This is a genomic window from Actinosynnema sp. NPDC004786, assembly GCF_053601135.1.
In genome coordinates, this window is sequence record NZ_JBSGBG010000020.1 from 1 (window position 1) to 57,671 (window position 57,671).

The window sequence follows — 57,671 nt, forward strand, 5'->3', positions numbered from 1 at the left end:
GGGTCGAGTCCGACTTGTTCGAGGGCGCCGTGGACCGAGACGCGGAGCATGCCGTAGCCGAAGGAGAGCAGACAGTTGACGGGGTCGGTGGGTGGACTGCGGGTTCGTCCGGTGGCGACGCCCAGGGCGAGTTGGTCGAGTCCCTGGAAGTAGTCGCGGGCCGCGCGGCCTTCGATGCCGAGCACTTCGGCGAGTGCGGTGGCGTCGGCGAGCTGGGTGAGGGCGGCGGCGTGGTTGTCGGAGATGTCCCTAAGCCGTGTCTGGCGGGAACCAGTGGCGTCGCGGGCGGCGCGGAGCAGGAGTTGGCGGTAGTTGTGCAGCTTGCCCGCGACGAACGCTTTGGCGAGGCTGAGTCGTGCGTGCGGGTTGTCGTGGGTGCGGACCTGGGCCAGGCGCAGGTGGGGGTTGCCGGTGTGGGGGCCGCTGGTGCGGGCGAGGAATCTGCCGTTGCGGGTCACCCAGGTGATGGAGCGGCCGTCGGCGGCGCAACGGTGCACGAGGTCGTCGGTGAGGGAGACGCCGTTACAGGCGACGATGTGGTCGAGCCGGACCAGCGGAAGGAGGTGCCGTCCGGGTTTGTCGGGGTGCGCGATGCGCAGGACGTCGCCGTCCAGGTACAGGCTCGTTCCCGGCGTGGTGGCGAACAGGGTCCGCAGGAGTTCAGTCACGCCAGTCTCCGCAGGGGCGCGGGGTGAACAGGTCTTGGTGTGGGGCTCGTGGTGCGTCGGGAAGCGCCAGCGCGCCGACCCTGTGTCCCCGTTGCGATCCTCGTAAGTCCCGGAGGGCTGACGCTGGCCACACGGCTGGCCGCCGGTCCGGCCGCGAGTCGGTGCGTTGCGATCCTCACCATTCCCGCAGGGCTGGTGCTGGCGGTCATCGACGCTTGTGTGCCGACGATGTCTTCGTTGCGATCCTCCCCGGTCCTGAAGGCTGGCGCTGCGCAAGGTCTACGACGGCCCGGTCAACGTGCTCGAAGGGTTGCGATCCTCGACAGCTCCCAGGGAACTGGCACCGCCTGGGGAGCCGTCGAGGTTCCCGTTAGTCTCGTAAGGCCGACGCTGCTCAAGCCAGGCGAGGTGGTCGCGGGCATTGATCTGGATGTTGCGATCCTCGTCAGCCCTTACAGGGCTGACGCTGCTTGCAATGCGCGCATAAATAATGTCAACGCGTCAATGTTGCCAAAGTGTTCGAATTGAGCTCCATTGCGATCCTCTCCAGCGTGGCGCTGCCGATTGCAAACCATACTCCGGCGATCACTCCTCACGGTTACGAGATCCAAGGTTTGCCTCTCAGCGAAAAAATCCAGGAAGACGGTTAGCCGACCAGTGAAGTAAGGGTTACACCGGCATGCCCGCTGTCGCTGATGTCGATTTTGTAGTCGTTGATGGTGCGGGGCGTGGTGTTGAGGGGTTTGGCGGTGATGCGGTTGAAGAGTTGGCTGGCGCGGGCGCGGCCGTAGGCGTCGTCGTGGGTGAAGATGTGGAGGCCTTTGACGTCCATTTCGCCGCGGCCGCTGGCGCGGTCGTGTTCGAAGAGGTTGGTGAGGGTTTGCCAGAGGACTGCGAGGTCTTCGGGGGTGACGCCGGTGTCGGTGCCGCGGGATGCGCTGTAGTGGAGGTGGGCGCGGTAGAGGCCGTAGTGGACGGTCCACTTGGTGCCCATTTCGGTGGATTCGCCGCCTTCGGTGATGTCTTTTTCGGTGGTCTGGGTGATGCGGGTGATGCCGTGGCCTTGGACGAGGACGCGGTCGATGGTGCGGGCGAACGTGAGTTGGAGGGGGCCGCGGATGCGTCCGGCGTTGCCGTTGCCGGTGCCGACGACGCCGCCGAACATGCGGATGTCGTAGAACTCGTTGCACAGCCACTGTTGGACGGTGCGGCGTTGGTCGGGGGTGGTCTTCTTGGTGACGGGGGTGTCGGTGGCGGTGAAGGCGCGGCCGATGTTGGTGTTCAGGGCGGTGTCGGCTTCGACGAAGATCTTGTAGCGGGGCTGGTCGGGGCGCAGGAGCGGGATCTGGTCGCGGATCTTGCGCTTGAGGCTGACGTCGGTGACGAGGCCTTGGCCGGTTTCGACGTCGACGCGGGGTTGGTTGCCGGCGTCGGGGTCGCCGTTGGGGTTGCCGTCGAGGACGTCGAAGAGCAGGACGGCGTCGTGGCGGCGGGTCGGGTCGAGGTGCGCTTCGGTCATGGTGTGCTCCCTGGTGTGGGTCGGGTCAGTTGTCGGTGGCGGGGATGAGGGCGGCGTCGGGTTCGGTGTCGCCGTTGTCGAGTCCCTCTTGGTTGGCTTGTCTGCGGGCGGCGGCGCTGGCGAAGTGGTGGTTGCGTTGGTCGGCGTAGCCGTTGAACCAGGCGCACTGTTGGGTGAGGTCGAGGGTGAGGGGCATGGGGTTGAGGCGTCCGCACAGTTCGTCGCGGAGTTTGGTGTAGGCCGTGGCCGCGGCGCCGCGGTCGCGGCCGTGCAGTTTCTTGAGGTGGGCTTGCGCGCCGCGGAGCAGGTCGGGCATGACCCGGGCGGGGCTGGTGGAGGCGGCGGCGAGGTAGCGGTCGGTGAGGGTGGTGTTGAGTTTCTTCCTGCCGTCGAGGGTGCTGGCGGCGTGTTGGAGGGATTCCAGGACGGCGAAGAGTCGTCCGGCCAGGTAGGCGGTGTCGTTGTTGCTGTCGTCGAGGGCCATCGGGATCGTCTTTCCGGGCTTGAGGGTGCGGATCGTCAGCAGGCGCAGCAGGGCGAGGCGGGGGTTGTCGATGCGTTTGTCGGCGCGGAAGCGTTGGACGAGATGGAAGGCCAGTGACTGCGGAAGTGGTGTGGTGTGCAGGGCGGCGGTGAGCAGGTCGCGTTGCGCGGACAGCGGGCGTCGGGCGCCGGGGTCTCCCAGTGGTAGGTAGGTGTTGGTGCGCGGGTCCCAGCGGCCCAGGGCGAGCAGGAGTCGGTGCAGGGAGAAGCGTTCGGGTCGGCCGGTCCAGGGGTCGATGACGGTATGCTGGGTGAACCAGGTCGCCACGGCGGCCTTGGCGGCGGGCAGGGGGACGTCGATCCAGTCGCGCAGGATCAGTCGGGTTTTGTTGGCGCTGACCGCGGCGGCGCAGAAGATGCCGGTGTCCACGCGTCCGGGTTCGCGTCCTTGTTTGGGGCTGTCGAGCATGGTGCCGACGGTCTTGACCAGGTGCCGTGGGTCGGGGCGTGTGGTGGTGGGGTCGTCGGGGGGTAGTTCGGCGAGCAGGCTGTCGATGGCGGCGGTGTCGGGGTCGAAGAGCAGTTCGATGGGTGCGGTGGTGCCGGGTTCGGTGTCGAGCAGCCACCAGGTCAGGGCGGTGTCGCCGATGCGTCGGGTGTGGTCGCGGCTGCGCAGCAGGTGGTCCAGCGCGGCGACGCTCCATTCGGCGCAGGTGGCGCAGACGGGTGCGTGGGTGAGTTGGGTGGTCAGCTCGTAGCCCATGGCGGGTTTGTTCATGCTGGCCAGGGTGACCGCGGAGGGTTGGGGGCGGTTCTTGCTGCGGCTGTCGGGGTCGTGGCCGAGGGCGGGGATGAGTCCGGCGGTGACCTGGCGGGGGAAGGTGTCGACCAGGCTGCCGGGCTCTCCGCAGACCAGGCACACGCCGGTGCCGCCGCTGCTCTTGCGGGCCTGTGCCACCCGCGTCCAGTACTCGGCCGCAGTCGCGGAGCGATGGACCGGGGCGCCGTCGACGCGAAACATGACCAGATCGCTCGCGTTGTACTTGGCGGGCTTGGCCAGGCGTTGTGGTCCGCCGGTGGCGAGGAACGCGCGCAACGCCTGGGCGGCGTGGTCATGGGGGTGCTCGTCGGCCCAGGCGGTGACCAGGTCGGTGAAGGCGTCGTGGCAGCGTCGGGCGCGTTCGGTGTCCTTGACGGGTGTGGTGCCTGTCTGGGGTGGTGGTGGGTCGGTCCACCCGAGGGCGTTTTTCAGGTCGTCGCAGGCGAGTTGGGGTTGGGTGCCGCTACCGGAGCGTTGGAGCTTGGGGACGAGTTCGCGTTTGCCGTTGCGCCGCGACGGTTCGTCGGGCACGGCGAGGTCGACCAACTCGCCCAGCGGTCGTCCTTTGTGGTCGAGGTCGAGCATCCAGCGCACGGAGCTCCAGGTGTGGAAGGGCAGGGGCATCTCGTCGCTGGTCTTGGCGAAGTCGCGCAGGCGTTTGAGGTACACCGCTCACCCCTGCTCGTGGTCGAGGTCGTGGTCAGCGGTGTCTTCACCGTGGGCGGTCTCGCCGAGGGCGGCGGCGTCGCGGGCCGGGTCGTGGATGCCGTCGGCGGGCACGCGGAGCACACCGGCGTGTAGTTGTGCGGTGAACCACAGCGACCGCGGGCTTCCGGTGGAGCGGTCGACGCGGAGCAGCATCACGCCCAGGTCTTCGTCGTGCGGCTCCGGTGTGACGCCGGGCTCGGGTGGGCCGAAGTCGCCGGCGGAGAACTCCCGGCAGCCCAGGTAGGGGTGGCTGAAGCTGGCACCCCGGGCGATGCGCCGCTGGAACTGCGACAGGTACTTGCCCAGTCCTTCGGTGGCGTGCGGGCGCAGCTGGATGTCGGCGTGGACGCGGTAGGCCACGTCGCGCAACGCCAGGGTGAACCGTTGGTCGCGGTCGGCGGTGACGTCGTAGTGGAAGTGCTCGCCCTGGCGGCGGATGGTCGACAAGCTGGGCGGGGTGGCGATCTCGTTGCGGCGGATGCGGAACCACTTGATCGGGCGCAGCACCTCGATGCGGCGCACGAGATAGTCGAACTCCGGCTTCCAGAAGATCGACTCCAGCACGCCGACTGCGGCGCTGGGGGTCATCATCGGGTAGCTGATCCGTTCGGCTTTGGACTCCGGCCGGGTGAAGCAGGCGAAGTCGCCGGAGATGTCCAGGACCACGGGTGCGTCCGTGGTCGCGGGCTTGAGTCGTGGTCTGCTCACAAGTCCTCCAAGGACCGGTCCGTGGCGGGGTCGTGGGTGGGGTCGATGCCGAGGTGCGGGTCGTAGGGGCCGTGCCACTGGTACAGGTCGCCGATCAGCGGCGTCAGCAACGTCTCGGGCATGCGGTCGGCGGTCCTGCGGGGCAGGGATGCCAGGAACGGTTGGAGGTGGCGCATCCGTTCGGGACCGACGGGGCGTCCCCGGCGCAGTGCTTCGATCACGCGGTCGGCTTTGGCCCGCAGATCGGAGTCGCCGGCGGGGGTGTAGTCGACGAAGACCGGCACACTGTTGTCGTCGATCATGCGGAACAACTCCGCGGTGCGGACGAAGTCCCAGTCCCGTCGCGCCGTCACCACCGCACGCCCGAGCGCCTCGGCACCCAGACTGGCGTAGAGGGCCGGGAAGTACCGTGCCAGGGCGGTCAGGTCGTCGGGCTCGGCTCGGCCCGGGCCGAAGCGCAGTCGGGTCTCGTGCAGCGGCACCTCGTAGGACGGCGGACGTCCCTGCTCACGCGGATCAAAGACAACCACGAGGCCGCCCTCGACACCGAGATGCCCCTCGCGGTTGCACCGCCCGGCCGCCTGCAACAGCGCCTCCGCCGGCGCCATCGCCCGATAGAGCACCGGAAAGTCCAGATCCACGCCGGCTTCGATCAGCTGTGTGGAGGCCACCAGAACCCGCGCGCCGTCGCGACCCTGAAGTCGACGGATGTCCTCGATGGTGTCGAGCCGGTGACGCGAACACATCCGGGTCGACAGATGCCGCAACTCCACCTCGGCCGCGATCACGCCCCGCTCCCGCAGCACCCGCCACCCCCGGTAGACTTCGCGGGCGTGGTCGGTGGTGTTGACCACCACCAGCGCCTGGCCCCGCTGCGCCGCCTGCCCCGCCACCTCGGTCAGCGTCGGCCTGCCCTGGCTCCACCAGTCGAAACGCACCCGCCGCAGCTGCCCGTACAGCTCGGCCGCGTCGTCGACGATGTCCACCGGTTCCACGCCGTCGAGCACGGGCAGATCCCAGAACTCCGGCTGGGTCGCCGAGGCCAACAGCACCGTGACACCGAAGTGCTCCACCAGCTGACGCAGCATCAACAGCACCGGCTCCAGCACGTGCACCGGGATCGCCTGCACCTCGTCCAGCACGATCACCGAGTTCGCCAACCGGTGCAGCTTGCGCATCCGACTCGGCTTGCGCTCGTGCAACGACTCGAACAGCTGCACCGTGGTGCTCACGATGAACTCGGCGTCCCAGTTCTCCGCCGCCAACCGCTGCCACCGCACCGACCGACCACGCCGCCCCCGCACCGTACGCCGCCGGACATCCTCCAGATCCACCGCGCTGTGGTGCTCCAACACCACCTGCCCCGTCCGCTCCGGATCGAGCAGATCCCGGTACACCTTCGCGTTCTGATCGGTCACCGACAGAAACGGCACCGCCACAACCACCCGACGCAGCCCGTGCCGCACGGCATGGTGCAACGCGAACCCTGCCATCGCATACGTCTTGCCCGACCCGGTCGGCGCACCGAGCCGGAAAAAGCCCCGCTCTCCCCCGGCGGCGGCCACCGCAGCCTCGTAGACGCGTTTGCGCACCTCGTCGACCGGCGAGGGCCTACGCATGGACACCTTCTCCACACGTCCCCGTTCGAAGCGATCCAGCAGCACCCCCATGCCCACCGGCACGCTCTCCACCGCGCCACCGGAACCCCGGAAGTGCGCCGCGGTATCGAGATAGTCGGCATCCACCAGTGCCGAGAACACCATCCGCAGCAGCATCTCCCCCGCCAGCAGGTCCTCACGCGTCCCCTCAGGCCACGTCGGACGCACGGCGCTGCGGAACTCGGGCATCGACCCGGTCAACCGCCGCACAGCCTCCGCCTCGGCCACCCGGTCCCGCTCCGGACTGCTCAGGAACCGGTGCAGATCCGCCGGACTGGTCAGGCCACCGTGATGGCCGTGCACAGCCATCACCCACCGCCACAAACCCAACCCGATCCCCCACCGCGCACCGGCAGCCTTGTGATCAATCCCCACCGGCCCACCCGCAGCCGCCGCGGACGCCAGGCCGCACTGCCACGCGACGGTCGCCTTACCCACGTCATGCAACAACCCCAACCACCAGGCCAGCACCCCGGCACCGAACGGCTCGGCGAAGCACTCGGCCCGCGCCGCGACAGCCCGCAGGTGCTCCTCCAACCCGTGCCACGTCCCGACACGGTTGGCGCTGTGCGCCCACAGACACCCATCACTCTCATCCGACGACACGCGTCAGGTACTACTCCGCGACACCGACAAAAACAGATGAAACCGAACCTTCCTCACGAAAACACCGGCAATCATCACCTGATAGGCGGGCAGGGTCGAACGCACGATCGACAATCGACGGCCACATAGACATGAACTCGCCAGTAACCGCAAATATCAGGTTTTACCTCGCTCAGCCGAAAGATCCTTTGACCAGAGCCGATGACAGGCGTACCAGGCCATGCGGGCGACACCCACCGTCGGCAACGATCACCCGCATGGCAGGTCGTCAACGCCGACCAAGTCCGAGAAAGACGATCGCCTTGCTGGTCCTGAGTTGGAGCCGACGTGTCACCGTTCCGGCCCGTTCAGTACGCGTCAGCCTGACCTCCCAGGTTCGAGCGTTAGTAGTGGTCAATCCAGTTCCACCTTCCTATAGCGAGTACGCCACGCGGATGCCGTGCCGTCCCGGCGCGCCAGCGTCAGGACCGCCGCAGCAGAGGCTAACTGACTTGTAGTTCTACTAGTGCCTCGCACTGCAAGCGGTACCCGATCGAGTGATCGTGACTACCGCAAACAAAACGGGTCGGACCACTCAAGGGTCCGACCCGTTCCAGGCACTCACAGTGCGCAGCCACTAGTAGTTGCGATTCTCGCCAGTCCCGAAGAACCAACGCTGGATCTGTACGACGACACCGACACCGGGGCCGACGCGTTGCGACCCCAACCTGCCCTGCAAAACCAGCACCTGCGACGCAAGCACGGCTTGCATCACAACAACCTACTGTTCCGATGCGCGCTACTCCCAGAGAGGCGCGCGTACACCTCGGCGTCGATGTTGCCGCAGGTTGCGCTCCCCGCCAGTTACGTACTCGACCACCCGCACCGTCACCGGATCCTTGCGCCGGTAGTGGTCTTCGGTAGCCACGATCTCCGACAGGTACGACCGTCGGGCAGCTCCCGCCGCACGGGCAACACGATGTTCGCCCGCACGCGCCACAACAGGTCCGCGCCGACCGCGGACGCGGCGCGCCACAACGGCAACCCCGCGAATCCCCGGTCGGCCATCAGCAGTTCTCCCTTGCCCAGGGCGGGGAACAGGTCCCGGGCCAGGGTGGACTCGGCCTTGGTGATCGGCCCCAACGTCGCGGCGGTCATCGCGTGCGTGCCGCATTCGGCCACCGCCACCCGACCTGCTCGAACAACGCCTTCAACGGTGCCGCGCCCAGCCTGACCCGGACCCGGGAGATCGCCGCAGTCGTGGGCACCCGCTACGGCTTCGACCACCGCGCCGCCCACGACACGCCCTCGGTTAGCAATCGGGCCACTTCCTCGTAGCCCTGACCGGTGAACAGACACATGGCCAGCACGAAGTAGACGACCACCCGCGGCGGCAGCAGCCGGTCACGCTGCCCCGCCCGCCCGGTCCCGGCGATCACCCGATCCACCAGCTCGGGCGGAAACGTCCTGGTCAACCCTGTTGGAGGCCGCCAGGTGGCCCAGTCGACGCTTTCTACTGTCAGGCCCGGCTCGTGCGCGACGACCCGCGCGCCAGCCTCAAGGTCGCGATCACCGAGGCGTTCGAGCCAGCCCACGGCGGCTACGGGCATCGGCGGATGCACGCGGTGCAGGTCCGCCTGCGCGGCTTACGCGGCCCTGGAGGGCCGGTGCTGGCTGCTCGTCGGTCGCGGCCAGGACCAGGTGGTAGGCGTTGCGATCCTCACCAGCCCCGGAGGGCCAGCGCTGGGACCAGTGGAGCAAGGAACACGTACTCCGGTTCACGGTTGCGATCCTCGCTGGCCCCGGAGGGCCGGCGCTGGCTCCGCTGGACCGAGATCGGGCGTACGCCGCGACGTTGCGATCCTCGCAGGCCCTCCGGAAGGCCAGTGCTGGCAGCAGCGTCACGTCCGCTAGGCGGAAAACAACGTCTAATTATGATCTTCGTCGGCTCCGAAGAACTGGCGCTCGGGTAGTTGCCGGTCGCGTCCCCAGTACAACTTGATCTTGTTGCAGTACTCGCCAGCTTCGGATGCGGGGCGCGCCCTTCGGACCGTTGCAATCCTCGCTGCCCCAGAGGCTGACACTGCTCCGTGGTATTGCCGCATCCGGTGAAACCAACGCCGTTGCGATCCTCGCCAACCCCAAATGACTGGCGCGGCCGACCAGGTGGTGGCCGTGGCTGTTGCTGGCCTCATTGGAATCCCCGCCAGTCCTGGAGGGCTGGCGCTGTTTGGCGCGCCGCCGGTCGCGGCGCTGTGCGACACGGTGTTGCGATCCTCACCAGCCCTGAGGCTAGCCGCTGCCGGACCAACCCGCAGGGCTTCTACACGAAGCTTCAGTTGCGATCCTCGCCAGTCTCGGAAGGCCAGCGCTGGAACCCCGAGCACCCGCGAGCCGTCACGCTGCCGTAGTTGCGATCCTCGCTGGCCTGTGAGTGCCAGCGCTGCGTTCACGTCGACGCTTGTCTACCCCGACGAGGGCTCGAGCATCGACCGACTGGTTGCCACAGGACCGTTGGCCACACTGAGAAGCTGGTCGTGAGCCAGTCTTTCATCATTTCTGACTTGCCCCGGCATTAGCCCACCAGTCCGAACTCTGCCAGAATCGCTGGCTTTTTTCGGAGAATTTCCTCAAGATCATTTGAGGACCACACGCCGATACTCATCGGATACTGATCCTGATTGTACTTCTCTACCCACTTTACGGCGGCACGCGTCAATGATCCAGTAGTGGCAATGATCAGGCGATCGATCGATCCGCTGTCGACGCGGAATAGCTTCGCATTTACGAGATGTTCAATCTCGGCCAGACCGACCGGCCGATTAGGCGAGTGCTTCGCCTGGAAAATCACCAGTTGCGCAGAGTCAGCAGCGTTATCATTCGCTTGCATATAAGCGTATCCATCGACGCCAACGTCAGGGCCGTGTTCAGGCTCCGAGCGATCCACTCGTTCATATGCCTCCGACTGTTCTAGCACCCGCACCAGGAGGCGCTCAAAGTCTCTTGCGTCGATTCGGTCCCAGAACACCTTCTGCGGTCGTTCTACGGTGATACCCACTTGGCTGACAAGCACCCGTCGACCGTCAGGGTCTGTTACCTCGATGGTTTCACCATGACGGTTGGAGGCGACCTCAAGTCCCACGCGTCGGAGTGCTTCTGACAGATTGTCCACCGCGATGCGGATCGTCAATCCCGAGCTTCCTACAGGATCGTTTGGTTGTGCCTGGCGAAGCACAATTTCTGAACTAACCTCAGCAAAGTTTCCGCGCGCTCGGATGTCATCGCCGATGAGCCGAGCATAGAAATCTACGGTCTGAGTTAGTCGCTTTACATCGAGGACTACGCCAGCCCCAACACGAAGAGGTGCGACGTCATCCACCGATTCCACCGTCGTAGAATCTTCGATCTTTAGCCCGAGATCTTTCCGATGCTGCCCCTCTTTGTGAACACTTGAATGTGCAGCGCCTTGTTGTTCCGTTCTAGCAACTTCCCGAAGAAAGGGGGGCGTAGTCGGGTTCGCCCGGCGGTCAACCAATACGGTTTGACCGTCGTCGAGAAGGAGTCGAGTGCGCCAGACCTCATTGGAAAGGTCTTCCACATCTCGAACGAAGTATTTACGGCCATCGGGAAACTCACCCTCCCGAACCGGCGTATCCAGCAGGCTTTCCAAAAGTGCATGACGCAACACGGAAGGCTGACGGCTCGGCCATTTCAAATTTTTGCCCGCCCGTGAAACCACACTTTCGGCGACGCTGCCAATATAGTCCACATCCTGCACAGCGTGTAGCGATTCTCCAAGCCATTGCGTGCCGTGCAGTGCCCCGAGTATAGCTGCAGTAAGTGAGGCCAACGTATCCGTGTCGCCTCTGCGGAGATAGGCTGCCGATACCAGTCCACCTTGTGGACGTGCAGCAAATCTGCTTGCGAGGTAGATCGCCGCAACGGCTGATATTGTTCCGGAACCGTTGACCTTAGGGTCGGTGCAACCAAGCTGTTCCAGTGTTGAATTAGGGTTACTCATTGCGCCACGACCCAAGGACTGCGCAATATTGTCAAGAAGCCGTACTACCTCCTCATTTGTATGCTGCCATGTGTTTGCAAAAAAATCAAGCTGCTGGGCAGTGCCCCAGTCCGAAGGCAGCATCGGGAGCACTTGTTCGACATCTATCAAGCCTGCCGTTGCGGCGCCGACACTGTCGCCAAATCCGTGTGTATCAACTGAAGTCGCGGCATGGCGAAGCGCAAAGGCGTAGACAAGCGCACCGACTAGTGCTCGGGGGTGTCCATGGGTCGCAATCCCGTCACGCACTACCCGTCGGACTAGATCTTCGGGTCCGTCGGCCCACAACACGTGCGGGGCAATACGCATTGCGACGCCGTTGGCACCGGCTTTCCTGTAACGCTCCTCCGCACTTCGCGTGCGAACGGAATTGCTGTGCCATGGAGGGCGCCCTTCGGACCAGGACGCGGCGGCCCTAAGAACCGCGCCTCCGCCGCCACGCTGGTACAAGGGCCAGGTCGGAAGTTCAACCTCGGTGAGACGTTGCCACCACTGGTCGCCCGCAAGGCAGCACCTTGCGGAGACAAGTAGCAACTGAGTGTCGTCGCTGTACTCACCCGCGCGGACCGGATCTCGGTAACGGCGTGTGTAGTGGCCGGCGTTGCGGACCCAGGTTCGAAATTCGGGTCGAGGGGTAGCACGATCGCGCTCCTTCTGACCTCCGACAAGTCCGCCCTTGACCTCCTGAGGCCAACCCAAGGCGTCGCCGACCGCTGCACCGAGGAAGATGCCTCGCGCGGTACGCCTCAACGTTTCATCAATCGGGGTCATGAGATTCAACCTGTTGTGAGGGAGATGACCACACGGCCTCAGCGAGGCCGTGCCCGAGTCGAACGGCGTTAGCGATCGCAATCTTGTCGAACATGCTCGGTGAGATGATCCACTGCACCTGGTCGGGTGGGAGCATCCCGAATCGGTCTAACCGTCCGTACTCCTCTTCGGCCGCCGCAGCAGTGGGGAACACGATCCCATGGATGGCGGATAACGGCACAGGGGCGGTCACGAGCACTTCAGCTTGCACGTCCGTCGGACAGCGCGGATCATGCCGGGGACCGCGGGTGCGCGTCTGTCCACCTTGGCCAGGAACCGACGGGGCGTAACAGGCTCGCAGACCTGCCGCACCTGGAACCGGGCGTGCCCCGGTAGCTGCAGCATTCCGCGGTGAGAACAGCGTTCCCTCGGTCGCAACGAGCCCTTTGTCCAGCACGAGGCAGATCCAATCGGGATAGTTGATCACGTCGTGCTTCCGGCGGGCGATGTCGAAGTAGTAGCCGTTGGGGTACTGGATGCTGCAGCACACTTTGTCGTGGTAGCCATCCAGGCGCTGCAGGTCGGTGGCCCGATAGCAGGCCCGGACGTCATCCTTGAGGTCTTTGACGCTCCTCAGCTCTCCGTCAGCGACGATGCTCGGCAGGTTGAGCGACGGCGTGAAGTGAGTGAGTCGCGTGAACGGCAGCGCGCTGAGCGCGGCAGCAACTTCGATGTTCGTGTCGGTCACGTCGTCACCTCGTAGAGGCCGGAGTTTGCGGCGGGGAGCAGCGGCGTCAAGCCCCCGCTGTGGGTGATGATCAGCTCGTCGCAGGCCCTGGTCACCCCGACGTAAAGCAGACGGCTCTCGCGGCTTGCAGCCTCCTCGAAGCCGAATGCAGCCACAGTGTCACCATCCGGGCATCGGTTCGCGCCGCAGAAGGGGAGGAACACAACATCGAATTCGAGGCCTTTGGCGGAGTGGTAGGTGCCGGCATAGATGCCCGCGCTGATCTCCCACTTCTGCATGTTGTCGTGCAGCATGCGGACCCCCTTGATGCCAGCGACAGCTTGGCGCGCTTCGGCTCTGGTCCTCGCGAGCACGCCGACGCGTGCGAACTTGCCGAAGTCGGCGGCGTTGGTGGCCACGCCAGCCGCTTCGGCCGCTGGCGATGAGTAGCGGACGAGCGTGGGCTTCGCTCCGGCAGCACGCTGCGGGGCGCGAGGCTCGACGAGGTCGGCCGAGTCCTTGAAGTGAGGCATGTCCGCCATCGCGATCGCGAGGCGAGCGATCTCCGGGCTGTTGCGGTAGTTGTCGAGGAAGAGTTCCGCCTTCGCGACGGTCAACCCGCAGGAGCGCCAGGACACGCGCTGTCCGTAGATCTGCTGCGCGTAGTCCGCGAAAAGCGTCAAGCTACCGTCTTCCGGGATGGCTTCAGCCAGGGAGCGGATCGCCTCCGGTGACAGGTCCTGCGCTTCGTCGACCACGATATGCTTGTACAGGCGGGCGTCCGTGTCTACGGCAAGGGCAGCGCGGACGACCGTTGGAAGGCCAGCCCAGTCATAGGGGCGTCCTCCTGCACGGCGCGCCTTCAAGTAGTTTTCACGGATGGCCCAAACAGCTTGCCGCTGCCCCTGCTGGAGCGGTGCCATTCTGCCGGTGCGCTTCACCTCAAGGTAGTCCTGCACTGTGGTGAGACCGTGGCCATCAATCCACTCGAGTTCATCGAGGAAGAAGTCGGTAGCGCGCTCGAAGAACGTGTACGGCGGCCTGTAGCCAGCCATGGTGGCCTTGACGGCCTGCTCGACGAAGTGTCGCCGCACGTCAGGGGTGGCGATTTGGTTGTAGCCCATCAAGCCTTGAGCGGCCAGATAACCGCGGGAGAATTTGCCGTACGTCTCAATGGTAACGCCCGGCAATCGGGCCGCCAGGTGGCGCAAGTACGTGACCAACGAGTTGTTGTACGTCAGCAACAACGTCGGCCCGTGGTTCCGCGTGCGAGTGTCAGCGAGGTGCGCGGCACGGTGGATCGCCATCACGGTCTTACCCGTGCCAGCGGTACCGAGGACTACTTGATGGCCGCGGGCCGGCAGATAGACGACGTCACGCTGGTGCCCCTTCGGCGCGGGCAAGTTCACTTGTGGCTCCCTGTAGATCACCGGCGGCTGGGAGAGCCACGGACGTGGCACCGCCGAGAGGCCGCCAACTCTACATCGCGTACAGCATGATGGCGACCCACGAGTCGGTGGAGGCGGCGGCTCCCATCTCGCGGGGCATGGACAACGAGGACGGCAAGGAGCGTCCCCCTTTACCTTCTTCGTAGTTCCTGATCAAGGAGTCGTGGTAGCCGGGTCCGGCGTGACCGACGTCCCCAGTCGAAGGCATGATCCGGGGGTGGTGCCACCGGACACGGTGGCGCCGTCGGACCGCTGGTAGACCTCCGATCTTGCTCACTGTCAAGCCGCAGCCCCGGTTGGGGTGTCGAGCTGGGCGTCGAATGCCTTGATCGGGTCCGTAGGTCTGGCCGCCTGGAGGCAGTGGTGGAGCTGTCCGAGGAAGCGGTCGAACAGGCGTCGATGCCGCGTTGGCGACCGGCACGGCGCAGGTCCGCGACGATGCGCGACCTTGGTGATCTTCGCGGCAGCGGCGGGTGTCGGTGCCAGCGCCAAGACCACGCGCGCTTCGGAACTAGCGAGGTCGGTGGCGCCGCCCTTGGCGAACGCGGCGAGGAACCCAGGGTAGTACTCGCGCAGCACGGCGCGAAGTTCCTGCGTGGCGCGGGATCGCCGCCAGATGGCGTCCTGGATTGCGCGGGACAGCACCACGACGGCCTGGGCGAGCTCGCTGTCGGCGAGCAGCGGCCGGTGGGCGTGGGCGTCGGTGCGCAGGATGTTCGCCAAGATCATGGCGTCGACGTGGTCGGATTTCTTGCGCGAGACGCTGCGTCGTCCGCGGTAGCGGGCCACCGCCATCGGGATGATCGAGTAGGCCTGTCGCGCGGTCTGTCGCAGGCCGGCGACCAGCAGGCCGCGTGGAGTCTCGATCGCCACCAGGATTCGGGTGCGGTCGCGGCGTCACCGGCGTCGGCGAGCATGGCCAGCAGCTCGGCGAAGCCGTCAGCCGAGTCGTCGATGCGACACCAGGACACCAGGACACCATGGGCGTCGACCAGGGCGACGTCGCGGTGGTCCTCGGCCCAGTCGATCCCGCAAGAACACCTTCACCCTGAACTTTCCCTCGACTGACTGTTGGTGCTTGTCAGAACCCATGGCGAGAACCATCCGGCGGTGACATGGACGTCGTCCACAGGCGTCACCGGGGTTGCTCGACGTGGCAGTCGAACGTGCCGATGTGCCGTAGTGCGCGGCCGCAGTGCCATGCCGTCGCCATCACGGTGATCGCAGGGCGCGTGCGGCCCCGCGGTCTGCTTCCGATCGCGTCGGTTCAGGTCACCAGGCGGCGATATCAGCAGGTCAGGACGTGTTCAGGACGCTCGGCGCACGGTGGACGCGGTTAACCCCAAATGGGTGGCGTTTGGCGTCGGTTGGCCGATTTCACCCATTCGGCACGACCCTATTTGGCGTTGGTCAAAGATCTGGAGCGGTCCGCTCCTGATTTCGCTCCTAAACAGCGTTCACCAAGATCGCGAAGTTACCGTTTCGTGACCGAACGAAGATCGACACCAGGGCACGAAAAAGCCCGCTGACCTGGACAAACATCCAGATCGAGCGGGCTTCTCCAGACCGTCGGGACGACAGGATTTGAACCTGCGACCCCTTGACCCCCAGTCAAGTGCGCTACCAAACTGCGCCACGTCCCGGCCGCGCCCCGTGGTGCGGGGTGCGGCGATAGCTTAGCGCACGCGTGGTGGGGGGTGGAGGTGGGGGGTGCTTCGGGAGGAGAGGGCGGTCTAGCTGCGGGAAGGGTTGGGGTCCGCGGTGGTGCGGACCCCTCGTTCCCCTCCTCGGTGAGCCGGCGGACGTTCCCCCGGTCGGCGGGCTCGGGGGCAACTATGCGGTCGTCGGGTTTCGGGGGCTACCGCCGAAAGTCGAGTCTTCTTTGTCAACTTTTGGCAGACCCGTCGGTAGCTTGGCGTGGACGGCGAAGCCGCCGTCCGGGCGGGCGGTGGTGGTCAGGGTTCCGCCGGCTTGGGTCACCCGCTCCTTGAGGCCGTGCAGGCCGTGGCCGCCTTGGTCCGGTGGTGGGGTGGGGAGCGTTGGAGGGCCGTTCACGATCGAAACGCGCAGGGTTCCGTCCCGGCTGGACAGTGTGATGTGGACGGTGGCGCCCGGGGCGTGCTTGGCGACGTTGGTCAATGCCTCCTGGATCACGCGGTACGCGGCGCGGCCGGTGGGTGGGGGTGGTGGGTGGCCGCTGTGGTCTTCGCAGGTCACGGTCAGGCCGGCGGATCTCGCGCGGTCGATCAGGGCGGTGATGCCGTCGAGGCCCGGGGTCGGTTCGGTGGTGAGGAGGCCCAGGGCGGCGCGCATCTCGGCCAGTGCCTCCTTGGCCAGCGACCTCAGGCGCAGGGCCGTGTCCTTGGTCTTCTGCTCGTCCGTGGTGGCGGCGAGGGCCGCGGCTTCGACGGCGATCAGGGTGGCGTGGTGGCCGACCGCGTCGTGGATCTCGCGGGCGATGCGGGCGCGTTCGGCGGCTCGGGCACCGGCTTCGCGTGCCTCCAGCTCGGCCGTCCTGGCGCGGGAGGCCTCGGTGAGGCTCGCGGTCAGGTCGCGCCTCGTCGTGATCAGCGCTCCGAGGGCGGTGGGGGCTCCGGCCATGAACAGGCTGAACGCGAACGTCAGCAGGGCGGCTCCGGGTGGCAGGCGCTGGGTGGTCACGACCAGGGTGGACGGCAGGACCGTGGCGAGGGCCACCCAGGTGATCATCGCGGGCACCGGGCACTTGCGGCCCACCCGGTACAGCGCGACGACGGTCGGCGGCCAGCCCAGGCCGCCGACCAGGCCGGGCAGGGACGTCAGGGCGACGAGCCGGGGCCATCGGCGGCGCAGGGGTAGCACCGCGCACGCGGCGAGCGCGGTGGGGATCGACCACGCGTACGGGACGTGGTCGGCGAGCAGGACCATGGCCGCGGGCACGACGACGGCCAGCAGTTCGACCAGCGCGGTCACCACGTGTCCACCTGGTGGGCGACGAGGGCGGCTTGGACGCGGTTCTCCACGCCGAGCTTCGTGAGCACCGTGGACACGTAGCTCTTGACCGTGGCCTCGCTCAGCCCGAGCGCGGTGGCGATGGCGCTGTTCGGCTGCCCGTTCGCCAGCAGTTCGAGCACCTGCCGCTCTCGCGCGCTCAGGGTGGCGAGCTGGGCGTTCCCGCGCAGCCTCGACGGCCGCAGCTTCGGCAGCAGCCGGGCGGTGATCCGGGGGTCCAGGACCGCTCCCCCGGCGGCCAGGTCGAGCACGGCGCGCACCAGGGCGTCCGGCTCGGCGTCCTTGAGCAGGAAGCCCTGGGCGCCGAGTTCCAGCGCCGCGGCCACGTAGTCGTCCAGGTCGAACGTCGTCAGCACGGCGAGCGCGGGCGGGTCGGGCCAGGCGAGCATGGCGCGCATCGCGGCGAGGCCGTCCATGCCGGGCATCTGCACGTCGACCAGCGCCACGTCGGGACGGTGCCGGCGCACGACCTCCAGCAGGCCGGCGCCGTCCGCGGCCTCGGCCACGACCTCGACCCGGCCGTCCGCCTCCAGCAGCACCCTGAGGCCCCGACGGAGCAGCGCTTCGTCGTCGGCTAGCACCAATCGGACCGGCACCACGCCAGGCAACCGCATTCGGCCTGGCGGAGCAACCGGTCAACTCGCGGATCGGACCGGACCGGACCCAAGCCGACCAACCCGGGGCAGGCGGGGCGTCGGTCGGAACGCGGGTCGAGCCGCAGGCCGGTCCGCGGGCCGCGTCACGGGTCGGTCGGCGGTCGGGTCCGGGTCACTTCTTGGGGCGCTTCTCCCGCACCCGCACGGAGATCCGCACCGGGCTGCCCTGGAAGCCGAACTCCTCGCGCAGCTTGCGCTCGATGAACCGGCGGTAGCCCGCCTCCAGGAAACCGGTGGTGAACAGCACGAACGTCGGCGGCCTCGTCCCGGCCTGGGTGGCGAACAGGACCTTCGGCTGCTTGCCGCCGCGCACGGGCGGCGGGGTGGCGGCGATGAGGTCGGTCAGCCACGAGTTCAGCCGACCGGTCGGCACGCGGGTGTCCCACGAGTTCAAGGCGGTCCGCAGGGCGGGCGCGAGCTTGCGCACGGCACGTCCCGTCAACGCGGAGATGTTCACCCGCTCCGCCCACGGCACCCGGACGAGCCCGCGTTCCAGCTCGCGCACCATGGCGTGACGCCGGTCCTCGTCCACGAGGTCCCACTTGTTGAACGCCAGCACGCACGCCCGGCCCGACTCCACGACCATGGTCAGCACCCGCAGGTCCTGCTCGCTGATCGGCTCGGACGCGTCCAGCAGCACGATCGCGACCTCGGCGGACTCGATCGCGGCCTTGGTGCGCAGCGACGCGTAGTACTCCGCGCCGGAGGCGAAGTTGACCCGCTTGCGCAGGCCGGCGGTGTCGACGAACCGCCACAGCTCGTCGTCCAGCTCGACCAGGGAGTCGACGGGGTCGACGGTGGTGCCCGCGACGTCGTGCACGACGGACCGGTTCTCGCCGGTCAGGCGGTTGAGCAGGGACGACTTGCCGACGTTGGGCCGGCCGACGAGCGCCACCCGGCGCGGTCCGCCGCGGACGGCCTCGAACGTCTCGCGCGGCGTCTCCGGCAGGGCCTTGAGGATGGCGTCGAGCATGTCGCCGGAGCCGCGGCCGTGCAGGCCGGACACCGGGATGGGCTCGCCGAGGCCGAGCGACCACAGCGCCGCGACCTCGGCCACCAGCCGCTCGTCGTCGACCTTGTTCGCGACCAGCAGCACGGGTCGCTTGGACCGGCGCAGCAGCTTGACCGCGGCCTCGTCGGTGGTGGTCGCGCCGACGGTGGCGTCGACCACGAACAGGATCGCGTCGGCGGTGGCCATGGCGAGTTCGGCCTGGGCGGCGACCGAGGCCATCATGCCGGTGGCGTCGGGCTCCCAGCCGCCGGTGTCGACCACGGTGAACTTGCGGCCATTCCAGAGCGCGTCGTAGGCGACGCGGTCGCGGGTCACGCCGGGCACGTCCTGCACGACCGCTTCGCGGCGGCCGATGATGCGGTTGACCAGCGTCGACTTGCCGACGTTCGGCCGGCCCACGACGGCCAGCACGGGCATCGGCGGCGCGGCGGCCTCCTCGTCCTGGGCCGTGTCCTCGAACGCGGTCCAGTCGGACTCGTCCGCCCAGGTGCCGTCCAAGTCCGTCATCGTGCTTCTCCTCGCTGGCTGTCGAGCTCGGCCACCAGCGTGGCCAAGCGGTCGCGGACCTGCTCGGTGGCCTTGACGAGCGCCTGGCGACCCTTGTCGCCGGGCAGCTCGAACGGCTCACCCACGAGCACGTCCACCACGGGCCGGAACCTCCGTCGGGTCCCGGCCGGGCGCAGGGTGCCCCGGCACGCGACGGGCACGACGACCGCGCCGGTCGTGCGGGCGAGCCAGGCCGCGCCGGCCTGGGCCTGCGCCACGTCGCCCGTGCCGCGCGTGCCCTCGGGGAACACGCCGACCACGCCGCCCGCCCGCAGCACCCGTTGGGCGGCGAGCAGCGGCGCGCGGTCGGGCTCGCCGCGCCGCACGGCCAGTTGGCCGATCTTGCGCAGCAGCGTGCCCACCACGCCCTTGAACATCTCCTGCTTGATCAAGAACACCACACGCCGGGGCAGGACGCCGAACAATATCGGTCCGTCCACCATCGAGCTGTGGTTGGCCACGACGACCACCGGGCCTCTCGACGGCACCCGCGACACGCCGCGCGCCCGGACGCGGAACGGCATCCGGAAGGGTCGGCGGGCGATCCAGCGGCCGACGTCGTGCAGCCAGGTCAGCGACCCCTCGGGGAGCTGGTCGGTCACCCGCGCACCCGTCCGCTCGGCTGGGCCAGCAGACCGCGGGCGTCGACCAGGTCCAGCAACGCGGTCAGCGTGCCGGGGAGGTCGAGCGACGTGGTGTCGAGCACGATCGCGTCCTCGGCGGCGCGCAGCGGCGACACGGCGCGGGACGAGTCGTAGGCGTCGCGCCGCTGCACGTCGGCGAGCGTGGCGTCCAGCGTGGACGCGCGGCCGGAGTCGTTGTCCTGCCTGGCGCGGCGCAGGGCGCGGGCCTCGGCGTCGGCGGTCAGGTAGACCTTGAGCGGCGCGTCGGGCACGACGACGGTGCCGATGTCGCGGCCTTCGACCACGATGCCGCCCGCCTCGTCGACCGCTTCGGCGATGATCCGGCGCTGCTCGGCGACCAGCAGCTCGCGCACGGCGGGCACGGCCGACACCGGGGACACGGCCAGCGTCACCTCGGGGCCGCGGATCTCCGCGCCGACGTCGTCGCCGTCGAGGGAGGTGGTGGAGCGCTCCGGGTCGGTGCCCTGGACCACCAGGGCCGCGTCCGCGACCTCGGCGACCTTGACGTCGTCGGTGGGGTCGACGCCGGCGCGCAGCACGGCCAGCGTCACCGCCCGGTACATCGCGCCGGTGTCGAGGTAGCGCGCGCCGAGGGTGGCCGCGAGCCGGCGCGCTGCGGAGGACTTGCCGGTGCCGGAGGGCCCGTCGAGGGCCACCACGCCACGCAGCTCACCGTGTCCCACGGGGTTTTCCTCCTCAACGCGACGACGGTCGTCAACCTCCAATTGTGCCTGGTGCGGCCCGTCACACCCGCATCAGGTGGCCGGTGGCCGCCGGAACGTCCGTTCGAGGCGGGTTGCGCCGTCCGGGTTCGGTTCGCCGCGGGCCGGTGGACGGTGCGGGCGGTGGGCGGGTGATCTTGCGGCTGCGCCCCGGGACGGGCCTCGCGGCGGGTGCCGGGCCACGCTGCGCAGGCGTCCCCGCCCAGGGGACCCCATGCTTTTATCCTGCCGGCCCGGGCGGACGGTTCGGGGGCACGGAGGGGCGGCCTGTGGACAACTCCCGACGGCCGAGAGCCGTGCCCGTTCGCGGGGCCTCGGTCCGGAACCCGCGTGGGCGCTCGGCTCGGAAGCCGGCGGGCCGGGGTTCGAGCCCGGCGGGCTCCGGTTCGGAACCTGGCCGGCCCGGGAACCACGCCGGCCCCGGTTCGGCGACCGTCCGGTCCCGGTCCCCCGGCGGCGGTCAGTCCAGGTCGGCCAGCAGCAGGCCGCTGCGCGGCTTGGGGGTGAAGTAGGTGCTCTTGCGCGGCATCCGGCCGCCCGCGGCGTGGACGGCCAGCACGTCCGCCGGCGGCACGGGGGCGATCAGCAGGACGGCGTCCACCGAGGCCGGGTCGGGCAGGTCGCCGGTGACCGGCCGCACGTGCGGGCTCTCCGGGTCCAGCCCGAGCGCCTCGTCCAGCAGCACGTCCTCGACGCAGGCGTGGTCCACGCCGGCGGACGGCAGGTCGACGCGGACCGCGTCCGGCCCCGCCACCACGACCACGGCCCCGGGTGACGGCGGGGTGCCAGCCTCGACCGGGGTCACCGCGAGCCCGAGCCCCCGCCACGCGGCCGTCATGTCGGCCAGGGTCAGGCCGGTGCCGGCGACGGCCCGGTGGATCGGCCCCACCCTCAGGTCCGGACCCGCCGTGACCAGGGCCAGCAGGCCCGGCAGGCCGGCCGACGCGGCGACCCGGTGGTTGCCGTCGGCGACCATCAGCGGGTGCTCGCCCGCGGCGGCCAGCAGGGCCTCCTGCCGTTCGCCCGGCCCGACCAGCCACAGCCAGTGCCGCCGCCCGCCCGGGTCGACGACGGACGCGGCCGGTTCGTCGTCCACCTCGGCGACCAACCGCGTCAGCCGCACCTCGCGGGCCACCGGCACCAGCATCGCGGCGCTCGTCACGCAGCCCAGGGCGGTCAGCACGCGGGCGCGTTCGGCGACCACGTCCGGGTAGACCTCCTCGGTGTGGCCGACCTCCGCCGGGTCCACCATGCACAACAGCCCGTAGGCGGTGCCGTCGGGGCCGTCCACCCGATAGGGGGCGACCACGTCGTGCACCTCCCGGTAGGCGGTCCGCCGCAGGCGGGCCAGCTCGGCGACGGCGTGCGGCAGGGCGTCGAGCAGGCCCTGGCCGGCGGCGAGCGCGGCGGGCGTCCGGTGGGGGTGCTGCACGGCGAGCAACGTGCCCGGACGGGCGCGGGCCAGTGCGGTGACGATCCGCTCCGGTTCGGCGAACTCGTCCACGTCCGGACCGGGCACGCGGTCGCGAACCACCCATCCGCGACGGATCGCCCGAACACGTGTACCCATTCGTCTAGGATCACATGATGTGAACGTCGAGGTGACGCCGCTTCCGGGGATCGGCACCCGGCAGGACTTCATGATCCGTGCCGGCCGCCGGATCGGGGTGATCACACACCGTGACGGCAAGTTCGAGCTGATCGTGTCGCGCCGCGACGACCCGGACGATTGCGCGACGTCCATAGCGCTGACGCCGGCCGAGGCGAGCACGCTGGCCGGGCTGCTCGGCTCGCCGCAGCTCGTCGCGCACCTGCAGGAGCAGCACCGCGAGGTCGCGGGCATCTCCACCAAGCAGTTCCCGATCGTGCCCGGCTCCCGGTTCGACGGCAGCCCGCTGGCCGAGACGGAGCTGCGCACCCGCACCGGCGCGTCCATCGTGGCCGTCGTGCGCCGCGGCTCGGTGCACCCGTCGCCGCGCCCCGACTTCCCCTTCGAGGGCGGCGACCTGGTCGTCGTCGTCGGCACCGCGGACGGCCTGAACGCCGCGGCCGAGTTGCTGGGCGGTGGCTGAGCACCTTGCACAACACCGCAATCGCACTGATCCAACTGGGTGCGGTCTTCTTCGGGCTGGGCTTGCTCGGCAAGATGGCGTGGCGGGTCGGCATCTCCCCGATCCCGCTCTACCTGATCGGCGGCCTGGCCTTCGGGCAGGGCGGCCTGGTCCCGCTGCACGGCATCGAGGACTTCACGCACCTGTCCAGCGAGATCGGCGTGATCCTGCTGCTGCTCCTGCTGGGCCTGGAGTACTCGGCCGCCGAGCTGATGACCGGGCTCAAGCGGTCGTGGACCGCCGGGCTCATGGACATCGTGCTGAACGCGACGCCGGGCGTGATCGCGGCGCTGATCCTGGGCTGGGGCCCGGTGGGGGCGCTGGCGATGGGCGGCGTCACCTACATCTCGTCGTCCGGGATCATCGCCAAGGTCCTCGGCGACCTGGGCCGGCTGGGCAACCGGGAGACGCCGGTGGTGCTGTCGGTGCTGGTGTTCGAGGACCTGGCGATGGCGGTCTACCTGCCGATCCTGACGGCCGTGCTGGCGGGCGTGAGCTTCGTCGGCGGGCTGACCGCGGTGGGCATCTCGCTGGCCGCGATCACCGTGGTGCTGGTGATCGCGCTGAAGTTCGGCCGGTACGTGTCGGCGGTGGTGGACAGCCCCGACCCCGAGGTGTTCCTGCTCAAGGTGCTGGGCGCGGCGCTGCTGGTGGCGGGTGTGGCGTCGCAGCTGCAGGTGTCGGCGGCGGTGGGCGCGTTCCTGCTGGGCATCGCGATCTCCGGGTCGACGGCGGAGAACGCCACCCGGATGCTGGAGCCGTTGCGGGACCTGTTCGCGGCGATGTTCTTCGTGGTGTTCGGCCTGAACACCGATCCGGCGTCGATCCCGCCGGTGCTGGGGCTCGCGGTGGCGCTGGCCGTGGTGACGACGCTGACGAAGGTGGCCACCGGGTGGTGGGCGGCGCGGCGGCAGAACATCGGGCGGATGGGCCGGGCGCGGGCGGGCGCGGCGCTGGTGGCGCGGGGCGAGTTCTCGATCGTCATCGCGTCGCTCACGGTGGCGTCCGGCGCGGTGGACGGCGAGCTGGCGGCGCTGGCGACGGCGTACGTGCTGCTCATGGCGGTGTTGGGACCGGTGGCGGCACGCGTCGTGGAGCCCTTGGCCAGGAAGTTCACTCGGAAGCGTGATGCGGCGACGACCGCGACAGCCTGACCTGTATCTCCCCGCGACCTCACCGCTCCATCAGGGCAGACGAACCGCGTTCGCGCCCGGGCCGACCCTTCCGGCCGATTGAACGCGAACGCGATCCGGAGTTACACCTGACTGCCGTCCCAACCCCGAAGGGGGTCGTCATGTCACAACCAACGGGCGCCGAGACCACCGGCCGCTACCTCGTGCTCCTGGAGGAGAAGTCGGTCACGGCCGGCGCGCGGGAGATGAGCCGGGTCGCCGGGATCAGCGCCGCCAGCACCGCGGACTCCGCCACCCGGGCGGAGCTGGCCGCGGCCGACGGGGTCATCTTCCAGGACCTGGGCGTCGCCGTGGTCAACGCGACGCCCGACCAGGTCGCCCAGCTCACCCGGGCCGCCGAGGCGCCGGGCCCGATCTCCGTGGTCGAGGCCGAGCGCGTCGTGCACGCCTACACCGCGCCGCCCGACACGGGCGCCGACCAGGCGGCGGCCCCGGCCGTGGACGAGTCGGTGTTCACGTGGGGGTTGCAGGCGGTGGGCGCGAACCTCTGCTCCGCCACGGGCAAGGGCCTGCGGCTGGCCGTGCTGGACACCGGGTTCACCGTCGCGCACCCCGACTTCGCGGGCCGCACCGTGGTCACGCAGTCGTTCGTGCAGGGCGAGACCGTGGACGACGCGCACGGCCACGGCACGCACTGCATCGGCTCCGCCGCCGGTCCGCGCCAGGCCGCCTCCGGCGGTCCCGGCTACGGCGTGGCCTACGAGGCCGACATCTACGCGGGCAAGGTGCTGTCCAACCGGGGCAGCGGCACCGACAGCGGGATCCTGGCGGGCATCGAGTGGGCCATCGCGAACGGCTGCGCGGTGGTCTCGATGTCGTTGGGCGCGACCGTGCGCCCGAACACGCCGCACTCGCAGATCTTCGAGCAGGCCGCCACGCGCGCGATGGCCAAGGGCACGTTGATCATCGCGGCGGCGGGCAACGACAGCACCCGGCCGAACACCGTCGCGCCGGTCGGCCACCCGGCGAACTGCCCGTCGATCCTGGCCGTCGGCGCGGTCGACGTGCACCGGTCGGTCGCGTTCTTCTCCTGCGGCACGGTGGACACCATCGGCCAGGTCGACGTGGTCGGCCCCGGGGTGGACATCTACTCCAGCTGGAACAAGGAGGAGGCCGGCCTGGGCATGCACAAGCGCATCCAGGGCACGAGCATGGCGACGCCGCACGTGGCCGGGGTGGCGCTGCTCATCGCGGAGAAGCACGGCGCGCGCGGCTGGGAGCTGTGGGCGAGGTTGTCGCAGAGCGCCCGCAGGTTGGGCTTGCCTTCCACGGACGTGGGTGCAGGATTGGTGCAAGCTCCCTAGGCCCTGACGGAGGCGGCCGTGGACAAAGTCGTGGTCTCGGTCGCCGACGCGGGCGCGGCCGGCCTGCCCGCCGTGGTCTCGGCGCTGCGCGACGCCGGGATGGTGGTGGAGAGCGTGCTGGAGTCGCTGGGTGTGGTCACCGGGTCGGTCGCGCCGGGTGCGGTCGACCGGCTCGGGGCCGTGCCCGGGGTCGCGCACGTCGAGGTGGAACGCGCCGTGGGGCTGCCCCCGACACCGGGTGCGCAGACCTGAGCGTCACTCGTCCGGGTGGCTCAGGTTTGGGTCGGCCACCTCGGGTAACCGGTTGCTGAAGACGTACCGGTCGTCCGAGGAGGTCGAAGACGATGAACGCCCTGCTCGCCGCGCAGACGGCGCAGGCCCAAGGCATCGGCGACGCCGCCGGTGACGCCCTGCGCTCCGTGGTGACCTTCGTGCCGAAGCTGGTCGGTTTCCTGGTCGTGCTGCTCATCGGGTGGATCGTCGCCCGGTTGCTGCGCACGGCGGTGAACAAGGTGCTGGAGCGGGTGCACTTCGACCGCGCCGTGCAGCGGGGCGGGCTGAGCGACGCGCTGGCGCGGTCGCGGTTCGACGCCTCGGGGCTGGTCGCCCAGATCGTGTACTACGCGGTGCTGCTGATCGCGTTGCAGATCGCGTTCGGGCTGTTCGGGTCGAACCCGGTGAGCGACCTGCTGACGGAGATCGTGGCCTGGCTGCCGCGGGCGATCGTGGCGATCGTGATCATCGTGGTGGCGGCCGCCATCGCGCGGGCGGTGCGGGACATCGCGACGCGGGCGCTGGGCGGGCTGTCCTACGGGCCGACGCTGGGCAAGGTCGCGTCGTGGTTCATCATCGCGCTCGGCGTGATCGCGGCGCTGAACCAGATCGGCATCGCGACCACGGTCACCACGCCGATCCTGATCGCCATCCTGGCCACGGTCGGCGGTATCGCGGTGGTCGGTGTGGGCGGTGGCCTGGTCAAGCCGATGCAGCAGCGCTGGGAGGGGTGGCTGACCAGGGCGGAGAACGAGGCCCCGCAGGCGAAGGCGCAGGCCGAGGCGTACCAGCGCGGGCGTGAGGACGTGCAGCGGACCGCCGCCCAGGGCGCGCCGGGTTCGGGTGCGTCCCGGATGACCGAGACGCCGGCGCACGCGGCGACCATGCCGACGCCGCCGGTGGGCACGCCGGTGCAGCAGCCCGGCACGGCCGGTCAGCCGACGCGGCCCGTGCCGCCGCACCCCGGCCAGTACCCTCCGGGCGAGCAGCGCTGACGACGTCCGGCCCGGCCGCGCGCCGGGCACCGACGAACGCGCCGGGCCACGGACGAACGCGCCGGCACGCCGACGAACGCTCCGGGCCACCGACGAACGCGCCGGCACGCCGACGAACGCTCGCTCCGGCAGGCCGACGAACGCTCCGCAGGGGTCCCCGCCAAGGGGACCCCTGCTTTCATCCTGCCGGCCGGGTCCGACAAGATCCGGGGCCGACGACGTGCCTGTGGACAACCGGGAGGGGTGCGGGTGGGAGGGCTCAGCGTCGACGAGCTGGTCGGCCGGGACGAGTGGGACGCGGTGAACCGGGACCTGGGCCGGCCGTTCGTCGTCTACAAGTTCGCCGCCACGCTCGACGGCCGGGTCGCCGCCGCCGACGGCACCAGCCGGTGGATCACCGGCGACGAGAGCCGGGCCGAGGTGCACCTGCTGCGCGCGGGCTGTGACGCGACCGTCGTCGGCTCCGGCACGCAACGCGCCGACGACCCCAGCCTGGCCGTGCGCGGACCCGCCGCGGACGGCCGCCGGCCGCTGCGCGTGGTGATCGACAGCAACGCCACGACGCCCCGGGACGCCAAGGTCTGCGACGACGCCGCCCCGACGCTCGTCGTGGTGGCCGAGGACGCCGACGCCGCGCACCTCGACGGCGTGGCGGACGTGCTGAGGGCGCCGCGGGCCGAGCGGGGGCTGGACCTGCCGGCGGTGCTCGCCGGGCTGCACGGGCGCGGTGTGCGCGGGCTGTTCCTGGAAGGCGGGCCGACGCTGGCGGGCGGCTTCCTCGCGCACGGGTTCGTGGACCGGGTCGTCACCTACGTCGCGCCCGCGCTGCTCGGCTCGGGCCGCAGCGGGCTCGGGGACGCCGGGGTGCGCAGCATGTCCGGGATCCTGCGCCTGGAACTGGTCGACGTCGCCCGCTCCGGGCCGGACGTGCGCCTGGTCAGCAGACCGGTCCGGTAGCCGGGGCTAGGCTTCCAGCGCCGGCTGGTCGTGCCCCGCGAGGTGGCAGACGGCGGCGAGGCGGAGCGTCAGCCAGTCCGCGTTCGCCCAGTCCACGATCGCCGGCGGTGTCCAGCCGCGCGCCGCGGCCTCGTCCAGCACGCCCTCGGCGTACCCGGCGAGCAGCACCACGCCCGCCACCGCCGCCGCGGGCACGCCCAGCGCGAGGATGTCGCGCACCGCCGCGCCGTGCTGGTCGACCGCCGCCAGCACGCCGGGGGCCGGCACACCGGACGCCAGGACCGCCGTGACACCGAGTTCGTCGCTCAACCGGTCCAGGAACCGGCGAGCGGAGAAGTCCCTCCAACCGCTCACAAGGCCGACACCCTACGCTGTGCGGGGCAACCGACCCACCATCGAACACGTGTTCTATGATCACGCCGGGTCGAGCCGGATGCGCAGAGAGGAAGACGAGAAGATCGTGGCGGACACGCTCGTGGAGCAGGAAGAGAAGGTGGACGCCGAGGCGCCCGCCGCACCCGTGCAGCAGGAGGACGCGCCCGTGACGCAGCCCGAGCAGCCCGAGAAGCCGACGGAGGCCGACAAGCCGGCGGAGGCCGAGGCCAAGCCCGCCAAGCGGCCGAAGTCGACGGCCAAGAAGACCCGGACGGTCGAGCTGACGCTGACCGTCACCGGGACCGCCGACGGCGAGTGGCAGGCCGACCTGGTGCACGGCACCAAGCGGGTCGTGCAGGGCCTGTCCATCTCGGCCGCGGCCGTGTCGCGGGCGGCCAAGGAGCTGCACGACGACATCGCGGGCGGCATCGACGAGGTCATCGAGGCGGCCCGCGCCCAGCACCGCACGCGGATGGAGGAGCTGGAGGCCGAGCTGGCCAAGGTGAAGGCCGCGCTGGCGGAGCTGAGCGACTGACGCACCGGGACCCGGGGGCCGCGGCACGACGACCCCCGGGTTCCGCGACGGGAATCGGGAGCCGGCCACCCGGTGGACCGCGTCGGCCCGGGGCGTCAGCGGGACGGGTCGAGGACCAGTTTGCCCGTGGTGCGGCGGGCGCGGAGGTCTTCGTGGGCGCGGCGGGCCTCGGACAGGGCGTACTCGCCGCCCGGCACGGCTTTCAGGTCGCCCGCCAGGACCAGGTCGAACAGTTCGGCCATGGCCCGGTGCACGACGCGGCCCGGGAGCTTGAACGCGTGCGGCAGCCACATGCCCGCGACGGCGGTCGAGCGGACCAGCAGGCGGGCCGGGTCGACCGGGGTCGGCTGTTCGCGGCTCGCCATGCCGTAGAACGCCAGCCGGCCGAACGGGGCCAGCGCGGCGAGGCTCTGGTCGGTGACCGCGCCGCCCGTCATGTCCAGCACGACGTCCACGCGTCGCCCGCCGTTGGCCTCGCGCAACGCCTCGGTCATGTCCTCGGCGGTGGAGTCGACCGCGACGTCCGCGCCCAGGTCCAGCGCCAGCTCGCGCTTCTCCGGAGTGCTCGCGGTGGCGATGACGCGGCCCGCGCCCCACTTGCGGGCCAGCTGCACGGCGATGGAGCCGACCCCGCCGGCGGCGGCGTGCACGACGACGCTCTCCCCCGGCTCCAGGTGGGTGCTCTTGCGCAGCAGCAGCCACGCCGTCGCGCCCTGCACGACCATGCTCAGCGCGGTCACGTCGTCCACGCCGTCGGGCACGTCGAACGCCGTCGCCTCGGGCACCACGGCGCGCTCCGCGTAGCCGCCGAAGGTGGTCAGGCCGACCACGCGCCGGTCGCCGGCCGTGCCGACGACCTCGCCGCCGGGCACCAGCGGCAGCTCCATCTTCGCCAGGTAGGAGTTCTCCGCCTGGTGGGTGTCGGCGTAGTTGAGGCCCGCGCGGCTGACCTCGACGAGCAGTTCGCCGGGCCCCGGGACGGGGTCGGGCAGCTCGACCTCGGTGAGGACCTCGGGTCCGCCGAACTCGGTGATCTGGATGGCGCGCACGGTGTCAGCTCTCCTTGCCGGCGATCGGGTCGTGGTCGAGCCGCACGCGGTCGCCGGTGGCGGTGCGCGGCCCGGGAGGGTTGGGGAAGGTGAACGGCGCGCTGGGCCGCCCGGCCTGCACGAACCAGCATTCACCGGCTTTGCCGTCGCGCAACACGGACACGAACGCGTCGACCACGTCGTCCACGCTCATCACCGGCATGCCGGCGGACTCCAGCGCGGACTTGACGTCGGCGATGATGGCCGTGTCGGCGAACGACGGGCACACGGCGTTGACCGTGACGCCGTCGGCGGCGAGCACCGGGCCCAGGCCGCGCACCAGGCCGACGACGGCGGCCTTGTTCGCGCCGTACAGGGGGTCCATGGGCATGGCCATGAGCCCCGCCATGCTGGCGGTGGCGACGATGCGCCCGCCGCGCTTGCGCAGCTCGGGCAGCGCCGCGTGCACGCCGTACACGACACCGTCGAGGTTGATGCCCATGACCGCGCGGTACCGCTCGGGGTCGAAGTCGTCGCCCAGGCCGAAGCCGGTGGCGATGCCCGCGTTGAGCACGGCGATGTCGAGCCCGCCGAACCGCGCCGCGGCCAGCGCGACCGCTTCCTCGCTGTGCCGGGGGTCGCGGACGTCGCAGTGCGCGAACACGCCGCCCACCTCGTCGGCCACGGCCCGGCCGCGCTCGTCGTCCACGTCGGCCACGACGACGGACGCGCCGCCGGCCGCCAGCCGCCGCGCCACCCCCGCGCCGATGCCGTTCGCGGCCCCGGTGACCAGTGCGACCTTGCCCGAGAACTCCACCGCGCCTCCTCTGGCTGGCATTCCGACCAGTCGGTATGGTTCTCCTGACGCGCTCTGGCGTCAAGGCGACCTCGCCGGTAGGTTACTAAGCGGTTGCTTAGAACAGCGGATCAAGGAGGAGTGACCGTGGCCGAGACGGACGCACGGGTGGCCATCGTCACCGGTGCCGCACGCGGCATCGGCGCCGCCGTAGCCACGAGGCTCGCGCGGGACGGCCTGGCCGTCGCGCTGCTCGACCTCGACGAGGGCAGCTGCGCCGACGCCGTGAAGACCATCAAGGCGGCCGGCGGGACCGCCGTCGCGGTGGGCGTGGACGTCGGCGACAGCGCGGCGGTCGACGCGGCCGTGCGACGGGTCGCCGACGAGCTGGGCGCGCCGACCGTCCTGGTCAACAACGCGGGCATCCTGCGGGACAACCTGCTGTTCAAGATGACCGACGACGACTGGGACGCGGTCATCACCGTGCACCTGCGCGGGTCGTTCCTGATGAGCCGCGCGGTGCAGAGGTTCCAGACCGAGGCGAAGTGGGGCCGGATCGTCAACCTCTCCAGCACGTCCGCGCTGGGCAACCGGGGTCAGGCGAACTACTCGGCGGCCAAGGCGGGCCTGCAGGGGTTCACCAAGACGCTGGCGATCGAGCTGGGCAAGTTCGGCGTGACGGTCAACGCGATCGCGCCGGGGTTCATCGAGACCGACATGACCGCCGCGACGGCGGCCCGCGTCGGCGTCGACTTCGAGGAGTTCAAGAAGGCCGCGGCGGCGGCCATCCCGGTGCAGCGGGTCGGCACGCCCGAGGACATCGCGCACACCGCCTCGTTCCTGGTGAGCGAGGGGGCCGGGTTCGTGTCGGGCCAGGTCATCTACGTCGCCGGCGGACCGAAGGACTGACATGCGGGTATTCGCGAACCTGGACGAGCTGGCCGCCGCCCGGGGCGAGCACCTGGGCCACGGCGGGTGGCACGAGATCACCCAGGCGCAGATCGACCTGTTCGCCGAGGCCACCGGCGACCACCAGTGGATCCACGTCGACCTGGAGAAGGCCGCCGCGGGACCGTTCGGCGCGCCCGTCGCGCACGGCTACCTGACCCTGTCGCTGATTCCCCTGCTGGTGCGCGACATCTACACGGTCGAGGGGTTGGCGATGGGCGTCAACTACGGCCTGAACAAGGTGCGGTTCCCCAGCCCGGTGGTCGTCGGGTCGCGGGTGCGGGCGGGCGCCGAGCTGGTCGAGGTCGCCGACGTGGCGCAGGGCAAGCAGGCCGTGGTCCGGGTGACCGTGGAGATCGAGGACAACCCGAAGCCCGCGTGCGTGGCCGAGACGGTGGTGCTGCTCGTGCCGGCCGCCTGACCGGCCCGCGACGCCGACGCACGCGACGGGCACGGCGCTCCTCACCCGGGGAGCGCCGTGCCCGCCCGCGTCGTGCCACGGGCGGCCGCCCCTACCATCGACGCCGTGAAGTACCACGAGGTGGAGAAGGCGGTCCGCGACCTGGTCGCGGCGGCCGGGGCGCGGGGCAGACGGCGGCTCGGCGCGGCCGTCGTCGAGCGGCTGACCGGCGACGACGAGTCGGCGGAGGCCGCCGAGGCGGAGTTCGACGACGACGCTCGGCGGGCGTTCGAGGCGGCCCGCGAGGACCCGGCGGGCAGCACGTCCGCGCAGCTGCGGGAGTGGCTGGAGCGGATCGACGAGGGCACACTCTCCGACGGCGACATGGACCCCCGGCTCGTGTTCGCGCTCGAGGCGCTGGACCGGTGGGCCGCCTACCTGGACGACCCCGAGGACGTCGAGGCCGTCGCCCGGCTGGCGATCGTGTCCCTCGAAGAGGTCGACTACCGGGTGTCGGCGGACCTGGACGACTTCCTCGGCACGCCCGAGATGGCGGCCGAGTTCGAGCGGATCACCGCGCTGCTGCGGGGCTGACGCTCAGTCGTCCGCCTCGCGCGCCACGCGTTCGAGCCGGTCCCGGTAGGCGGGCCAGTCCACCGCGCCCAGGTTGTCGGCGTCCGGGCGCAGGCCCGCCGCGCCGTCGATCAGCTCGCGCACGATGTCGGCGTGGCCGGCGTGCCGGTTCGTCTCGGCGATCACGTGCACCAGCACGAGGTGCAGGGTGACCTGCCGGCGCTCCGCCGGCCACCACGGCACGACGCCCGGCGCGTCCGGGTCCAGCTCCTCGATCGTGGCGTCCGAGTGCGCCCACACCCGGCGGTAGAGGGCGATCACGTCCTCGCGCGACTCCTCGGCCGTGGCCCACATGTCGGCGTTCGGCTCGGCGTCCTCGGCCGCCCACGGCAGGGGTTCGGCGAACGGGCGGCCGAACGTGTCGCCGAAGTAGCCGACCTCGACCCCGGCCAGGTGCTTCACCAGGCCCAGCAGGTTCGTGCCCGTGGGCGTCAGCGGGCGGCGCACGTCGTAGGACGACAGGCCGTCGAGCTTCCACAGCAGCGCTTCGCGCGCCGTGCGCAGGTAGCGGTGCAGGTCGGACTTCACGAGTCTCCTCCCGGGACGGGGCGCAGCGACGCCAGCAGCAGGTCGGCGAAGTGCCGCCCCACCTGTTTGGCCGACAGCGGGCCGTCCGCGCTGTACCACTGGCCGAGGTGGTGCACGGAGCCGAAGAAGTAGTGCACGGTCAGGTCCGCGGGCACGTCCGCGCGGAACACGCCCTCCGCCTGCCCCTCCTCGACCAGCGACCGGAACCGCTCGTGGTAGCGCCGCCGTTCCGCCCGCATCTCCCGCCGCTTGTCCTCGGCGAGGTGGTCGGCCGACCGGAAGTAGACCCGCGCCTGGTCGAAGTTGTCCACCGACGTGACCACCACGTCGACCGCGGCCGCGTGCAGCCGCTCGGCCACCGGCGCCGACCCGGCCGCGAAGTGCTCCAGCCGCTCGGTCTGCATGCGCAGCAGGCTGCCGTAGATCTCGTGCAGCAGGTCGTCCTTGGACCCGAAGTAGTGGTACATGGCGCCCTTGGTGACGCCCGCCAGGTCCACGATGTCCTGCACCGCGACCCGGTCGAAGCCCTTGGCGGCGAACAACCGCGTCGCGGCGTCGATCAGCCGTTCCGGTACCGATGCCATGGGCCAAGCATCGCACGCCCGCTCACTGGAACATGGCGATCGGCCGGATGACCAGCTGCTGCGCGTCCGCCTTCCACGCCTGCACCTTGCCCAGGCAGCGGGCCTGGAACCCGCCCTCGGGCACGACGTCGTCGCGCAGCCCGGTGTGGTGGCACTCGACCCGCACCTGCGGCCCCTCCTCCGGGTCGTCCGGGTCGCCGAACGGCGCCAGGAACACGGTCGTGCCGTCCCGGTCGGACGCCACCCGGAACACGCCCTTCACCGACACGTACGAGTCGATCCGCCGCAGCCGCACCGCGTCGCCCTCCCGGAGGTGCTGCTCCAACGCCGCGTTCCGCAGCACGGTCAGGTCGCGCAGGTCCACGTGCACGACCGCGGACGCCGACTCCAGCGCGTCCAGCAGCAGGCCGACCACCGCGATCGGCTCGTACTGCTCGATGTAGGTCTTCACCACCTCGCGCCCGGACGTCCGCGCGCCCTCCAGCCCCAGGTCGAGGCCCTTCAGCGCGATCTTGCCGTCCTTGGTGACGCCGACGCGGTCCACGACCTCCTTGGTCATGGCGTCGCCGTACCGGCCGACCTGGTAGAGGTCCATCACGGACTTCTCGTGCAGGTAGATCGTCAGGCCGGGCGCCTCGCGCGGCGGCGCGTAGCGGCGCCGGGACCGCCACGCCCACACGGCGACCCCGGCGGCCACGACGAGCGCGAGCGCGGTCACGATCCACACGACCGCCCACGGCCACCACACCGACCACCACAACGCCCTATCGACAGCCACGGATCTCCTTCACCGCCTCCAGCAGCGACCCCGCGCCCGCGTCCACGACCCGCCCGCCGGTCGCCCGCGCCACCCGGTCCAGCTCCGCCGGGTCGGCCTCGCCGAACCGGATCGCGTACGTGCGCGCCGGCGGCGTCGGCCACGCGGCCAGGAAGTCGTCCGCGCTCATGCCGGCGTTGTTCTCGCCGTCGGTCATCAGCACCACCGCGCCGTCGCCGACGACCCGGTAGGCGTGGTCCAGCGCGGACCAGATCGCGGTGCCGTCGGCCAGGTCCGCGGACGCCAACGCGCCGGCGAGCGCCTCCAGGTCGGCCGGGCCGCGCACCGTGACGGCGCGCTCCTCCAGCACGGTCCCCGCGAACCGCACCAGCACGACCGTCTCCCCGACCCGGAACCGGTCGAACCCGCCCGCGCGGCCCAGCGTGGCGAACGCCTCCCGCAGCCCGGCGATCCGCGCGCCCGCCATGGACGTCGAGTGGTCCAGCACGAACACCACCCGGGCCGGCCGGCCCGCCCGGTCGTAGGCGGCGAGCAGGGCGTCCACGACCTCCTGCGTGCCGGGGAAGTACAGCGCCGTGCCGAGGGGTTCGCGCAGCGCCTCGACCCGCTCGACCTGCGGGTCGACGGGACGGCGGTAAGTGCGCTCCATGATCGCCCGCTGGGCGGACGGCGTGCGCAGCCACTCCACCACCCGGTCGTAGGCGGCCCGCTTGTCCGGTTCCAGCAGCATCAGCGGGTAGTCGGACAGCACGATCCCGTCGCGCGGGTACACGACCTCCAGCGGTTCGCGGAGCTGCCCGGACGCGTTCAGCGACAGCACCGTCGACTCGTAGGCGAGCACGGCGTCCACCTCGCCCTGCCGCCGCACGTACTCGTCCCCGACCTCCGCCGCGCCGTCCGCGCCGAACACCCGCCCGGCGAGGAAGCCCTGGAGCTTGTCGCAGGCGACGTCCTCGGGCCGCAGGGCCGCGCCGGTGCCCGCGGCGGCCGTGGCCACCCCGATCAGCGCCGCGAGCCCGCTGCCCGACACCCTCGGGTCGGCCATCCCGAACCGCAGCTCCCCCGCCGCCGCGCGGCTCGCCACGTCGGCCCAGGACGCGCCGCGCAGCGCGTCCGCCTTGCCCGCCTTCACGCCCACCACCAGCGGCGACAGCATCGTGCTGGTGGACAGGGGCAGGTCGGCCCCCTTCAGCTTCAGGTACCGGTTGGTGGCGAGCCAGGCCAGGTCGTGGTCCACGCCCGCGGCCAGGTCCTCGCTCGCCCGCACGGTGCCGCGGTGGTCGAGCCTCAGCTCCACCCCGGTGTCGCGGCGCAGGTCGGCCAGCACCGGGGCGAGGTCGGCCAGCTCGGAACTCGCCAGCACGGTCAGCGTGACCCGCTCCGACGGGCCGGTCGCGCAGCCCGCCAGCACGGCGGCCGCCAGCAGCAGGAGCAGGGCGGGCCTCACAGCGGCACCCGGATCTCCGGGCAGCGGCCCACCTGCCGGATCATGGCCTCCAGCTCGGGCGGCTTGGGCAGGAAGCCCTCGGTGCGGCTCAGCTCCGGCTCCGGCAGCCCCTTGTCCTTCAGCAGGTCGTTCAGCGCGGTGGACTCCTCGTTGTCCAGCCGGAAACCCAGCTCCAGCGCGCGTCGGCGCAGCCGCGGGTCGGCGCGCACCAGCTCGCCGACCCGCTCGCCGGCCGGGCTGAACGCGATCAGCCACGGCTCCGTGCGGTGGTGCGCGTCGGGGTAGAGCAGGACCCGTTCGCGGTCGGCCCGACCGTGCTTGGCCACCTCCGAGAGCTGGTAGGCCAGGTACTGGTGCTCGTACATCACGCCGACCGGGGCGGTGGTGCGGCCGTCCGGGTGGAAGAACGTGGTGCCGATGCCGGAGCCGTGCAGGCCCTCGATCTCGAAGACCGGTTTGATCGTGGCGGCGACGGCGAGCGCGTCCTGCTCGGTCGGGGCGGCGGAGTCGTTCGCCGCGAAGGCGACCAGGCCGAGCCACGCCGAGCCAGAGTAGGAGTCGCACGGGTTGGGCGTCTGGGCGACGATCCGGTTGCGGTTGGGCACCGGCTGCCGCAGCCGCTCCCACGTCATCGGCGGCCCGTCGGCGGCCAGGGACAGCCGGACGAACGCGGTCAGGTCGAGGGTGTAGTACAGGCCCTGGCCGTCGGGCTGCTCGCGCGCGATGCCCTGCGCGGCCAGGGCCTGCGCGTACTCGCGGAACGCGCCGAGCACGAGCGGGCTGGCGAACGGGTAGAACACCCGGCCGCCGAAGCGGTCCCGGATCAGCTCGCCCGCCGCCTGCCCGGACGGCATCACGAAGTCGAACTCGCGCACCCGGTCCTGCCGGTCGCGGGCGATCTCGCGCGAGCCGCCGGAGTCGGTGACGCGCACATCGACGCCGTGCGACATCAGGATCCGCCGCACCTCGGCGTCCTGGAAGTACACCGCCTTGGACGCCATCATCGCGGTCACCACGGTGATCCGCTGGAACGGCAGCGTCACCGTGCCGGCCGCGAACAGGGCGATCGCGCCGACCAGCGCGATGCCCGCCGACACGGCGAACGGCAGCACGAAGCGCTTGCGCCGGAACACCGGCCTCGGCGGGTCGAGGATGGTCAACCCGGGTTCTTCGGTCGTGCTCCTCGCGACCACGGAACTCCCCCGTGCGGTCGGTGATCTCCCCTGCCCACGAGGGTAGATCGCCGTGCCGCCCGGGTGGGTTACAACCGGGGGGATCAGCCGCCCAACGTCACGCCGCCGTCGACCACGAACGTCGCGCCGGTGGTGTAGCCGCCCGCCGCCGACGCGAGGAACACGACGGCCGCGGCCAGCTCCTCCGGGTCGCCCACGCGGCCCATCGGCAGCCGCGCGATGTGCGACTCCAGGTAGCCCTCGGGGTACTGGTCGGTCATCTCGGAGGCGAAGTAGCCGGGCGCGAGCGCGTTGACCCGGATGCCCTTGCGGCCCGTCCACTGCCGCGCCAGGTCGCGGGTCAGGCCGAGCAGGCCCGCCTTGGACGCCGAGTAGGCCGCCTGCGGCAGGCCGCCGGACACCAGGCCGAGGACGCTGGAGACGTTGACGATCGAGCCGCCGTCGGTCATCACGGCCGCGGCGGCCTGCGCCATCCAGTACGCGCCGTTGAGGTTGACGTCGACCACGCCGAGGAACTGCTCGGGCGTCTCCCGGGACGCGGGCACCGCCGACGCGACGCCCGCGTTGTTCACCAGCACGCGCACCGGGCCGAACGCGGCGGCGGCCCGCGCCACCTCGCGGCAGTCGTCCGGCTGCGCCACGTCCGCCTGCACGACGAGCGCGCGCCGGCCCGCGTCCTCGACCAGCCGCGCGGTGTCCTTGAGCCGCTCCACCCGCCGGGCGGCGAGCACGACGTCCGCCCCCGCCTCAGCGAGGCCCTTCGCGAACGCCACGCCGAGGCCGGAGGACGCGCCGGTGACGATCGCGACCTGCCCGTCCAGCCGGAACCTGTCCAGGATTCCCATTCAGCTCAGCCTCTCCAGGATGATCGCCATGCCCTGACCGCCGCCGACGCACATCGTCTCCAGCCCGAACTGCGCGTCCCGCGCGCGCATCCCGTTGATCAGGGTCGTCATGATGCGGGCGCCGGTGGAGCCGAACGGGTGGCCCAGGGCGATCGCGCCGCCGTGCACGTTGAGCTTGTCCATGTCGATGCCGAGCGCGCGCTGGCTGCCGAGCACCTGCACCGCGAACGCCTCGTTGATCTCGACCAGGTCGATGTCGTCGATGGTGAGGCCGGCGTGCGCGAGGGCCTGCTTCGTGGCGTCGACCGGGCCGAGGCCCATGATCTCCGGCGAGAGGCCGGACACGCCGGTGGACACGATGCGCGCCAACGGGGTCAGGCCCAGTTCCCGCGCCCGCACGTCGCTCATGACGACGACGGCCGCCGCGCCGTCGTTGAGCGGGCAGCAGTTCCCCGGCGTGACCGTCCCCTGTGGACGGAACGACGGGTTGAGCGCCGCGACGGCGTCATAGGTGACGCCCCGGCGCGGGCCGTCGTCGGTGGCGACGACCGTGCCGTCGGGCAGCGTCACCGGGGTGATCTCGCGGTCGTAGAAGCCGTCCGCGATGGCCTTCTCGGCCAGGTTGTGCGAGCGGACGCCGAACTCGTCCTGGTCGCGGCGGCCGATGCCGAGCAGGGTCGCCACGTTCTCGGCGGTCTGGCCCATTGAGATGTAGTAGTCCGGCAGCAGGCCGTCCTCGCGCGGGTCGTGCCACGGCTCGTTGGTCCCGGCGGTGCGCTCGGTGCGTACGCGGGCCTCGTCGAACAGCGGGTTGAGGTGCGGGTCGCCGTGGCGGTAGCGGGACACGCACTCGACGCCCGCGCTGACGAACGCGTGGCCCTCGCCCGCCTTGATCGCGTGGAACGCCATCCGCGCGGTCTGCACCGAGGACGCGCAGAACCGGTTGACCGTGGTGCCGGGCAGGGTGTCCAGGCCGAGCTGCACGGCGACGCGGCGGGCCATGTTCTGGCCGTGCTCGTCCTGCGGCTCGGCGCACCCCAGGTGCAGGTCCGTGATCGTGGCGGGGTCGAGTTCGGGCACCTGGTCGAGCGCGGCGGCGACGACCTGCGCGGCCAGGTCGTCGGGGCGCAGGTCGACCAGCGACCCCTTGCGCGCCCGGCCGATCGGGGACCGCGCGGTGGCGACGATGACAGCCTCGGGCATGGCGGTGCTCCTGGGGTCTAGAGGCCGAGGTCGCGGCCGATGAGTTCCTTCATGATCTCGTTGGAGCCGGCCCAGATCCGGGTCACGCGGGCGTCCATCCAGGCGCGGGCCACGCGGTACTCGGTCATGTAGCCGTAGCCGCCGTGCAGCTGCACGCACGCGTCGATGACGTCGTTCTGCACGTCCGCGCTCCACCACTTGGCCTTGGCCGCGTCCACGGCGGTCAGCTCGCGCCGGGTGTGCGCGTCGGTGCACCGGTCCAGGAACGCCTGCGTCACGTCGATCTTGGTGACCAGCTCGGCGAGGGTGAACTTGTTGTGCTGGAACGAGCCGATGGCCTGGCCGAACGCTTTGCGCTCCTTGGTGTACCCGATGGTCTCCAGGAGAATCTGCTCGGCGTGGGCGAGGTTGGAGATCGCGCCGCCGAGCCGTTCCTGCGGCAGGCGTTCCATCATGTGGATGAAGCCGCGGTCGACCTCGCCGATGACGTTCTCCGCCGGCAGGCGGACGTCCTCGAAGAACAGCTCCGCGGTGTCGGACTCCGGCTGGCCGACCTTGTCGAGCTTGCGGCCGCGCTCGAAGCCCTTCATGCCGGTCTCGACCGCGAACAGGGTGATGCCCTTGGCCTTCTTCTCCGGGCTGGTGCGCGCGGCGACCACGACCAGGTCGGCGGAGTAGCCGTTGGTGATGAAGGTCTTGGAGCCGTTGAGGACCCAGTCGGAGCCGTCGCGCACCGCGGTGCTCTTCAGCGCGGCCAGGTCGGAGCCGCCGGAGGGCTCGGTCATGCCGATGGCGGTGGTCAGCTCGCCGGAGCAGAACCGGGGCAGCCAGCGCCGCTTCTGCTCCTCGGTGCACAGGTCCACCAGGTAGGGCGCGACCACGTCGCCGTGGATGCCCAGGCAGGAGGACATGCCCGCGCTGACCTTGGCCAGCTCCTCGCCCAGGACCGCGTTGAAGCGGTAGTCGTTCGCGCCGCTGCCGCCGTGCTCCTCGGGCACCTCCAGCCCCAGCAGCCCCTGCCTGCCCGCCTCCAGCCACACGTCGCGGTCGATCTGGCGCTGGTGCACGAACCGCTCGTAGTTCGGCCTGAGGACGCGGTCGCAGAACGCCCGCGCGGTCTCGCGGAACGCCTCGTGGTCGGGTTCGAACAGCGTGCGGCGCACTTCTCGCATCCTCCATACTAAGCGGTTGCTTAGGTCTAAGCGTCTGCTTAGCCTGCGGTATCGTTCGGGTTCGTGTCAAGGAGGGTCGACTGTGACGACGACCGGTGGTGAGTTCGCGCTCCTGGACGAGACGTGGTCGTCCGTGACGCCGCCGGCGGCGCGGCGGATGCTGATCGCTGCGGCGGCCGCGTTCTCGGTGCGCGGGTACCACGCGACGACGACCCGCGACATCGCGGCGCAGGCCGGCATGTCGCCCGCCGCCGTCTACATCCACTACCGGTCCAAAGAGGAACTGCTGTTCCACATCTCGCGGGTCGGGCACGCGACGTCGCTGTCGGTGCTGACCGGCGTGACCGAGGCGGAGCCGGTGGCGCGGCTCGCGGCGGCGGTGCGCGCGTTCGCGTCGTGGCACGCGGAGTACCACACGACGGCCCGCGTCGTGCAGTACGAGCTGAGCGCGTTGACGCCGGAGCACCTGGCCGAGGTGGTCGCGCTGCGGCGGCGGATCGAGGCGGCGGTGCGCGGGATGATCGAGACCGGCGTCGCGGCCGGGGTCTTCGACGTGCCGGACGTGCGCGGGGCGACCCTGGCGGTGCTGTCGCTGTGCATCGACGTGGCGCGCTGGTACCAGCCCTCGGGCCGCCGCACGCCGGCCGAGATCGGCGACCTCTACGCCGACCTGGTGCTGCGCATGGTGGGCGCGGCCTGACCGACCGCGAGAGTCCAACCCCCGCGGCGCGAGAGTCCAACGCTCACGACGCGTGTGTCCAACGCTCACGCACCCCGAATTCAACGCTCACGACGAAAGGCCGTGCTCCGGGCGTCCCGCCACCGCGGACGGCTCCCGCCGCGGTTGTCACACGATCGCGTCGTCCGGTCGCGGGGCGGCCGGGACGACGGACCCGCTGTCGCTGGATCGGGTGTCGTTGGATCGGGTGATGGCGGTGTTCCGTCACCCGGTCGCGCCGGATCGGCGTGCACCCTGGGGAGGAGAGGGCCGCACCGCAGCGGCTCCCGGGCACGGGGAGGTCGTCGTGGTCATCGGCACGCCGGTCGCGCACGACCCCCTGCCCGACCTGCTCACGCCCCGCGGCCTGCGGGACCCGGAGACGGTGTGGTCGGCGGTGCGCCGCCGCGACCGGGTCTGGCGCAGCGAGGTGCTGGACTCCTGGGTGGTGGCCGACCACGCGACGTGCGCCGCCGTGCTGCTGGACGCCGGGCGCTTCTGCTCGGACTGGCGCCGCATCGGCGACGACGTCCCGCCCTCGGCGCTGTCGGTGCAGACCCTCGACCCGCCGGCGCACACCGCGGCGCGCAAGCTGCTCGTGGCCGCGTTCCGGGCCCGGGACTGGGAGGGCTTCACCCGCCGGGTGGAGGACCGCGTCCACGCCCGGCTCGACGCGGTGGCACGCCGGCCCTCGTTCGACTTCATGGTCGACTTCGCCGTGCCGCTCGCGCTGGAGGCGGTCACCGACCTGCTCGGCGCCGACCCGCCCGACACCGCGTCCTTCGCCGCGCTGTCCTCGGCCATCGTGGACTCGATGGACTACGCGCTGCGCCCGGAGACCGCGGCGCCGGGCCGGCGGGCGCGGGCCGAGCTGGCGGAGCTGACCGGCGACTGGCTCGCCCACCCCACGCGTGACGGGATCATCGGCTTCCTCGCCGCGCACCGCGACGACGGGGTCGACGACGGCGTGCTGCGCAACTCGCTGCGCGTCGTCCTGCACTCCGGCTACGAGTCGGCGAGCCGCCTGCTCGGCAACGCGCTGCTCGCGTGCCTGGACGAACCGGGGACGCTGGAGCGGTTCGCCGACGGCATGCCGGACGCGGCGCTGCAGGAACTCGTGCGGCTCGCGGGGCCGGTGCAGGCCGAGGCGCGCGGCTGCGTGGCGGACACCGAGCTGGCCGGGCGGCCGATCCGCGCGGGCGAGACGGTCACCGTGCTCCTCGGCGCGGCCAACCGCGATCCGGACGTGTTCACCGAGCCGGGGTCGCTGCGCCCGGACCGCCGGCCGAACCCGCACCTGGGTTTCGGCCGCGGGCCGCACGCCTGCCCCGGCTCGACGCTCGCCCTGGTGCTGGCGCGGGCGGTGCTGACGGCCGTGGCGCGCCGGGGGCCGCGGCTCGTGGAGGAGCCGGTGTTCCACCGCAACGCCACGCTGCGCGGCCTGGAACGGCTCGTCGTGGCGACGGGATGACAACGCCGCCGGCGTTCACGCGCGGCGGCGACGGGAAGGGGGGGACGATCATGCGTCACGTGCACTGACCACCGGGTGAACGAACGGCAGGGGTCCTCGTGGGAGGACCCCTGCCTCGACCCTCCGGGGCGGGCTGTCGGCCGGTCGGCGGTCCGGCGCGGGCCTAGCGGACGGATTTCTTGCCGTAGAACCCCGCCACGAGGCTGACGCCGATGGCGGCGATGATCACCTGCACGATGATCTCGATCCAGTCGATGCCGGGGGTGTCCTCCACGCCGAGCGCCCGGGCGATGAACGTGCCGATGAACGCCGCCACGATGCCGACGATGATCGTCAGCCAGAGGGGGATGGCCTGCTTGCCGGGCGCCACGAGCTTGCCCAGCAAACCGAGGATGAGACCCACGATCAGAGCGCTGATCACACCGCCGATGCCCACGATGCCTCCTGCGGGTTAGTCGCCTTCGAAGAAGTCCCCGATCTCGTCGAGGGCCTCGCCCATCATCATCCCACCGAACACGCCGGCCGCAGCCCCGGCGACCACGCCGCCGGCGCCGATTCCCCCGCCGTGGTGACCGCCGCGGTGACCGCCGTGCAGCCCGTAACCGCCGGCAGAACGCCTGCCCGCCACCTGGTCCATCCACTGGTGCAGCAGGCCGGCCCAGTCCGTGCGGATCACCTCATCGTGGGACATGGCGAAGTGCCCGAACGTGTCGCCGCCCGCGCGGAACAGCCCGCCGCGGCGGTCGGCCTCCAGCACCACGTACAGCCGGTGCGGGTCGGTCACGAAGGTCAGCTCCAGCTGGCTGATCTTGCCGAGGAACTGGCGCGGCGGCAGGAACTCGATCTCCTGGTAGAACGGCAGCTGCTGCGGCACGCCGTGGATGCGCCCCGACTCGTTGTCCGCCCGCTGGAAGTGGAACCCGAGCGCGCCGAACGCGTTCAGGACGTGCTCCTGCGAGGGCAGCGGGTGCACCGCCACGGGGTCGAGGTCGCCGGGGTCGACCGCGCCGCGGACCTCCAGCTCGGTGCGCAGGCCCATGGTCATGCCGTGCAGGTGTTGACCGTGCACGACGGTCAGCGGTGTCTCCGGCGGCACGGGGAACCGGAACGGCAGCGCCAGGTGCTGTCCCGGCGCGACGGTGATGCGCCGGCCGACCACGGCGCGGGCGAACTCGACGGTGCGGTTGTGCTCGTTGTCGCCGCTCTCCACCTCGACCCGGGTGACGAGGGAGAGCTTGACCTCGTCGATGTCGGCGGCGTGGTCGCCGCCCGCGATCCGGACCTCGCCGGCGAGCGGCTCGCCCGGCCGGACGTTCGGGTTGGCCAGGACCGTGTCCACCGTGGGACCGCCGACCCCGAACGCGCGCAACATCCTCTTGAAAACCACGGTGGTGCCTCCTGGCCTGCTTCTCGGTCACGCCCTCGGGCTCGTCTCGCTGCAAGGACGCCTCGGTGGGTGCATCGGTTCCCTCTGGACGAACGCCAAGCGCAGGTGCCAGTATGCGACCGCGGTCACATACTAAGCGGTCGCTCAGGAGGTTCCCGTGCCCACGCTGCTCGTCGCCAACCGGGGTGAGGTCGCCGTCCGGGTGCTGCGCGCCGCCGCCGACCTCGGCTGGCGGACCGTCGCCCTGGTCACCGACTCCGACGACGCCCACGGGCGGTTCGCCGACCGGGCGGTCCGCCTGCGCGGCTCGTACCTGGACGTGGACGCCGTGCTCGCCGCCGCCGACGGGTGCGACCTGGTGCACCCCGGCTACGGCTTCCTGGCCGAGAACGCGGTCTTCGCCCGCCGCTGCGCCGAGGCCGGCCTGACCTTCGTCGGGCCGCCGCCGGAGGTGCTGGAGCTGCTCGGCGACAAGAGCCGGGCCCGCGCCCTGGCCACCGAGGTGGGCGTGCCGGTGCTCGCGGGCGCGGAGGACGGGTTCGAGGACTTCTTCCGCGCGCACGGCGCGGTGGTCGTGAAGGCCGTCGCCGGCGGTGGCGGCAAGGGCGTGCGGGTGGTGCGGCGGCTCGCCGACCTCGCGCCCGCCGTGCAGCGGTGCCGGGCCGAGGCGCTGGCCGCGTTCGGCGACGGCACGGTGTTCGTGGAGGAGCTGCTGGAACCGGCCCGGCACGTCGAGGTGCAGCTCGTCGGCACGACGGTGCTGGGCGACCGGGACTGCTCGGTGCAGCTGCGGCACCAGAAGCTCGTCGAGGTCGCGCCCGCGCCCGACCTGTCCCCCGGCCTGCGGTCCGCGCTGCACGACGCGGCGGCGGCGATCGCGCGGGCCGTCCGCTACACGGGCCTGGGCACGGTGGAGTTCTCGGTCGCGCCGGACGGCCGGTTCGCCTTCCTGGAGGCCAACCCGCGGTTGCAGGTGGAGCACACCGTCACCGAGCAGGTCACCGGGCTGGACCTGGTGCGCGCGCAACTGCTGCTGGCGACCGAGGTGGAGCCGGACCTGACGCACACACCGCGCGGCAGCGCGCTGCAACTGCGCGTGAGCCTCACGTCGACGGGACGGCTGTCGGCGTTCGTCCCGCCGACCGGGCCGGGGGTGCGGGTGGACACCCACGCGTCCGCGGGCTACCGCGCGGGCCTCGACTTCGACCCGCTGCTGGCCAAGGTCGTGGTGCACGCCGACGACCCGGACACCGCGCTGCGCCGCGCCCGCCGCGCGCTGGACGAGTTCACCGTGGACGGTGCGAAGACCAACATCGGTTTCCTGCGCGGGCTCCTGGACCACCCGGACATCCTCAAGGCGCACACCGGCCTGGTGGACTCGCTGCCCCGCGAGGACACCGGGGCCCGCTCCCCCGTGCGGGGCACGGTCGTGGCGGTCGAGGACGGCACGGTCGTCGTGGAGGCGATGAAGATGCAGCACGTCGTGCCGGTCGGCGACGCGCGCGTGCTGGTCGGGGTCGGCGACACGGTCGCGGAGGGCGCGCTGCTCGCCGAGGGCGTGGACGTCGCGGTCGAGGAGAAGTCCGTCGAGGCCGACCTGGACGACGTGCGCCCCGACCTCGCGGAAGCGCTGGCGCGGCACGACTTCTCGCGCCCGGAGGCGGAGGCGAAGCGGCACGCGGCGGGCCGCCGCACGGTCCGGGAGAACATCGCCGACCTGTGCGACGACTTCGTGGAGTACGGCGGGCTGGCCATCGCCGCGCAGCGCCGCCGCCGGTCGCTGGACGAGCTGGTCGAGCGCACGCCCGCGGACGGGCTCGTGGCGGGCGTCGGCCGGGTGAACGGCCGCCAGGTCGTCGCGATGTCCTACGACTACACGGTCATGGCGGGCACGCAGGGCCTGCGCAACCACGCCAAGAAGGACCGGATGTTCGCGCTGGCCGAGCAGCGGCGGCTGCCGGTGGTGCTGTTCGCCGAGGGCGGCGGGGGCCGGCCGGGCGACACCGACCACGGCGGCGTCAGCGGCCTGGACTGCCTGGCGTTCCACCTGTTCGCGAAGCTGTCCGGGCTGGTGCCGCTGGTCGGCATCGCGTCCGGCCGCTGCTTCGCGGGCAACGCGGTGCTGCTGGGCACGTGCGACGTGGTGATCGCGACCCGCGACGCGACCATCGGCATGGGCGGCCCGGCGATGGTCGAGGGCGGCGGGCTCGGCGTGTTCCGGCCCGAGGAGATCGGGCCGGTGGACGTGCAGGCGCCCAACGGCGTGATCGACGTGCTGGTGTCCGACGAGGCCGAGGCCGTCGCGGCGGCCAGGAAGTACCTGTCGTACTTCCAGGGCCCGGCGGACTCCTGGGAGTGCGCCGACCAGCGCCGGCTGCGGCACCTCGTGCCGGAGAACCGGGTCCGCGCCTACGACGTGCGGTCCGTGGTGGAGACCGTCGCCGACACCGGCTCGGTGCTGGAGCTGCGACCGGGGTTCGGGCGCGGCATCGTCACCGCGCTGGTCCGGGTCGAGGGCCGGCCGCTCGGCGTGCTCGCGAACGACCCCGGCCACCTCGGCGGCGCGATCGACTCCGACTCGGCCGACAAGGCCGCGCGGTTCCTGCGGCTGTGCGACGCGTTCGACCTGCCGGTGGTGTCGCTGTGCGACACGCCGGGGTTCATGGTCGGCCCGGACGCCGAGCGCACCGCGAGCGTGCGGCGCCTGACCCGGATGCTCGTGACCGGCGCGAACCTCGACGTGCCGTTCGGGTTCGTGGCGCTGCGCAAGGCGTACGGCCTGGGCGCGCAGGCGATGGCGGCGGGCAGCCTCAAGGTGCCGCTGTTCGCGGTGTCGTGGCCCAGCGGCGAGTTCGGCCCGATGGGGCTGGAGGGCGCGGTGCGGCTGGGGTACCGGCGCGAGCTGGACGCCGTGGACGACCCGGCGCAGCGCAAGGAGGTGTTCGAGGCGATGGTCTCGGCCGCCTACGAGCACGGCAAGGCGCTCAACGTGGCGTCCGCCTTCGAGATCGACGACGTGATCGACCCGGCCGACACCCGGCGCTGGATCACCACCCTGCTCACCGGTCCCGACCCCGCCCCGGCCGGGACCGGCAAGAAACGCCCGTTCGTGGACACCTGGTGAAAGGGATTCCGCACATGGTCACGACCGCTCCCCCCGAGCGGCGCACGCTGCGCAGGCTCATGGCGGCCGGCCTCGTCGGCTCGTCGCTCGAGTGGTACGACTTCTTCATCTACGCGACCGCTGCGGCGCTGGTGTTCCCGAAGCTGTTCTTCCCGGGCGCCTCGCCGCTGATCGGGCTGCTGCTGTCGTTCAGCACGTTCTGGGCCGGGTTCATCGCCCGGCCGGTCGGCGGGCTGGTGTTCGGGCACGTCGGCGACCGGTTCGGCCGCAAGCCCGCGCTGGTCGCGTGCCTCGCGCTGATGGCGGGGGCGACGTTCCTGATCGGGCTGCTGCCGACCGGCGCCACGCTGGGCGTGCTCGCCCCGGTGCTGCTGGTGCTGCTGCGGTTCCTCCAGGGCATCGCGGTGGGCGGGCAGTGGGGCGGCGTCGTGCTGCTGCTGACCGAGACGGCGGGGCCGGGGCGGCGCGGGTTCGCCGGCACGTTCGGGCAGGCCGGCGTGCCGCTCGGGGTGATCCTGGGCAACGTCGCGTTCCTCGTCGTGGGCGCGGTGGCGCCGGCCGCCTCGTTCGCCGCGTGGGGGTGGCGGGTGCCGTTCCTGGCGAGCGCGCTGCTGTTCCCCGTGGTGCTGTTCATCCAGCTCAAGATCGAGGACAGCCCGGTGTTCCGGGAGATCCAGGCCCAACGTCCGTCCGGGCCGCCGCCCGCGCCGCTGAAGGAGGTGCTGCGCAGGCACCGGCGGCCGGTGGTGCTCGGCGCGGGGCTGATGTTCGCGTCCAACGCGGTGTTCTACGTCAGCATCGCGGGCGTGCTGGACTACGCGACCCGTGAGCTGGGGTTGGCGCGGAACTCCGTGCTGGTCGTGACGCTGGTGTCGTCGCTGCTCAGCGTGCCGGTGATCCTGCTGGCCGGCCGGTGGTCGGACCGGCACGGCAGGCGGCCGCCGATCGTGGCGGGCGCGGTGGCGATGGCCGTGTGGGCGTTCCCGTACTTCTGGCTGATCGACACCGGGTCGCTCGGGCTCGTGTTCGTCGCGCTGGCCGTGTCCGGGATCGCGTCGAGCCTGGTCTACGGGCCGGTGGCGGCGTACCTGGCGGAGCTGTTCGAGCCGCGGGTGCGCTACTCCGGCGCGTCCCTGGCGTACCAGTTGGCGTCGATCCTGGTCAGCGGCGGTTCGCCGGTCGTCATGACGGCGCTGCTGGCGGCGACCGGCACGTCGGCGTCGGTGTCGGCGTTCCTGCTGGTCATGGCGCTGGTGACGCTCGGGTCGGTGCTCGGGCTGCGGGAGACCCACCGGTCCTGACCGCGATCTCACGGGGGAAGGGGTATCCCCGATCGGGCACACCCCTTCCCCCACAGGGGGACCGACCGCGAACGAGGTGACGATGAGTAGCAACACCGGCCGAGGGCGTCGACCAGGAGTGAATTGTCAACCGGGTGACGTGCGGAACGTTGCGCGCTTGCCGTACGTTGCGGTGCCGTGACCACTCTCCTGGGACGGTTCAAGCAGCGGCTGCGCCGGTTCGCGCAGAAGCCCGGCTCCGCCGACCTCACGCCCTACCGGAAGCTGCTCGACGAGGTGAACGAGCAGGCCGAGCGCGTGGGGAAGCTCAGCGACGAGGAACTGACCGCCGCGGCGGCCGCACTGCGGGACAAAACGGACTTCGGCCGCGCCGAGCTGGTGGAGGTCTGCGCGCTCGGCCGCGAGGCCGCCGACCGCGCGCTCGGCCTGCGCCCGTTCGACGTGCAGATCCTCGGCGCGCTCGGCCTCCTGGAGGGCCACGTGGTCGAGATGGCCACCGGCGAGGGCAAGACGCTCTCCGGCGCCATCGCCGCGGCCGGCTTCGCGCTGCGCGGCGACCAGGTGCACGTGGTCTCGGTCAACGACTACCTCGCCCAGCGCGACGCCGAGTGGATGGGCCCGCTGTACGCGCTGCTGGGCGTGAGCGTGGGCTGGATCAACCAGAGCTCCAAGCCGGAGGAGCGCCGCGCCGCCTACCAGGCCGAGGTCATGTACGCGTCGGTCTCCGAGATCGGCTTCGACGTGCTGCGCGACCGGCTGGCCACCGACGAGGGCGACCTGATCGTGCCCGAGCCGCGCGTCGCCCTGGTCGACGAGGCGGACTCGGTGCTGGTGGACGAGGCCCGCGTGCCGCTGGTCCTGGCGGGCTCCACGGCCGGCCCGGCGGTCGACCCGGCCCTGGCCGACCTGGTCAAGCGGCTGCGCCGCGACCTGCACTTCGAGATCGACGACGAGGAGCGCAACGTCTACCTGACCGGCGCGGGCAGCGAGCTGGTCGAACGGGCGCTCGGCGGCATCGACCTGTACTCCGACGAGCACGTGTCCACCACGCTGAGCAAGGTCAACGTGGCGCTGCACGCCCAGGTGCTGCTGCACCGGGACGTGGACTACATCGTCCGCGACGGCAAGGTGCACCTGATCAACGACACCCGCGGCCGGATCGCGAAGCTCCAGCGCTGGCCCGACGGCCTGCAGGCGGCGGTCGAGGCCAAGGAGAACGTGGCCACCACGGACGCGGGCGAGGTGCTGGACTCGATCACCGTGCAGGCCCTGCTGAGCCGCTACCCGACGGTGTGCGGCATGACCGGCACGGCGGTGGCCGTGGCCGAGCAGCTGCGCGACTTCTACAAGCTCGAGGTCCTGGTCATCCCGCCGAACGTGGAGACCATCCGGGAGGACGAGGCGCCCCGGCTCTACACGACGCTGGAGCAGAAGGAAGCCGCGATCGTCGCCGAGATCGAGAAGGTGCACGAGACCGGCCGCCCGATCCTGGTCGGCACGCTGGACGTGGCCGAGTCCGAGCGCCTGTCCCGCAAGCTCGCCGAGGCGGGCCTGGAGTGCGTGGTGCTCAACGCGAAGAACGACGCCGAGGAGGCGGCGATCATCGCCGACGCGGGGTCGTTCGAGCGGATCACCGTGTCCACCCAGATGGCGGGCCGCGGCACGGACATCCGGCTCGGCGGGCACGAGTCGACCGACCACGAGCGCATCGCCGAGCTGGGCGGCCTCTACGTGATCGGCACCGGCCGGCACTCCAGCAGCAGGCTGGACGACCAGCTCCGCGGCCGGGCGGGCCGCCAGGGCGACCCCGGCGGCTCGGTGTTCTTCTCCTCGCTGCAGGACGACCTGGTCACGCAGTACGTGCCCGACCACGACGAGCCCGCCGAGGTGGACGAGGACGGCCGGATCACCGACTCCGGCACGCTGCACACCGTCGAGCACGCGCAGCGCGTGGCCGAGGGCGTGCACCTGGAGATCCACCGCAACACCTGGCGGTACAACAAGCTGATCGAGCACCAGCGCCAACTGCTGCTGGAGTACCGGGACAAGCTGCTGCGCACCGACCTCGCGTGGCGGGAGCTGTCCGAGCGCAAGCCGGACAAGGCGCACGAGCTCAAGGACCTGGACGAGCAGGTGAAGGTGAAGGCGGCCCGGCTGATCGCGCTGCACCACCTCGACCAGCGGTGGAGCGACCACCTGCAGTTCCTGACCGACCTGCGGGAGGGCATCCACCTGCGGGCGCTGGCGCGGCAGAACCCGCTGGACGAGTTCCACCGGGAGGCCATCCCGGCCTACCACAAGATCGTCCCGGACGCGTGGGACGAGGCCGAGGAGACCTTCGCCAAGGTGACGATCGACGCCGACGGCGCGCACCTGGCCGAGGCGGGCGTCAAGCGCCCGAACACCACCTGGACCTACCTGGTCAACGACAACCCGTTCTCGTCCGGCCTGGAGGAGACGTTCAAGGGGTTGGTGAAGCTCGTCCGGCGCCGCTAGCCGCGCCGGGTGCGCGGGCCGGGAGTCAGGCCCGGCCCGCGCACGCGGTCAGCGGAGGGGTGCGGAGACCTTCCGCTCGCCGACCGGCTCGGCCTGGCGGGGCAGCGCGGACGGTCTGGGCATCCGCTGCGCCACCGCCTGCTCGGTGAGCGCCCGGATCTCCGCCAGGATGTCCAAGTGCTGCTGGGACGGTGGCGGACCGACGAGGTTGGAGTGGTCGAACGCGGTGCGTTCGGCCCGGTGGGCCAGGTTCTGGATGCGCCGGATCAGGTCCCACTCCTGGTCAGTGCGCGTAGAGCGCCGTTGCTCAGTCACCCCGGAAGCAGACACCTCACGCCGGGTGAACGTAAATCACCTGGCAGTGCGAACTTCACTGGGTCGTTCCAGCTACCCCGGCCGAGGGCGTCGAAACGCACCGATCGTGCGACTCAAGGTCGCCACCGCCGGGCGAGACGCCACGCCGCGCACCCGCCGACCGGCCGTCACAGGGCCGTTCGGGCGGTCGTGACGGCGTCCCGTGCCGCGATCGCGCACCACGCGAAGTCACCCGACCCGGTGGTCGGGCCGGTGACCGTGCGGGGTGACTCGGTGCTGTACCGACCACCCCTGTGAGGGTCACTCGCAGGTGCGTCGCGGATGGGTTCACGCACCACATCCGCCCCGGTGGCCATGGCGACCGGAGCCATTCCGCGCCGCGCCCCGCGGTCCTACCGTGCCTCGGGTGAACATCGCCGTTCCGCTGATCGCAGCGCTCCTCGCGACGACGGCGCAGGCCGTTCCCGCGTCCGCCCACGGATGCGGTCCCCTGCGCGTTCCGGGTGCCGAGCACCAGGAACTGACCCACCTCGCCGACCTGTCCACCGCCGGCGGCCGCACCGACCCGGCCGACTGGGCCGGGCTGACCCCGGCGGGCCTGCCCGCGCCGACGCCCGTGGCGGGCACGCAGGTGGACGGCTACTTCCCCGACTCCTCGACCGGCAACACCAACCACGGCTGGGCGCACGACTCGCAGTTCGTGATCCGGCTGCCGGAGCGCTGGAACGGCGGCCTGGTCGTGACCGGCTCGCCGGGCGTGCGCGAGCAGTACGCCAACGACCGGGCGATCAGCGACTTCGTGCTGGCGCGCGGGTACGCGTTCGCGTCGACCGACAAGGGCAACACCGGCGCGGCGTTCCACCGCGACGGCACGCGGCCGGGCGACGCGATCGCCGAGTGGAACCACCGGGTCACCCAGCTCACCCGGGCGGCGAAGGCCGTGGTGGCGCAGCGGTACTGCCGGCCGCCGTCGCGCACGCTGGCCACCGGCATCTCCAACGGCGGCTACCTGGTGCGGTGGCAGCTGGAGAACCGGCCGGAGCTGTACGACGGCGGCGTGGACTGGGAGGGCACGCTGTGGACGGCGCGGGGCCCGAACCTGCTGACGTTCCTGCCGCCCGCGTTGAAGGGCTACGCCACCGGCGACAAGGCGGCGGTCGTGGCGGCCGGGTTCCCCGCCGAGTCGGAGTTCCTGTGGCCGTTCCACCACCAGTACTACTGGGACCTGACGCAGCGGATCTACCGCGAGGAGCTGGACCCGGCCTGGGACGGCGAACTGGAGGCGGGGACGCCGTTCTGCGCTCCCGGCACGCCGCTGTGCGACGCGGACTACGACTACGCGTCCCGGCCGGCGGCGCAGCGCGCGGTCGAGCGGATCGCGCTGACGGGGCGGATCGGCAAGCCGCTGCTCACCCTGCACGGCACGCTGGACGTGCTGCTGCCGATCACCCGCGACTCCGACGTGTACGCGGACATGGTGCGCCGGGCGGGCCGCGACGCCCTGTTCCGCTACTACCGCATCGAGGGGGGCACGCACGTGGACTCGCTGTACGACGCGTTCCCGGACCGCCTGCGCCCGCTGACGCCGTGCCACCGGTCGGCGTTCGCCGCGCTGGAGGGCTGGCTGTCGGGCGTCCGCCCGCCGGCCTCGACCACCGTGCCGCGGCCGGCGGCGGTGACCGCGACGGAGTGCGCGCTGGCGTGACCCGGCGACCCTGCCGCCCGGCGCCCACCGGGGGCGCGCCGGGCGGCGGGGTCGCTACTCGCCCATCACCTTCATCAGCCTGAGCGCGAGCTGGACCTCCAGCACCCGTTCCGGCGACAGCCAGTCCTCGCCCAGCAGGCTCGCCACCCGGTCCAGCCGCTGCACCACCGTGTTCACGTGCACGTGCAGCTCGTCCTTGGCGCGGCTGAGGTTCGCGCCGCACGCGAAGTACGCGGTGACCGTGCGGACCAGCTCGGTGCCCCGGCCGGCGTCGTAGTCGAGCAGCGGCCCGAGGGTGGCGCGCACGTAGCCCGCGATGTCCGTGCGGTCGCCCAGCAGCACGCCGACGAAACCGAGGTCGGCGAGCGTGCCGCCGGTGCCCACGCGGCCGAGTTGGACCAGCGCCCGCAGGCACCGCACGGCCTCGGCGTGCGCGGCGGCCACCGCCTCCGGGCCGTGCGCCGGGCCGCCCGACCCGACCGTCACGGGCAGGCCGACCGCCTTGCCGAGCACCCTCGCCGCGTCCCGCGCCGCGGCCGCCGGGTCCACGCCGGGCAGCACGAGCACCACGTGCTCGCCGTGGACGCCCGCCAGGCCGCGGCACGTCGAGGCGTGGTGCGCGGCGGCGGCCAGGAGCCGGTCGCGGGGGCCGTCCGCGACCAGCACCACGTGGTCGGCGGCCAGCTCGACGCCGACCCGGCGGGCGCGGGCGCGCAGCGCGACCGAGTCCACCGCGGACGTCAGCAGGTCGGTGATCAGCTCGCCGCGCACCTTGTTCTCCGCCTCGGCCACCGTGCGGCGCAGCAGGAGCAGCAGGGCCGTCACCACGCCCGCCCGCTCGAACAGCCTGCGGTCGGCGTCGCCGAGGTCCGGGCGGTCGGTGAGGGTGATGCTGCCCAGCAGCTCGCGGCCCGCCAGCACGGCGCACACCCACGTGCCGTCCTGCGGGACGGCGCGGCCGCTCGCCCGGGACGCGTTGACCGCCGTGCGGGGCGCGAGGGCGCGGGTCGTGCCGATGCGGGCCAGCTCCGCGCCGTCGCTGTCGTGCACCACGATCCCGCCGTCGAGCACCTTGGCCACGGCGGCGGCCACCTCGGGCACGTCCGCGCCGCGCAGCACCAGGTCGGTGAGCCGGTCGTGCGCCTCCTCGGCGCGGCGCATGGCCTCGTTGTGGGCGCGGATCGTCTCCCCCGCCGCCCGCGTCTCCTCCAGCAGGTGCGCGGTGTCCAGCGCGATCGCGGCGTGGTCGGCCAGCGACGACAGCAGCGCCACCTCGTCGGGCGGGAACTGGCGCGGCGACCGGTTGGCCGCGTAGAGCACGCCGATGACCCGGCGGTCCAGCTTGAGCGGCACGCCCAGGATCGCCACCAGCCCTTCGTCGCGCACCGCGGCGTCGATGGGGCCGGTGTGGTTGAACCGGTCGTCGGCGAAGTAGTCGGCGGTCACGTACGGCCGCGCGGTCTGCGCCACCAGCCCGCCCAGGCCCTCGCCCATGCCGAGCCGGACCTGCTGGAACAGCGCGGAGATCGAGCCGTCGGTGACCCTCATGTACGTGCCGCGCTCACCGGGGTCGTTCATGCTCAGGTAGGCGATGTCCGCGCCGAGCAGCAGCCGGGCGCGCCGCACGATGGACCGCAGCACCGCGTCCGGGTCGCGCACGCCGGCCAGGTCGTTCGCGGTGTCGAACAACGCCTCCAGCTCGGCTTCGCGGCGGCGGTGCGCGGTGAGCGTGCGGCGGATCCGCAGCGCCCACTCGGTGGCCCGCGCGACGCGGTCCAGCTCGTGGTCGGGCAGGCCCGCCGCGCGGGCCGCGGGGAGCACCGCCGCCAGCCGCTCGCTGCCCGCGTCCGCCGCGAGCAGGTCGAGCAGCTCCAGCAGGTGCTCCACCGCGTCCGCCTCGCTCATCCCCTCATGCTCGCACCGACGGCCGGCCAGCGTCGGCGCGGTTCAGCGAGCTGCCCTTCGTCTCCTTCGCCGCCACGACCGCGATCACCGTGAGCACGCACATCGCGAGCACGTAGAACACGACCGGGAGCGTGCTGTCGTACGCCTGGAGCAGCGCGGTCGCGATGAGCGGCGCCACCGCGCCCGCCGCGATCGACGCGAGCTGGTAGCCGATGGACGCGCCCGAGTAGCGCACCTTCGTGCCGAACAGCTCGGAGAAGAACGCCGCCTGCGGCCCGTACATCGCGCCGTGCAGCACGAGCCCGATCGTCACCGCCACCGTCATCGGGAAGAACGACTTCGTGTCGAGCAGCGCGAAGAACGCGAACATCCACAGGCCGATGCCGACCGTGCCGATCAGGTACGTGGTGCGCCGGCCGATCCGGTCCGACAGCGCGCCCCACAGCGGGATCGTCACCAGGTGCACGAACGACGCGATCAGCACCGCGTTCAACCCCGCCGACCGCGCCATGCCGAGTTCCGACGTGATGTAGACCAGGATGAACGCGGTGATCACGTAGTACGACACGTTCTCCGCCATGCGCGCGCCCATCGCGATCAGCACCTCGCGCCAGTGGTCGCGCACGACCGCCACGATCGGCGGCTTCTCCTCCAGCCTGCCGGCCTCGATCTTCGCCTGGGCCTCCAGGAACACCGGCGACTCGGACACGCTGAGCCGGATCCACAGCCCGATCAGGACGAGCACGCCGGACAGCAGGAACGGCACCCGCCAGCCCCACGACAGGAACGCCTCGTCGCTCTGCACCGCGGCCAGCACCGCCAGCACGGCGGTCGCCAGCAGGTTGCCCATCGGCACGCCCGCCTGCGGCCAGGACGCCCAGAACCCGCGCCGCTCCGCGCTGCCGTGCTCGGACACGATGAGCACCGCGCCGCCCCACTCGCCGCCCAGCGCGAAGCCCTGGACCAGCCGCAGCAGCGTCAGCAGCAGCGGCGCGGCCACGCCGATCGCCGCGTACGTGGGCAGCAGGCCCATCGCGAACGTCGCGCCGCCCATCAGCAGCAGGCTCAGCACGAGCAGCTTCTTGCGGCCGAGCTTGTCGCCGAAGTGGCCGAACACCAGGCCGCCGAGCGGTCGGGCCAGGAAGCCGATCGCGTACGTGGTGAACGCGAGCAGGGTGCCGGTGAGCGGGTCCGCCGTGGGGAAGAACAGCTTGTTGAACACCAGCGCGGCGGCGGACCCGTACAGGAAGAAGTCGTACCACTCGATCGTGGTTCCGATCAGGCTGGCCACGACGACCTTGGCGAAGGACGGTTTCGGCTGCGGAGGGGCGGCTTTCGTCATGTCGGTCACCACTTCGTTGGGGGATGGGGGAACGAGGGGCTACTGGGCGGTCCAGCCGCCGTCGATCGTGAACGACGAGCCGGTGACGTGACCGGAGTGCGCGCCGCACAGCCACAGCACGACGGAGGCCACCTCCTCCGGCTCGATGAGCTGCTTGATGGCGTGGCGGGTGAGCATCACGTCGGCGAGCACCCGATCGGGCCCGATGCCGTGCGCGCGGGCCTGGTCGGCGACCTGGTGCTCGACCAGCGGAGTCCGCACGTAGCCGGGGCTGACGCAGTTGCTGGTCACGCCGTGCGGCGCGCCCTCCAGCGCGACGACCTTGCTCAGCCCTTCCAGGCCGTGCTTGGCGGCGACGTAGGCGGACTTGAACGCGCTGGCCCGGGTGCCGTGCACGCTGGAGATGTTGACCACCCGGCCCCAGCCGCGCCGGTACATGTGCGGCAGCACGCGGCGGGCCAGCAGGAAGGGCGCGGTCACCATGACGCGTTGCAGCAGCGCGAACCGGTCCGGTGGGAACTCGTGCACCGGGGCGACGTGCTGGAGGCCGGCGTTGTTGACCAGGATGTCGATCTCGGCGGGCACGTCGCGGTCCGGGTCGTCGGCGGCGAGGTCCACGACGTGCGGGGTGCCGCCGATCGCGTCGGCGGCGGCGGTGACGGTGGTCTCGTCGCGGTCGAGCAGGTGGACCCGCGCTCCGGCGCGGGCCAGCGCGGCGGCGCACGCCCGTCCGATGCCGCTGCCGGCGCCGGTGACCAGGGCGGTGCGGCCGGCCAGGTCGTCGCTGTGACCAGGGACACTCGTCATGGCCGGAAACGCTAGGTGACCTGCGGTGCACCGCCCATGTGAGACAGGACCACAACCTCGGGTCGAGGCATGTGTTTAGCCGACAGTGAGCCGGGTAATGATCGGATAACCCAATACCGGGTGCAGTTGCCGTAGGGCCATGGGTACGCTGCTTTGGCCCGTTCGGGGGATGAACGACGTTTTGGGGGTTACCAAGTGTCACTCACACCGATCTACGACGACCTGCTGCGCGAGTTCGAGGGCATCCTCCTCGTCAGCGAGGCCGCCGAGGCCGTCGCGACGGGCACGGCCGAGGGCGGCGACGCGCCGCGGGCCGACGGGCCGACCCCCGACGTCGAGCCGGACCAGGGCTGACCGCCGTCACGGCGTCGGGGCCCTCCGCGCGGCGATGAGGGCCTCGACGCCGTCCAGCAGCAGGCGCAGGCCGAACTCGAACCGGTCCGCCGAGTACGGCGCGACCCCCGCCCGCACGGTCGCCGCCAACGCCGGGTAGGACTCGAAGTCCACCAGCTCGCCGAGCAGCGCGTTGCGCTCGCGGACCTCCCCGGGGCTCGGCTCGGCGGTGTCCACGGCCAGCTTGGCCTGCCCGCGCACGTAGGCGTCGACCGACTCGACGACCGCCATCTTCTCCGCCTCGGTCAGCCCGGTGCCGTCCAGCACCCGCAGCGCCGAGTCCATCCACCGCAGCAGGTTCGGCCCGGGCGCGGCCGCGTCCGCGACGAGCTGGAGCACCCACGGGTGCCTGCGGTAGCCGTCGTGGTCGTTGCGGGCCCACGCCTCCAGCTTGGCCCGCCAGTCGCCCGGCAGCGGGTCGTCGCCCTCGTACCGCGCCGAGCCCGGCCGCCGCCGCGCCCGCGCCGCCGACCACCCCCGCATCCGTCGCACCGCCGATCGTGTCCGCGGTCGCCACGTCCGCGCCGCCGATCGTGGGGCAAACGATTGCGGCCGATGTTGTTCGCCGTGGTGATGACCATGGCCGCCGAGGCGGCGGTGGGGTTGTTGCTGCTCCTGCACTTGCAACGCGGGTTCGGGCTGGAGCTGGACGAGGTGGCGTACGTGTTCCTGCCCGGCGCGATCGCGATGAGCGCCGCCGCCGA

At 71.3% G+C, this 57,671-nt stretch carries 53 protein-coding genes and 1 tRNA gene (1 of these 54 running past the window's edge); 18 read left to right on the forward strand and 36 right to left on the reverse strand.

From position 1 onward, the window contains the following. The 18 genes from cas1 to ACWEFJ_RS19510 all read right to left on the reverse strand — a co-directional run. On the reverse strand, positions 1-668 hold a 668-nt coding region (gene cas1, locus ACWEFJ_RS19425; protein WP_449714572.1), incomplete at its 3' end, for a CRISPR-associated endonuclease Cas1. A gap of 646 nt (positions 669-1,314) precedes the next feature. Continuing rightward, positions 1,315-2,187 carry a type I-C CRISPR-associated protein Cas7/Csd2 gene (gene cas7c / locus ACWEFJ_RS19430; protein ID WP_449714573.1) on the reverse strand — a complete coding sequence of 291 codons (873 nt, stop codon included), beginning with the start codon at positions 2,185-2,187 and terminating at the stop codon, positions 1,315-1,317. A gap of 25 nt (positions 2,188-2,212) precedes the next feature. Then, a complete protein-coding gene (gene cas8c / locus ACWEFJ_RS19435; RefSeq protein WP_449714574.1) occupies positions 2,213-4,159 on the reverse strand; it encodes a type I-C CRISPR-associated protein Cas8c/Csd1 in 1,947 nt (648 codons plus the stop codon). Between the two features lie 3 nt (positions 4,160-4,162). Next, positions 4,163-4,906 (reverse strand): type I-C CRISPR-associated protein Cas5c, encoded by a 744-nt coding sequence (gene cas5c / locus ACWEFJ_RS19440; RefSeq protein WP_449714575.1) that lies wholly within the window; start codon positions 4,904-4,906, stop codon positions 4,163-4,165. Next, positions 4,903-7,101: a CRISPR-associated helicase Cas3' gene (gene cas3, locus ACWEFJ_RS19445; protein ID WP_449714576.1), complete on the reverse strand. Its 2,199-nt coding sequence runs from the start codon at positions 7,099-7,101 to the stop codon at positions 4,903-4,905. Before cas3 ends, cas5c begins: the two co-directional genes overlap by 4 nt. Positions 7,102-8,037: 936 nt before the next feature. After that, positions 8,038-8,337 (reverse strand): hypothetical protein, encoded by a 300-nt coding sequence (locus ACWEFJ_RS19450; protein ID WP_449714577.1) that lies wholly within the window; start codon positions 8,335-8,337, stop codon positions 8,038-8,040. Positions 8,338-8,420: 83 nt separating this feature from the next. Next, positions 8,421-8,744 carry a transposase domain-containing protein gene (locus ACWEFJ_RS19455; protein WP_449714578.1) on the reverse strand — a complete coding sequence of 108 codons (324 nt, stop codon included), beginning with the start codon at positions 8,742-8,744 and terminating at the stop codon, positions 8,421-8,423. Positions 8,745-9,724: 980 nt separating this feature from the next. Beyond that, a complete protein-coding gene (locus ACWEFJ_RS19460; RefSeq protein ID WP_449714579.1) occupies positions 9,725-11,980 on the reverse strand; it encodes an ADP-ribosylglycohydrolase family protein in 2,256 nt (751 codons plus the stop codon). Further along, positions 11,967-12,707 (reverse strand): DarT ssDNA thymidine ADP-ribosyltransferase family protein, encoded by a 741-nt coding sequence (locus ACWEFJ_RS19465; RefSeq protein ID WP_449714580.1) that lies wholly within the window; start codon positions 12,705-12,707, stop codon positions 11,967-11,969. Before ACWEFJ_RS19465 ends, ACWEFJ_RS19460 begins: the two co-directional genes overlap by 14 nt. Further along, on the reverse strand, positions 12,704-14,095 hold the full coding sequence (locus tag ACWEFJ_RS19470; RefSeq protein WP_449714581.1) for a 3'-5' exonuclease: 1,392 nt from the start codon (positions 14,093-14,095) through the stop codon (positions 12,704-12,706). The genes ACWEFJ_RS19465 and ACWEFJ_RS19470 overlap by 4 nt, the downstream gene beginning before the upstream one ends. 318 nt (positions 14,096-14,413) lie before the next feature. Continuing rightward, positions 14,414-15,007 carry an IS110 family transposase gene (locus tag ACWEFJ_RS19475; protein ID WP_449714582.1) on the reverse strand — a complete coding sequence of 198 codons (594 nt, stop codon included), beginning with the start codon at positions 15,005-15,007 and terminating at the stop codon, positions 14,414-14,416. A 696-nt stretch (positions 15,008-15,703) separates the two neighbouring features. Beyond that, a tRNA-Pro gene (locus ACWEFJ_RS19480) sits at positions 15,704-15,777 on the reverse strand. A 190-nt stretch (positions 15,778-15,967) separates the two neighbouring features. Continuing rightward, positions 15,968-17,086 (reverse strand): sensor histidine kinase, encoded by a 1,119-nt coding sequence (locus ACWEFJ_RS19485; protein WP_449714583.1) that lies wholly within the window; start codon positions 17,084-17,086, stop codon positions 15,968-15,970. After that, positions 17,083-17,739, reverse strand: coding sequence for a response regulator (locus ACWEFJ_RS19490; RefSeq protein WP_449714584.1), 657 nt, complete (start codon positions 17,737-17,739; stop codon positions 17,083-17,085). Before ACWEFJ_RS19490 ends, ACWEFJ_RS19485 begins: the two co-directional genes overlap by 4 nt. 154 nt (positions 17,740-17,893) lie before the next feature. Next, on the reverse strand, positions 17,894-19,300 hold the full coding sequence (gene der, locus ACWEFJ_RS19495; protein WP_449714585.1) for a ribosome biogenesis GTPase Der: 1,407 nt from the start codon (positions 19,298-19,300) through the stop codon (positions 17,894-17,896). Continuing rightward, positions 19,297-19,941 (reverse strand): lysophospholipid acyltransferase family protein, encoded by a 645-nt coding sequence (locus tag ACWEFJ_RS19500; protein WP_449714586.1) that lies wholly within the window; start codon positions 19,939-19,941, stop codon positions 19,297-19,299. Before ACWEFJ_RS19500 ends, der begins: the two co-directional genes overlap by 4 nt. Continuing rightward, positions 19,938-20,666 carry a (d)CMP kinase gene (gene cmk, locus ACWEFJ_RS19505; RefSeq protein WP_378091842.1) on the reverse strand — a complete coding sequence of 243 codons (729 nt, stop codon included), beginning with the start codon at positions 20,664-20,666 and terminating at the stop codon, positions 19,938-19,940. The genes ACWEFJ_RS19500 and cmk overlap by 4 nt, the downstream gene beginning before the upstream one ends. A gap of 499 nt (positions 20,667-21,165) precedes the next feature. Then, positions 21,166-22,275 (reverse strand): DUF1015 family protein, encoded by a 1,110-nt coding sequence (locus ACWEFJ_RS19510; RefSeq protein WP_449714587.1) that lies wholly within the window; start codon positions 22,273-22,275, stop codon positions 21,166-21,168. A 19-nt stretch (positions 22,276-22,294) separates the two neighbouring features. Between ACWEFJ_RS19510 and ACWEFJ_RS19515 the strand changes: the two genes are divergently transcribed. The 6 genes from ACWEFJ_RS19515 to ACWEFJ_RS19540 all read left to right on the forward strand — a co-directional run bounded on the left by ACWEFJ_RS19515 (position 22,295) and on the right by ACWEFJ_RS19540 (position 27,538). Beyond that, on the forward strand, positions 22,295-22,777 hold the full coding sequence (locus ACWEFJ_RS19515; RefSeq protein ID WP_378091846.1) for a cation:proton antiporter regulatory subunit: 483 nt from the start codon (positions 22,295-22,297) through the stop codon (positions 22,775-22,777). A gap of 5 nt (positions 22,778-22,782) precedes the next feature. After that, positions 22,783-23,970: a cation:proton antiporter gene (locus ACWEFJ_RS19520; protein ID WP_378091848.1), complete on the forward strand. Its 1,188-nt coding sequence runs from the start codon at positions 22,783-22,785 to the stop codon at positions 23,968-23,970. 140 nt (positions 23,971-24,110) lie between these two features. Beyond that, complete coding sequence (locus ACWEFJ_RS19525) at positions 24,111-25,313, forward strand: S8 family serine peptidase (protein ID WP_378091850.1); 1,203 nt, start codon at positions 24,111-24,113, stop codon at positions 25,311-25,313. 18 nt (positions 25,314-25,331) lie between these two features. After that, entirely contained in the window at positions 25,332-25,565 is a 234-nt protein-coding gene (locus ACWEFJ_RS19530; RefSeq protein ID WP_378091852.1) for a hypothetical protein, read from the forward strand. Between the two features lie 92 nt (positions 25,566-25,657). Next, the gene (locus tag ACWEFJ_RS19535) at positions 25,658-26,581 is read left to right on the forward strand and encodes a mechanosensitive ion channel family protein (RefSeq protein ID WP_378091854.1); all 924 of its coding nucleotides are present in this window, start codon (positions 25,658-25,660) and stop codon (positions 26,579-26,581) included. A gap of 249 nt (positions 26,582-26,830) precedes the next feature. After that, complete coding sequence (locus ACWEFJ_RS19540) at positions 26,831-27,538, forward strand: RibD family protein (RefSeq protein ID WP_378091856.1); 708 nt, start codon at positions 26,831-26,833, stop codon at positions 27,536-27,538. Positions 27,539-27,544: 6 nt separating this feature from the next. Here the strand turns inward: ACWEFJ_RS19540 and ACWEFJ_RS19545 are convergent, their stop codons facing one another. Further along, complete coding sequence (locus ACWEFJ_RS19545; protein ID WP_378091858.1) at positions 27,545-27,892, reverse strand: DUF6401 family natural product biosynthesis protein; 348 nt, start codon at positions 27,890-27,892, stop codon at positions 27,545-27,547. Between the two features lie 79 nt (positions 27,893-27,971). Between ACWEFJ_RS19545 and ACWEFJ_RS19550 the strand changes: the two genes are divergently transcribed. Beyond that, positions 27,972-28,448, forward strand: a complete 477-nt coding sequence (locus tag ACWEFJ_RS19550) for a DUF6319 family protein (RefSeq protein WP_449714588.1) — start codon at positions 27,972-27,974, stop codon at positions 28,446-28,448. A gap of 95 nt (positions 28,449-28,543) precedes the next feature. Here ACWEFJ_RS19550 and ACWEFJ_RS19555 read toward each other — a convergent pair whose 3' ends face one another. Then, positions 28,544-29,497 (reverse strand): quinone oxidoreductase family protein, encoded by a 954-nt coding sequence (locus ACWEFJ_RS19555; protein WP_378091862.1) that lies wholly within the window; start codon positions 29,495-29,497, stop codon positions 28,544-28,546. Between the two features lie 4 nt (positions 29,498-29,501). Next, on the reverse strand, positions 29,502-30,293 hold the full coding sequence (locus ACWEFJ_RS19560) for an SDR family NAD(P)-dependent oxidoreductase (protein WP_449714589.1): 792 nt from the start codon (positions 30,291-30,293) through the stop codon (positions 29,502-29,504). 126 nt (positions 30,294-30,419) lie between these two features. Between ACWEFJ_RS19560 and fabG the strand changes: the two genes are divergently transcribed. From fabG to ACWEFJ_RS19575, 3 genes are all read left to right on the forward strand, one after another. Then, positions 30,420-31,181, forward strand: a complete 762-nt coding sequence (gene fabG / locus ACWEFJ_RS19565; RefSeq protein ID WP_378091866.1) for a 3-oxoacyl-ACP reductase FabG — start codon at positions 30,420-30,422, stop codon at positions 31,179-31,181. A 1-nt stretch (position 31,182) separates the two neighbouring features. Then, a complete protein-coding gene (locus tag ACWEFJ_RS19570; protein ID WP_449714590.1) occupies positions 31,183-31,641 on the forward strand; it encodes a MaoC family dehydratase in 459 nt (152 codons plus the stop codon). A gap of 105 nt (positions 31,642-31,746) precedes the next feature. After that, a complete protein-coding gene (locus ACWEFJ_RS19575; protein ID WP_449714591.1) occupies positions 31,747-32,214 on the forward strand; it encodes a hypothetical protein in 468 nt (155 codons plus the stop codon). Between the two features lie 3 nt (positions 32,215-32,217). On the opposite strand, the gene ACWEFJ_RS19580 is transcribed toward ACWEFJ_RS19575, so the two are convergent. The 8 genes from ACWEFJ_RS19580 to ACWEFJ_RS19615 all read right to left on the reverse strand — a co-directional run bounded on the left by ACWEFJ_RS19580 (position 32,218) and on the right by ACWEFJ_RS19615 (position 39,994). Beyond that, positions 32,218-32,781, reverse strand: coding sequence for a DinB family protein (locus ACWEFJ_RS19580; RefSeq protein ID WP_378094560.1), 564 nt, complete (start codon positions 32,779-32,781; stop codon positions 32,218-32,220). Further along, entirely contained in the window at positions 32,778-33,365 is a 588-nt protein-coding gene (locus ACWEFJ_RS19585; RefSeq protein WP_378094558.1) for a TetR/AcrR family transcriptional regulator, read from the reverse strand. Before ACWEFJ_RS19585 ends, ACWEFJ_RS19580 begins: the two co-directional genes overlap by 4 nt. 22 nt (positions 33,366-33,387) lie before the next feature. After that, the gene (locus ACWEFJ_RS19590; RefSeq protein WP_378094556.1) at positions 33,388-34,143 is read right to left on the reverse strand and encodes a hypothetical protein; all 756 of its coding nucleotides are present in this window, start codon (positions 34,141-34,143) and stop codon (positions 33,388-33,390) included. Continuing rightward, positions 34,130-35,590, reverse strand: a complete 1,461-nt coding sequence (locus ACWEFJ_RS19595; RefSeq protein ID WP_449714592.1) for a substrate-binding domain-containing protein — start codon at positions 35,588-35,590, stop codon at positions 34,130-34,132. Before ACWEFJ_RS19595 ends, ACWEFJ_RS19590 begins: the two co-directional genes overlap by 14 nt. Beyond that, positions 35,587-36,750 (reverse strand): hypothetical protein, encoded by a 1,164-nt coding sequence (locus ACWEFJ_RS19600; RefSeq protein WP_449714593.1) that lies wholly within the window; start codon positions 36,748-36,750, stop codon positions 35,587-35,589. Before ACWEFJ_RS19600 ends, ACWEFJ_RS19595 begins: the two co-directional genes overlap by 4 nt. A gap of 116 nt (positions 36,751-36,866) precedes the next feature. Continuing rightward, on the reverse strand, positions 36,867-37,628 hold the full coding sequence (locus tag ACWEFJ_RS19605; RefSeq protein WP_378094550.1) for an SDR family NAD(P)-dependent oxidoreductase: 762 nt from the start codon (positions 37,626-37,628) through the stop codon (positions 36,867-36,869). Then, a complete protein-coding gene (locus tag ACWEFJ_RS19610) occupies positions 37,629-38,831 on the reverse strand; it encodes an acetyl-CoA C-acetyltransferase (protein ID WP_449714594.1) in 1,203 nt (400 codons plus the stop codon). A gap of 17 nt (positions 38,832-38,848) precedes the next feature. Beyond that, entirely contained in the window at positions 38,849-39,994 is a 1,146-nt protein-coding gene (locus ACWEFJ_RS19615) for an acyl-CoA dehydrogenase family protein (protein WP_378094566.1), read from the reverse strand. Positions 39,995-40,160: 166 nt separating this feature from the next. Between ACWEFJ_RS19615 and ACWEFJ_RS19620 the strand changes: the two genes are divergently transcribed. Next, entirely contained in the window at positions 40,161-40,703 is a 543-nt protein-coding gene (locus ACWEFJ_RS19620) for a TetR/AcrR family transcriptional regulator (protein ID WP_378094564.1), read from the forward strand. 325 nt (positions 40,704-41,028) lie between these two features. After that, positions 41,029-42,192: a cytochrome P450 gene (locus ACWEFJ_RS19625; RefSeq protein WP_449714595.1), complete on the forward strand. Its 1,164-nt coding sequence runs from the start codon at positions 41,029-41,031 to the stop codon at positions 42,190-42,192. A gap of 163 nt (positions 42,193-42,355) precedes the next feature. Here the strand turns inward: ACWEFJ_RS19625 and ACWEFJ_RS19630 are convergent, their stop codons facing one another. Beyond that, the gene (locus ACWEFJ_RS19630; protein WP_378094544.1) at positions 42,356-42,628 is read right to left on the reverse strand and encodes a GlsB/YeaQ/YmgE family stress response membrane protein; all 273 of its coding nucleotides are present in this window, start codon (positions 42,626-42,628) and stop codon (positions 42,356-42,358) included. Positions 42,629-42,643: 15 nt separating this feature from the next. Further along, positions 42,644-43,579: a sporulation protein gene (locus ACWEFJ_RS19635; protein ID WP_378094542.1), complete on the reverse strand. Its 936-nt coding sequence runs from the start codon at positions 43,577-43,579 to the stop codon at positions 42,644-42,646. A 157-nt stretch (positions 43,580-43,736) separates the two neighbouring features. Between ACWEFJ_RS19635 and ACWEFJ_RS19640 the strand changes: the two genes are divergently transcribed. The 3 genes from ACWEFJ_RS19640 (at position 43,737) to secA2 (ending at position 50,500) form a co-directional block, all read left to right on the forward strand. Next, entirely contained in the window at positions 43,737-46,703 is a 2,967-nt protein-coding gene (locus ACWEFJ_RS19640) for a carboxyl transferase domain-containing protein (RefSeq protein WP_449714596.1), read from the forward strand. A 14-nt stretch (positions 46,704-46,717) separates the two neighbouring features. Next, positions 46,718-48,004 carry an MFS transporter gene (locus ACWEFJ_RS19645; protein ID WP_449714597.1) on the forward strand — a complete coding sequence of 429 codons (1,287 nt, stop codon included), beginning with the start codon at positions 46,718-46,720 and terminating at the stop codon, positions 48,002-48,004. Positions 48,005-48,181: 177 nt separating this feature from the next. Continuing rightward, on the forward strand, positions 48,182-50,500 hold the full coding sequence (gene secA2 / locus ACWEFJ_RS19650; protein WP_378094537.1) for an accessory Sec system translocase SecA2: 2,319 nt from the start codon (positions 48,182-48,184) through the stop codon (positions 50,498-50,500). 48 nt (positions 50,501-50,548) lie between these two features. On the opposite strand, the gene ACWEFJ_RS19655 is transcribed toward secA2, so the two are convergent. After that, positions 50,549-50,815, reverse strand: coding sequence for a hypothetical protein (locus tag ACWEFJ_RS19655; RefSeq protein ID WP_378094535.1), 267 nt, complete (start codon positions 50,813-50,815; stop codon positions 50,549-50,551). 406 nt (positions 50,816-51,221) lie between these two features. On the opposite strand from ACWEFJ_RS19655, the gene ACWEFJ_RS19660 reads away from it, so the two are divergent. Next, complete coding sequence (locus tag ACWEFJ_RS19660; RefSeq protein WP_449714598.1) at positions 51,222-52,520, forward strand: alpha/beta hydrolase family protein; 1,299 nt, start codon at positions 51,222-51,224, stop codon at positions 52,518-52,520. A 54-nt stretch (positions 52,521-52,574) separates the two neighbouring features. Here the strand turns inward: ACWEFJ_RS19660 and ACWEFJ_RS19665 are convergent, their stop codons facing one another. Genes ACWEFJ_RS19665 through ACWEFJ_RS19675 form a run of 3 tightly spaced genes read right to left on the reverse strand, consistent with a single transcriptional unit; the run spans position 52,575 to position 56,574 of the window. Next, positions 52,575-54,425: a helix-turn-helix domain-containing protein gene (locus ACWEFJ_RS19665; protein ID WP_449714599.1), complete on the reverse strand. Its 1,851-nt coding sequence runs from the start codon at positions 54,423-54,425 to the stop codon at positions 52,575-52,577. Between the two features lie 4 nt (positions 54,426-54,429). Then, the gene (locus ACWEFJ_RS19670) at positions 54,430-55,767 is read right to left on the reverse strand and encodes an MFS transporter (protein WP_378085399.1); all 1,338 of its coding nucleotides are present in this window, start codon (positions 55,765-55,767) and stop codon (positions 54,430-54,432) included. Positions 55,768-55,806: 39 nt separating this feature from the next. After that, positions 55,807-56,574 carry a 3-hydroxybutyrate dehydrogenase gene (locus ACWEFJ_RS19675; RefSeq protein ID WP_378085397.1) on the reverse strand — a complete coding sequence of 256 codons (768 nt, stop codon included), beginning with the start codon at positions 56,572-56,574 and terminating at the stop codon, positions 55,807-55,809. 195 nt (positions 56,575-56,769) lie between these two features. Between ACWEFJ_RS19675 and ACWEFJ_RS19680 the strand changes: the two genes are divergently transcribed. Next, positions 56,770-56,928 (forward strand): hypothetical protein, encoded by a 159-nt coding sequence (locus tag ACWEFJ_RS19680; RefSeq protein WP_378085395.1) that lies wholly within the window; start codon positions 56,770-56,772, stop codon positions 56,926-56,928. A 6-nt stretch (positions 56,929-56,934) separates the two neighbouring features. Here ACWEFJ_RS19680 and ACWEFJ_RS19685 read toward each other — a convergent pair whose 3' ends face one another. Next, positions 56,935-57,450 carry a TetR/AcrR family transcriptional regulator C-terminal domain-containing protein gene (locus tag ACWEFJ_RS19685; RefSeq protein ID WP_378085393.1) on the reverse strand — a complete coding sequence of 172 codons (516 nt, stop codon included), beginning with the start codon at positions 57,448-57,450 and terminating at the stop codon, positions 56,935-56,937. Positions 57,451-57,522: 72 nt separating this feature from the next. On the opposite strand from ACWEFJ_RS19685, the gene ACWEFJ_RS19690 reads away from it, so the two are divergent. Further along, on the forward strand, positions 57,523-57,671 hold the 5' end (the start) of the coding sequence (locus ACWEFJ_RS19690) for an MFS transporter (protein WP_449714600.1). 409 nt of this gene lie beyond the right edge of the window; 149 of the gene's 558 nt are visible here — the first part of the coding sequence; it begins with the start codon at positions 57,523-57,525; its stop codon lies off the right edge, out of view.

Coding starts and splice junctions, on each gene's coding strand:
- cas7c (WP_449714573.1), bottom strand. CDS start 2,187: ATGACCGAAGCGCACCTCGACCCGACCCGCCGCCACGACGCCGTCCTG.
- ACWEFJ_RS19460 (WP_449714579.1), bottom strand. CDS start 11,980: ATGACCCCGATTGATGAAACGTTGAGGCGTACCGCGCGAGGCATCTTC.
- ACWEFJ_RS19490 (WP_449714584.1), bottom strand. CDS start 17,739: ATGCGGTTGCCTGGCGTGGTGCCGGTCCGATTGGTGCTAGCCGACGAC.
- der (WP_449714585.1), bottom strand. CDS start 19,300: ATGACGGACTTGGACGGCACCTGGGCGGACGAGTCCGACTGGACCGCG.
- ACWEFJ_RS19510 (WP_449714587.1), bottom strand. CDS start 22,275: ATGGGTACACGTGTTCGGGCGATCCGTCGCGGATGGGTGGTTCGCGAC.
- ACWEFJ_RS19525 (WP_378091850.1), top strand. CDS start 24,111: ATGTCACAACCAACGGGCGCCGAGACCACCGGCCGCTACCTCGTGCTC.
- ACWEFJ_RS19535 (WP_378091854.1), top strand. CDS start 25,658: ATGAACGCCCTGCTCGCCGCGCAGACGGCGCAGGCCCAAGGCATCGGC.
- ACWEFJ_RS19550 (WP_449714588.1), top strand. CDS start 27,972: ATGCGCAGAGAGGAAGACGAGAAGATCGTGGCGGACACGCTCGTGGAG.
- ACWEFJ_RS19570 (WP_449714590.1), top strand. CDS start 31,183: ATGCGGGTATTCGCGAACCTGGACGAGCTGGCCGCCGCCCGGGGCGAG.
- ACWEFJ_RS19585 (WP_378094558.1), bottom strand. CDS start 33,365: ATGGCATCGGTACCGGAACGGCTGATCGACGCCGCGACGCGGTTGTTC.
- ACWEFJ_RS19605 (WP_378094550.1), bottom strand. CDS start 37,628: ATGGGAATCCTGGACAGGTTCCGGCTGGACGGGCAGGTCGCGATCGTC.
- ACWEFJ_RS19610 (WP_449714594.1), bottom strand. CDS start 38,831: ATGCCCGAGGCTGTCATCGTCGCCACCGCGCGGTCCCCGATCGGCCGG.
- ACWEFJ_RS19620 (WP_378094564.1), top strand. CDS start 40,161: ATGCTGATCGCTGCGGCGGCCGCGTTCTCGGTGCGCGGGTACCACGCG.
- ACWEFJ_RS19645 (WP_449714597.1), top strand. CDS start 46,718: ATGGTCACGACCGCTCCCCCCGAGCGGCGCACGCTGCGCAGGCTCATG.
- ACWEFJ_RS19665 (WP_449714599.1), bottom strand. CDS start 54,425: ATGAGCGAGGCGGACGCGGTGGAGCACCTGCTGGAGCTGCTCGACCTG.
- ACWEFJ_RS19670 (WP_378085399.1), bottom strand. CDS start 55,767: ATGACGAAAGCCGCCCCTCCGCAGCCGAAACCGTCCTTCGCCAAGGTC.
- ACWEFJ_RS19675 (WP_378085397.1), bottom strand. CDS start 56,574: ATGACGAGTGTCCCTGGTCACAGCGACGACCTGGCCGGCCGCACCGCC.
- ACWEFJ_RS19685 (WP_378085393.1), bottom strand. CDS start 57,450: ATGCGGGGGTGGTCGGCGGCGCGGGCGCGGCGGCGGCCGGGCTCGGCG.